The following is a 57,671-nucleotide window of genomic DNA, read 5'->3' on the forward strand; positions in this document are numbered from 1 at the left end:
CAAGGCGGCTATCAAGGGCAAAGACGCGATTTTAATCCGAACAGACCTCCCCGCCAGGACGGACAAAGCGGCTATCAGGGCCAAAGACGTGAATTCAATCCGGACAGACCTCCCCGCCAGGACGGACAAGGCGGCTATCAAGGACAAAGACGCGATTTTAATCCGAACAGACCTCCCCGCCAGGACGGACAAAGCGGTTATCAGGGACAAAGACGCGATTTCAATCCGGACAGACCTCCTCGTCAGGATGGACAGGGCGGCTATCAGGGACAAAGACGTGATTTTAATTCGAACAGACCTCCCCGCCAGGACGGGCAAGGCGGTTATCAGGGACAAAAACCTTATCAAGACAGAAAACAGCCTGATACTTCGGGTTCAAACGAGAATAAAGGGGCGTTGCCTTCCAAACAGCCTATAAAACGACAGTTTATTTCTCAAGACACGATGGGTGCGCCTTTTGCAAAACGCGGCGTTACGCCGGGTCGTCATGAAAAGAAAAAAGACACAAAACAATTCGGACAATCTAAAGAAGAAAAAGAAGAACAGGCAAGACTTCTTCAACAATCACAAAAACAAAAGAAAAAAATTCAGGAAGAAGCTCCTAAAAAAGTTACCGAAGTTATCATTGATAAACCGTTAACAGTTGCGGAATTTGCCGATAAAACAAACATAACTTTGGCAGAAATTGTAAGAACACTAATGATGCAGGGGATTTTAGCAACCGTCAATCAAACCATAGACGTTGAAGTTGCGACAAAAGTAGCCGAAGCGTTTGAAATTCTTGTTCTTGACAGTTCCTATGTTGATAACAGTGAACAGGAAAAAGAAGCAGAGAGATTTAAAGTTAACCTGAACTCAAAGCATTTAAAATCAAGACCGCCCGTGGTTACTATTATGGGACACGTGGACCATGGTAAAACTACTCTTTTAGATGCTATAAGAGCGTCAAAACATAAAATTGTATCAACGGAAGTCGGCGGTATCACGCAATCTATTGGCGCATATACAGCGTTTATAAATGAAAAGAAGATAGTTTTCATTGATACTCCGGGACACGAAGCGTTTACGGCAATGAGAGTCCGAGGTGCGAAGGTAACGGATATAGTTATTTTGGTTGTGGCGGCTGATGACGGTATTATGCCTCAAACTATTGAAGCTATTAATCATGCCAAAGCAGCAGGTGTTCCTATAATTATTGCCGTTAATAAAATTGATAAAGCAGGAGCTGACCCTGAAAGAGTTTTAACCCAGTTAACGGAACATGGACTTGTACCTGAAGAATGGGGCGGTGAGACTATTTGCTGTAAGGTTAGCGCTATTCAGGCAACGGGTTTGGATGAGCTTTTGGAATATATTTTACTTGTTGCTGAAATGCAGGAACTAAAAGGGGATTCTACAGTAAGCGCAACAGGTGTTGTTATAGAAGCAAAACTTGATAAAGGCAAAGGTCCTTTGGCAACATTACTTGTGCAAAACGGAACTTTAAGAAAAGGCAACTGTATTGTTGCAGGTACGGTAGGTGGTAAAATAAGAGCCTTATTGAGCGATGACGGTTCACAAATTGATAAAGCGGGACCAAGTACCCCTGTAGAAATTTTAGGCTTAAATGAAGTTCCCCAGGCCGGCGACAGGTTTGAGGTGCTTAACAACGAGAAAGAAATGAAAACTATTGTTGCCAAACGAAAAGACCAGGAGCGCGAAACAAGATTAGAGGCTATTGCGCCTTCTCAGGTTAAAAAAGACTTAATCAAAGCGCAGCAGGAAGAAACCCACGAACTTAATATTATTATTAAGGCTAACACCCATGGTTCGGCGGAAGCTGTCAGTGCTTCCATTCAACAGCTGCAATCAAAACAAATTTTTACAAAAGTTGTGCATAACGCAGTCGGTGATATTTCAGAAGCCGATGTTATGCTGGCTTCAGCAAGTAATGCTATTATAATCGGCTTTAGCGTCAAAGAAGATTCCAACGCTGCAAGAATTGCAGCTCAAGAGGGTGTCGATATCAGAAAATACGATATTATTTATGAAATTCTTGAAGATATCGAAAAAACAATGCTTGGACTGTTAGACCCTGAATTAAAAGAAATAGAAATCGGAAAAGCCGAGGTTCGCCAGATATTTACAATAGGCAAAACCAACAAGATAGCAGGATGTTACGTTCTGGAAGGTAAAATGGTGAGAAATAAAACCGCTGCAGTAGAACGTGACGGTAAACAGCTTTACAAGGGCAATATGGATATGCTTAAACGATTTAAGGAAGATGCAAAAGAAGTTAACGCCGGTTACGAGTGCGGCATTTCGTTTAACAAATTCAATGATTTAAAAGAAGGTGATATAATAATTATGTTCACCACACAAGAAATAGAAAGAAAAGTTCTTGTATAGCTAGGGAAATATGGTCTGATGTTCAAGTCGGTATATAATTTTACGAAATTTTTTTCATTAATATTTTTGCTTAGCGGTTTTACATTTTTATTTCAGGAAATGTATATAATTGCATTTGTGATGATTTTCAGCTTTTTTATAATCAGGTTTATAGATTCTGATTGGGCTTTTGACCATTTTAAATTTTCTAACCATAATTTAATGGTTGTTATGATTACGTGTTTTTTAATTTTTGTTAATATAATCGCTATTTATGAAAGTTTAAAATATTCCCAGTTTTTTACAAATGCTTCTAAATCCCAAAAAGAAAATTACCTGAAATACGAAAATGACTTGTACCAAACGGCTGATATTTGTATAAAGGAACATAATGCGCTTATGGATAAAAAAGAAAAAAGGTTAAAAATTTTGAAATCAGAGCAGGATTATACAAACAGCGTTTGTCTTAGAAATGTTTCAACAATAAATGATTTACCTTTACCTAAAGAACAAAATAAAGAAACTTTGTATATTGCCAATACAATGAAAGGGTATATGAAATCTATTGTTTTAAACCTGTCAGCTTATGAGTATATCAATGTAAAAAATTCTAATCAAAGAATAAATGAAAAAGTGCGTATTAATGTTGCCTCTCTTATAAATGAAATAGAAAGAAACAGAGAAATCATGCAAATGAATGTCGTGTTGGAAGACAACAAAAAAGCGTTTATTAAATTATAAAGGAAGAGAAATGAACAACCGTCAGGAAAGAATAAGAAAAACAATGATGAAAGAAGTGGGAGATATTATCCTTAAAGAGGTTCGTGACAGAAGAATTAAGGGATTAATATCCGTAACCGACATAGAGCTTGCAACAGATTATTCGATTGCTAAAATATATGTAAGTGTTTACGGTACCCCCGAGGAACAGGAGCAATCATTGGAAGCTCTCAAAGAACATGCTTCCCAGGTTCGCTACGAAATAGGCAAAAGAGTGAGATTGCGCCTTACCCCTAAAATAGAGTTTTTAAAAGATATTTCTTTAGAGCGCGGCAGCAGGGTCAGCGCTTTGATTGATAAAATCTCAAAAGGTGAACTTTAATCAGAATAATGGCTTGATAAATGTTTGGTGTGATTAATATTAACAAACCTAAGGGTATAACATCGTTTGGCGTGGTTGCAAAACTGCGTAAACTTTTAAATATAAAAAAAATAGGTCATTCGGGAACATTAGACCCTTTGGCGTCGGGTGTTTTGCCTGTTTTTATCTCCAAGGCAACCCGCTTAATTCAATATGCTAAAAACAACAAGTCTTATAAAGCTTTTGCCCGTTTAGGCATAGTGACCGACTCTTATGATATTGAAGGGAATATAATAAACAAAACTATCGCAAAATATAATTCAGATGAAATAAAACAAATTCTTAAAGCTTTTGAAGGCGAAATTATGCAGATACCGCCTGTATTTTCAGCAATAAAAGTTGACGGCAAAAAGCTTTATGAATATGCAAGACAAGGTAAAACCGATATTCAAATTGAACCCAGAAAGGTTAAAATAGACAGAATTTATGATATAGAATTGCTTGAGCAAGAGAAGGATTTTCCTCTTTTAGTTTTTACGCTTGATTGTGAGAGCGGTGTTTATGTCCGCTCAATCATACATGATTTAGGGCAGAACCTTGGTACGGGCGCTATGATGGAGAATTTAATCCGTTTAAAAAGCACGGGTTTAGCCATAGAAGACAGTGTTAATCTGGATGATTTAACTCCCGCAAATACGGCTGATTTTATTCTTGACCCAGGCAGTGTTGTAGATTTAAGCGAATTAATTATTGATGAAGAACAATACGACAAAACTTCCAAAGGACAAGCTTTTGGCGCGGGTGCAAAATTTCTTGAAGATGAATTTATCAAATTGGTGTATAATGATAAACTGATAGGTATAGCTCAGGTCAAAAATTCTTTGGTATATCCTAAAACAGTCTTAATATAAGGATGAGAGTATGAAATTTTTTAAATATATTTTAATTTTGGTTTTATTTTTATCTTGCTCAAGAATGTTTGCTAAACAAGTTACATCTTATGTGGATTTTTGCCCCAAGCCCCCTTATGAAACGGCAGGTACTTTCTCCAGAGGACTGCAAAGTGTGTCTGGTATGAATTTTGTTGCAAGAAACGTGGCGGAAGCAACTTTAAAAAAAGAAATCTCAAAGTTTGTTCAGGGTGATATAAAAGTTAAAGCCGGCTCTTTCAGCGCTACTGATGCGAAAAAAGGAAAATTCAGGTATTTTACGTTACATGGACAGAACTTAAAAGCGTTTGATATTTTTGTATCCGAGTTAAATTTGAAAACTATTTGTGATTTTATTCATCTTGATTTAACATCAACTCCGGTAAAACTCCTTGAACCTATGGTTATAGAGTTTAATGCAAAAATCACAAAAGAAGATTTGAATAACATTATCAAAACGACTAAATACAGAAAACATTTCATGCAGCTGAAATTCAAAGATAAAGAAACCCAGTTACTTGAATTAAGCAACCCCAGGATTACAACAGAAGATAACAAGTTCAATTTTCTTGTAAATGCCAAACTTCCTTTTATCAGGTCATTTATTCTTGCGGCGCACGCTGATTTAGAAATTATTGATAACAGAATAGTGTTTAACAATCTGATTATCGGCACAGGCTCCGTTAAAATTAACATTAGTCCTTTAAAATACTTTATTAACCTGATTAATCCGCTTGAATTCGCTTTGGGTATTATAGAAGACAAAGGATGTATGCTTAATCTTAAAACCGTTAAAATTGAAAATGGTACAATTATCCTTGACGGTGTTGCATTTTTGAAAAAAAGTTAAGGAGAAAAAATGGTAAGATTTATTTTTTGGGTTTTAACAATTTGTACTTTATTTCTTGTTATAGGCTTTATAGCCAAAGACAAATTTGATTTAACAGCGCTTGAAGATTTTAATATTGATAAAATAACGGGTTCTCTGATTGAAAATAAAAAGCAATTTCCCGAAAAATCGCAGCAGCCTGCCGAAGAAGAAACAAAACCTGAAAAGAAAGACAATACCGTTGAAATTACCTTATTAAAAATTGAAAACGGCAACCCCAAGTATATTAAAACAACAAAAAATATAAACCCCGATGAAGATGAATTTGAAAGGGCTATGAAAGAATTGTTCAGCGGAGCCAATACTTTTGAAAAAATTTCCGGAGTTTACTCTGAAATTCCGAAAGAAACAAAGCTTTTAGGAATAAAAAAAGATGCTAATTCATATACAATAAATATTTCTGAGGATTTTGAATACGGAGGCGGGGCAGACAGTATGAAAGCAAGGGTGAAACAACTGGTGGAAACGGCGACCAAAGCTTCCGGCGGCAAAGATGTTTACCTTGAAATCAACGGCAAACGGGTAGAAGTAATAGGCGGCGAAGGTATTATAATCAAACAGCCTTTAGCCGGGAATTTGCAGTAATGGAAGATTTTGAACAAAAGCTCGAATATTATACAAGCCTGCCATGGACGCTGGAATTTGGCGAAGATTTGGACTTTGAAGGCAAGCCTTACCATTATATTCAGATAAAAGAGTTTGAAAGTTTTGCATTTTGCGCCAAGACAAAAGAATTTGCGCTTGAAAATTATAAAAAACAGCTGCGTTTAATGTTAAAAGTGATGTTGGAATTTGATGATCCTATACCTAACCCCGGCGAATTCCCCGAAGATTAATACGGAAAAAAATTATGGGTGCAAAAATTAAACAAGTCGAAAATAACACTATCGCAATGGATATCGGGCTAAAAGAAGGCGATGAGATTTTGGCTGTGAACGGTGAAACCCTTCTAGACTACATCCAATACGAATTTTTAATTTGCAGCGAAGAAATCGAACTTCATATTAAAAAAAAGAACGGCGAAGAAGAAATTATTGAAATAGAAAAAGATTTTGACGATACTTTGGGTGTTGTTTTTGAAAGTGCGGTATTTGATAAAATCAAACCCTGTGCCAACAAGTGTATATTCTGCTTTGTAGACCAGCAGCCCGAAGGTTTGCGCAAAACTCTCTATATTAAAGATGACGACTATCGCCTTTCTTATTTGCAGGGAACGTACGTTACGCTGACCAACCTTACAAAAAACGATATAGAACGCATAGAAAAACTCAGGTTAGGACCGCTCTTTGTATCTGTACATACAACCAACCCCGAACTGCGTATAAAAATGCTTCAAAACAAACGTGCCGGCGATATTTTGGACAGATTAAAATGGCTTAATAACCTTGAAATCCCCTTTCATACACAAATAGTTTTATGTCCTTCGTACAATGACGGTGATGAGCTTCGGCGGACGCTTGGAGATTTGTCTAAATTAAAACTGCTGCAATCGGTTGCAATCGTGCCTGTAGGAATTACAAAATTCCGCAAAGACTCCAAGTTAGTAAAAGTTACCCCTAAAAAGGCCAAAGAAACCATTGAAATCGTGGATGAGTTTAATGAAAAAATGCAAAAACCACTCGTGAGCTGTTCCGATGAATTTTACCTCTTTGCAAAGCTTCCTTTCCCCAAAAGCCGTTATTATAACAGTTATTCGCAGCTTGAGGACGGGGTCGGCGCCTGCCGTATTTTGCTTGATGATTTTTATAAACGTAAACTTCCTAAAAAAATATCAGAACCTAAGAAAATGATGATTTTTACCGGCGAAAGCGCCTTTAGCACCATGAATATTATTGCCGGTGAAGTTAATAAAATTGAAAATGTTGAACTCCAAATAATTGCCGTAAAAAGTAAATTTTGGGGTGAGAATATCACCGTAACCGGACTGATTACGGGGAAGGACTTGCTCGATACCATGAAGCAGACAGATTTGAAGGATTACTTTGTAATGATACCTTCCGTTATGCTGCGGGATTATACAAATGAGTTTTTGGACGGCGTTACGCTGAGTGGACTTGAACGGGCTTTAAACAAATCCGTTTATGTAATACAAGACTGCTACAGTACAAAAGAAATCGTGGATATCATTAAGCAAAAACAAAGTTAATACCTTGCAACTTTTTGTAAATTTTGCTAGCCAAATGACCTTACTTATTATTTAATGTTGTTATGAATAAAGAACTTAATTTTAAATCTAATAAAAAAATCTTTACCGTTTTAATGTCAATTTTTATATTGGCCTTTATAGTGCGTCCTGCTTATGCATTGCAGGAAACCAAGAAGACTTATACGGATTCTTCCGCACCCAAATACAGTATTTTTGACTATGATAACATGCCCTCAGATGGTGTTATTAAGACCGAAGTTACAAAAGATGAAGTAGCGCTGGAAGATAAATCTAAAACAGCCAAAAAACTCAAGCTCATTAGCGATACGGTAGATTTTTATCCCGAAATTAATCAGTATATTGCCAAAGGTAATGCGGAACTTATTATCCCCGAAGAACGCTTTAGAATGACCGCCAATGAAATTATTATTGACCAAAGAGCTTATTCCTTAATAGGAATAGGAAACGTAAAAATAGTTCAGGATGACGGCACAATGTACGGTGATTATATAAAAATCGATACAAAACGTGAAACCTCATTTTTAAAAAGACCGATTTTATACTATGAAGAAATCATTATTAATGCCAAAACCGCAAATTTATACGCCAATGAAACGTTTGCATACGAAGGTGATGCTGTTTTAAATAAAAGCAACAGCATGATTTTATCAACCAGTACTTTTGGCGGCATGCGCCCTGAATTGTTTTTTGACCCTAAACTGGCTACAGAAGGCAACAGCAGATATAAAATTATTACAAAAGAAATGATTATAAAGCGTCAACAGGACAGAACAGATATTACTTTAAAAGATGCCAGTTTATACAAAGGCAAGTATAAAATAGGTTATGCACCGAATATTCTTTTATCTACCGATAAAGATACCAATTACATAGAAACAAATTTTATCGAAATGGGTTCAAGACCAAGAATCGGTACATTTATTGCACCGGCGGTCGTGACGCCTTTGCCAAACGCCGGAACATTAAAAATTGCGCCGCTGGCGTCTTTGAGTACGGATAATAAGTTCGGTGTCGGCGGTTTTGCCAGATTATCAACGCCGAAGAGTAAAACTAATATGATGTATTCTACAGCCACGGGTAATTTGTTGATTAGCGGTGATTATAAATTCAATGATTCTTTCAGGCTGACTTACGCTGTTAACGATTATATTCCGACCGGCTGGATGGGCGGTCAAATGCCTAATATGGGCGCTGAATTTGTTTATGACAAGAATATCAATGTTCCCGAAGCCAACTTTATGGCATTTAACAGAGCGTCTGTAGGCTTATTTCAGGATGTTATGGACCATGGTTCGCCCTTATCCACTATAAGATACAAATGGATGATAGACGGATTTAACCGGGCTCCGTTGTGGAATTGGCAACGATATTTAATGCTTGGATACAGGTATCAGCATGATATTTCTATATATCAAACAGGCGTGGTAGCCGGTACTGCAAGGATAGGTCCGAGAATTTATTCAAATTTGGGACCGTTATTCCTTGAGGCAACCTATTTTTCGGGTGCAACTTTAAATGAATCGCCATTTTGGTTTGACAAATACAGATACGGCAGAAATAATGTTATGCTTAGAGGACAAGTATATTTGAATAAATATATTTCATTAGGTTACATTGGGTCGATTAATATCGGCGATAAGAGCTTTGAAGGAGATTGGCTGACAGAAAACCAAATCCTCGCTGCGATAGGTACAGAGGATATAAAAATCAGAATGGGGTTTGACACTGTAAGAAATACAAGCGCTTTTGGTGTTGATATGCTGCTTGGCGCTAAAAAATCAGTAATTGAATTTGATAGAATGAAGGTTATTGATTTTGATGTTACATCAGAACCTGCCAAGAAAAAAGATAATAAAAAAGTAAAGTTATAAGGAAAAATTCATGGGTATTAAAGAATGGCTACAAACCAAACGAACACAAAAATCCAGCATGCAACAAACATGTGCTAATATTAACGATGATGTATGCAAATTGTGGACAAAATGTTTCAATTGCAATACAAGCATCCCGACAAAAGATATTGAAGAAAACCTGATGGTATGTACAAGATGCGGCTACCATTTCAGAATTAATGCAAAACAAAGGCTTTGTCAAATAGCTGATCCGGAAACATTTGAAGAAATAAACTTAAATATGTTTCCTGCCGACCCTTTAAATTTTGTTGATACGCTACCGTATCCCCAAAGGCAGGAAGATGCACAGAAAAAAACCTGTTTAAACGAAGCCGTAATAACAGGATTTTGCAGCATAAACGGCGCTAAGACAGGTCTTGGCATTATGGATTTTGAATATATGGGCGGTTCCATGGGTTCTGTTGTGGGTGAGAAAATCACACGCTTAATTGAAGCCTGTATAGATAAAAAATTACCTGTAATTATATTCACCTCTTCAGGCGGAGCAAGAATGCAGGAGAGCATATTAAGTCTTATGCAGATGGCAAAAACAAGCTGCGCTATAGCGAGGATGAATGACGAAAAACTGTTGTATATGACGGTTTTAACAGAGCCTACTTTTGGCGGAGTAACAGCCAGTTTTGGTACGCTTGGCGACATAATTATAGCAGAGCAGGGTGCAAGGATAGGTTTTGCGGGCAGAAGGGTAATAGAACAAACTATAAGGCAAAAGCTTCCTTCAGATTTCCAGACAGCAGAGTATCTGCTCAAGTTTGGACAGGTAGACATGATTTGTTCAAGAGAAGAGTTGAAAGACAGAATTTCAAATCTTATCGCTATTCATACCCATAAATAAAAAGAGGAAGAGATTATGAGCAAAAATATAACGCATTTGCCGTTTGAAAAACCGATTTACGACATAGAAGGAAAAATTCAGGAGCTAAAAGAATTGAGCAATGAATCCAACATAGATTTGTCATCTCAAATAGACACACTCACAAAACAGGCACAGGAATTTAAAGCAAACCTGTACAATAATTTAAAGCCGTTTGAACGTATGCAAATAGCAAGACATCCTATGCGTCCGTCTTTTTTGGACTTTGTTCAATTAATGACTACCGATTGGATAGAATTACATGGCGACAGGGCAGGGGCTGATGACAGGTCTATTATAGGCGGGGTGGCTAAAATAGATAACGTGCCGGTGATGCTTATAGGCACTCAAAAAGGCAAAACCACTAAAGAAAACCTTGAATATAACTTTGGAATGCCTCATCCCGAAGGTTATCGCAAAGCGCTTCGTTTATTTTACCATGCCGACAGGTTTAACCTTCCGATAATTACCCTGATTGATACACCGGGAGCATACCCCGGGGTTAAAGCGGAAGAAACCGGACAAGGTATTGCAATTGCCGAAAATTTGCGTGAAATGGCAAAGCTTAATGTACCTGTTATCGCAATAATTACGGGCGAAGGCTGCAGCGGCGGAGCGTTAGGGCTTGCTGTTGCGAATAAAGTCTATATTTTTGAACATGCCTACTATACAGTTATTTCGCCTGAAGGCTGCGCTTCAATCCTTTGGCATGATGCGACAAGGGCTAACGATGCAGCTAACGCTCTGAAAATTACTTCTGATGACTTATTAAATCTTAAGGTCGTTGATGGTATAATCAAAGAACCTTTAGGCGGCGCACATTATAACCATTCTTCAATGAGCGATACTTTAAAAGCCCAAATCCTTCAGGCAGTTAAAGAATTGTCCAAACTCAACCCCAAAAAGCTTAAAGAAGACCGCTATAATAAATTCCGCTCACAAGGTGTTTTTACTTTAAGGTAAAACTATGATTAAACGATTAATAGCCTCTATAGTTGTGTTTGTATCTCTTGTACAAGGGGTAAACGCTTTTCCGACTTTAGTTTTGGATGCTCCGGATAAAAATTTTACCCAGATAAACCATACAATTGCACTTGCTTTTGTTGCGCATGGCAATATCTACAGCGCTGCGAAAGAATTTTATACTATTTTGCGCTATAACCCCGAGGATGTTTATGCCAACTATTATTTGGCAATTATTTATGAGGGGCTGGGCAACAAAAGACTGGCAGAGCGGTTTTATAAAAAAGCAATAGCTATGTCGCCTGATGACGGCAAAATTTATTACAGCTATGCTGTATTTTTACTCAATCAAAAACGTTTAAAACAAGCTGCACCATTGGCAATTCAGGCAACAAAACTCTCTCCTTTTGAATATGATATTTTTTATGATACAGGGGTTATATTGGTTGAAAATGACCGATTGGAAGAGGCTTTGCCTTATTTTAAAAAATCTTTAAAATTCAATCCGGAATTCTCAAGCGCTTACAATAACTACTGCTTTTCGCTGGCGACTTTAGGACAATATGAAGAAGCACTGCCTTATTGCGAAAAAGCCGTTGTGATGGATAAAGAGGAAAACGCACAGTCTTTGGACAGTTTGGCTTTTGTTTATGCGGGTTTAAAACAGTATGAGAAGGCAAAAGACTACTACGAGAAAGCTGTTTTTATTGACCCTAATATAGGCGAAATTTACTTTCATTATGCGCAAACATTACAGGCAATGGGAAAATATGACGAGGCAGCGGCTCACTTTAAAAAAGCAGGACAGTTAGACAAAAATTTTAAAGCTGATACCAGAAAACTTATTAAAGAATGCCGCCGTCTAAAAAACAAGAATGCCGCCGGCTAAAAAACCTGTCAATTAATTTTTTTGACCACGCCGTGAATAATTGACGAAGAAGAACAATTTTTAATCTATTCATTTATTAAAATTAAGTATCGTTTCGCAAATATCTTCGCCGCAAAGCTTGTAAAACTTCATCAGTTCACGTTGGGGTCCGCTTTGGGCAAATTCATCGTTAATGCCGATACGGTGGACTTTGGCAGGATAATTCTCGCTTAAACATTCACAAACAGCGCTTCCCAATCCGCCTATTATTGAATGGTTTTCAACGGTAAATATTTTATTTGTTTTTTTAGCGGCTTTAATAACGATTTCACAGTCGAGCGGTTTTATGCAGTGCATGTTAATAACCTGCGCATTTATGCCTTTTTGCATAAGCATTTCCGCTGCATTTAAACATTCAATAGTGGTTTCACCGTTTGTAATGATGGTTAAATCGCTGCCGTCTTTTAGAATTTTTGCTTCATAAGGGTTAAATTGATATTCTTCTTCATCAAACAGAGTCGGCAGGTTAGTTCTTGGGAGTCTGACGTATGTCGGTTTTTTGGTTTCACTTACATATTTGATAACGGCTTTTGTTTCAACTCCGTCGCAAGGTACGAATATTTCCATCCCCGGTACTGCCCGCATAAGCGCCACATCTTCCAATGCCTGATGGGTTGCACCGTCCTCACCTACCGTAATACCGGCATGGGTTGCTACGATTTTTACGTTACAGTAGCTGTAAGCCAGAGTATTTCTCACCTGGTCATAAGCCCTGCCGGTTGCAAAGATCGCAAATGTACTTACAAATGCTGTTTTATTGCATGTAGATAAACCGCATGCCAGACCTATTGCATCTTGTTCAGCTATTCCCGCGTTAAAAAATCTGTCAGGACAGGCTTTTTGGAAGAGCATTGTCATTGTAGAGTGTGATAAATCCGCGTCAACTACAACAATATCTTCTCTTGTTTTACCAAGTTCCGCGAGGGTTTCGCCGTATATTTTTCTAAGAGCGGTTACTTCGCCTTTTTTTAAACTCATTAGCTGCGACCCTCCAATTCTTTCAATGCTGTTTCAAATTCTTCATCACAAGGCGCTTTGCCATGCCATGAGCAGGTGTTTTCCATAAAAGAAACGCCTTTTCCTTTAACCGTATCCGCTATGATAACAACAGGTTTTTGGTTTTGCACTCCGAGGATTTTTGCTTCCTGAAAAGCATTAAAAATTTCTTTAATATTATGACCGTTAATGTTTAAAACCTGCCAGCCGAAACTTTCAAATTTTTTATCTATCGGGTCAACTGATTTGACGCATTCCGTATGCCCGTCAATTTGGTAGCAATTTCTGTCTACAATAGCGATTAATCTTCCGAGCTTTTTATGGGCAGCGCTCATCATTCCTTCATAAACCTGTCCTTCTTGAAGCTCCCCATCTCCCATATAAACATAAACAAAAGCATTGCTTTGGTTAAGCCTCAAGCCTAACGCCATGCCGCAGGCGATTGATAAGCCTTGTCCCAACGAACCTGTAGATATGTCGACGCCGTTTACTTTCAGACAGCAGGGATGCCCCTGGAGGTTTGAACCTACCTGTCTTAAGGTCATCAGTTCCGATTTATCGAAGTAGCCTTCTTCTGCCAAAATATGGTACAAAATAGGAGCCGCATGTCCTTTTGATAATACAAAACGGTCGCGGTTTTGAAAATTAGGGCTTTCAGTCCATTTATTATTATGATGCAGAATTTTTTTATAAAGTGTTAAAATTATTTCCACCGCGCTAAAACTTCCGCCCAGATGTCCTGATTTGGCGTTATGAATCATTTTTAAAACGGAAATACGGGCGTTATTGGCAGCTTTTTCCAGTTCTTTTATCTCTTCGGTAGTAAGTTGGGTTTTTAACATTTAATACTCTTTTCTGCTTAAACTGCGGTTGGATATAATTTTTAAGAAGAACAACGGAATAACCGGAAAAATACGGTTAAATCTTTGAGGCTGACACAATAATCTGTAAAACCATTCCAAACCCATTTTTTGGTATATTACGGGAGCTCGTTTGAGTTTTTTTGACCAAACATCAAAACTTCCGCCCACACCAATCATTATAGTATGATTTAATGATTTTTTGAAGTACTGTATTAATTTTTCTTGTTTCGGGAAACCTATTCCTACTAACAGCATATCAGGTTTTGCGGCTATTAAATCATTTAAAATATTGTTTTCTTCTTCCTGCTTGAAATATCCGTTTCTTGCAAATACTATTTTTAATTCGGGAAAATCTTTTTGAAGTTCTTTTATCGCTTTTTGCAAAGTATCCTCATCAGCGCCCAAAAATCCAACAGTATAGCCTTTTTGAGCGGCTAATTTTAAAAGGTTGTATGCAAGCTCAATCCCTGCAACTCTCGTTGACTTAACGCCTAAAAATTTCAGCCCCAAAACAACCCCGATACCGTCCGGTACAATTAAATCAGCCTCTTTCATAAGTTTTGACAGAGCTTCATCATTGCAGGATTTTGATATCATTTCAGGGTTAAGCGTAACAACCTGCGTTGCGGTTTTATTCTTCAAACGGTTTACCAAAAAGTCAATGGCGCTTTGCATATTGACCAAATCCACAGGTGTATTTAACAAGCAGGCTCTTTTCATTTGTTCTGCTTTAAATAAACTTTTTAGCATGTCTATATTTTTATTCTCGTATATTTGCGCCTGATAATAAGTTTGCCGGGTTTCTCCATTTCTCAGCAATTGCAGTTTTGTTGTCAATTCGGGAATGGTAAAATTGTTTATGTCTGCCGTCAGGGTCGAAGTTTCGCTGCAAAATTCCTCTACTTTAGGGTCATAAGATAGCATAAGAGTAGGAATGCCAAACTTGTTAGCAATTATACCGGCATGAAATCTCACTGCTATAAGATAATCCAGCGTTTGGAATAAATTTATTGCAGAGTTTATATCGCTGTAATCAAAAAGTTCAACCTCGGTATTACTGCTGTATTTTTTTAAATCCGATAAAAATTTATTACAAATTTCTTTATCAAAATCTTCTTGCAGCGGAATTATTTTAAAATTGTAATTTTCGGAATTAAACGTTTCAGCAATAATTTTGGCAAGCGCATCGATTTTTTTGTCGGTCAATGATTTCCATTTGCGAAGCTGAATACCTATGGTTTTTTTCGTGCCAATGACCTTAGATACTTGCTCTAAGTTCATTCCCCATACTAAATCCGCGGTAAGTTCGGACTTTATGTTGTATTTATCAAGCAAAGCTTTGCTTCGCTTATCACGAACCGTTATTAAATCAACTTTTTTCAATAAATCAAAACAGAGCCGTTTACCTATGGGGTTATTTATGGGACCTATACCTTGCGATAGGAGTACAACTTTTTTACCGAAAAATTTTGCCGTATAAATCAAAAACAAATAATAAAGAAGACTTTTTAAACTGGTAGCATCCTGCAAAATACTTCCGCCGCCAAATATCAGACAGTCCGTGTTTTGCAATTCTTTTATAAGCTCGGTAAGGTTAAATCTTTGGACGGTTTTAATATTATTTTCATGTTTAAACTGCGTTTTTGTCAGGGCTTCATCGTTTGTTGCGACGGTTATTTCAGGGTTTGCAAAATTTTCATTCAAAATATCTGCAGCGCATTTTAAAATAGCTTCATCACCAAAATTCCCGAACCCAAAATACCCCGTGAGTAAGAATTTTGTCATTGAGTTATGCTCTTAAATTTGTTATAAACTTCTTCTTTGTAAGGAATAGATTTTATGGCGCCGATACCCATTACCTGAAAGGAAGTTACTACGCTGGCTAATCTTGCGCTTTCAAACGGGCTGAACCCTTCCAGAAGCCCGTGCATAAATCCGCCGTTAAAAGCGTCGCCGGAGCCCGTTGTATCGACAGGTTGATGTTCTAATGACGGAATTAAAACAGTTTCCCCGTTATACGCTATAAAAACGCTGCCGTCGCGTTCTCTTATGACTACTATTGATACGCCTTTGTCGGCAAGGTATTGAGCCGCCAATTCAGACGAGCATAGAGAATATAGTTTTTTAATGTCATGCTCCAAACTTACAAACAAAATGTCAATGTATGGCAAAACTTCTTCAAATGCTTCTTTTGCTTCTTCTTCGTCCCAAAGTCCCGGGGTATAATTTATATCGTATGCCACTTGTTTTTCATTTATTTTTGCAGCCTGAAACGCGGTTTTCACAGCTTCTCTTGCGCATAATGAAAGTGATTGGGTTATTCCCGTTGAATATACAATTTGGGAGTTTTGGATATATTCTTTTGAAATATTTGCTTCGGATAAACAAGTTGCGGCTGATTTTTTACGGTAATATGCAAATTCTTTCGCACCGTCTTTTAAACGTGAAATAAAGTATAATCCGTTATAACCTTTGGAGAGCTTTACCTGGCTTAAATCAAGGTTTTCACAGTTCCAGGCGTCTAAAAGAAAATCTTTTAAATAATCATTGCCTACTAACGTTACATAGCCTACTTTTGAACCTAATCTTGAAGCAGCTACCGCGGTTGTCATTGTATCACCGCCAAAATATTTATTTAGTGTGTCAGCGTACGTAAGACTTTCGTTGGAAGATAACTCTACTAAACTTTCCCCTATACACACAATATCAATTAATTCGCTCATATATTACCTGAATTTTTTACTCATATTAATTTTTAGCATAGACCTGCATTTTGGTCAAACCTTTGTAAAACTAAAGAGTTAGTCTAAGACTAACTCTTTAGTTTAAAATCTTTTTAAATTATTTTTTTTGCGCGTTTTTAATAATTTCTTTCATTTCGTTATTACGCTCTTCAAGATATTTTTTGTAGATTTTTTCCTGCCTTTTGTCAAGAATACCTAAAAATTCTTTATCATATTGATTTCTTAACTCCATCAGTTCATTTCGCATTGCTTCAGACTGTTTTCTTAACTCTTCCATTGCTTTTTTTCTGTCAGCTTCCGGCATTTTTGCAACATCCACGTTATTTTGTAAAAGCACATTTCTCTTTTTATCAAGTTCTTGTCTTAATTCATCGGTTTTAATTCTTTGTCTTTCTCTGATGTCCTTAAGCTTGCTTTGCTGCTCCATAGTTAAATTTAATTGTTGATAAACAGTTATGGATTTGGGTATTTGCGGCTCGTTAGCTTTTTTTAAACAGCCTGTTGATATTAATAATACCGAACATATTGTGAGTGTTAAAAGTGCTTTTTTCATTATTATTCTCCTATTAAATTTATGGATTTGAACTCTGTAATTATACAATATCAATTGAAAAATTACAATTTATTATAAATGAGAAGAATTATTCTGCCAGCTCAAAATATTTTTTAGCCTCCTTGGCTTTGCCTGCGGTTTCTAAGCATACACCAAGGTTATAGTAGTAATTTTTTATATTTTTAGGGCTGAATTTTATACCTTGTTCAAGTATTTTAGCTGCTTTTTGATATTCGCCTATTTTAAAATAGCTGATACTCAGGTTATAGTACGCTTCAGGAAAATTTCCTCTCAATTTAATACTTCTTTGGTAAGCCTCTATGCTGTCGCGATAATATTTTTCTTTTTGGTAAATGTTGCCTAAATTATAAAAAGCACGATAATTTTTTTTATCTTTTTTATCCTGATTTTCAAGCAGGATTATAGCTGCCTTTGAGTTACCAAGACATTCAAAACTGTTTGCCAGAAGTAAAACAGTCGTATAATCCTGTTTTTCATCAGGTATTGAAACCAGGTATTTTACCGCTTCCTGATATTTTTGTTCTTTATAAGCGCTGATGCCTTTGGATTTAAGCATTCTGATATCAGAAGCAGTTTGGCATATTCCATAGGAAGGAATTGCAAAAATTATTAAAATTGTGATAATCAGTTTAAAAATATTTTTCATATCAGGATTATAACATAATATAAAAAGCACTTATAATAATACGCTAAGCGCTATCAGAAGCACATTAAGCAAAATTATGCCCCATGTTGCTCCTTTTGAGCTTGGCGGCATAAATTCTTGCCCTGTTGTGTTGGCAACTACCACTGACGCTACCCTGTTTATTCTGTCGCCCATTATATCCTCGGGAGAGGTTGTGCCAAAGTAGTGTGTTTCAAGCCTTGCAATCCTTGCTTCATCGTTATCACTGCCATAATCCTTCTTAAAAGTTCCATACTCAAGCTCTGAAAGGATTTGCTCGATATTACCATTTGAACTGTTATAAGCAAATATATTGTTAAAATCCAACTCAACTTCATCACTATTATTTGCCAGAGCGGTAGTTTTATCCGGCATGGCTTTGGTTTTCAGATTGTCAACTCTGTCTGAAAGCGCTGTTGAATCATAAGTCTGATTAAAAATCTTTTGCTCAAGCCTGCTTAATCTGCCATAAATATCTTCCCCGTTATAATCTTTGCTGAAAATATTTTTTTCCATTTCAGATACAATTGGATAGTTGTTATAATCAGCCGGTTGAGCAGGGTTAACAGTTGTTTTGGGGGCTGTTTGGGTTATTGTTTTTGGGCGTTCAGCGGGTTTGGAGGCGGTAATAGCCGGCTTTTCAAATGTTGAAGGAGCATAAACTTTATAAAGCTGCTTTATTCTGTTTTCTTGCGTATCTGTAGATATTTTATTAAAAATTTCGGTTTCTATTCTGTCTAACCGCTTGCTTGTATTTTGTGATGAATAGGTTATTGCGAAAAGCTCATGTTCCACATTATTTAAATAATCGTCTGAACTCATCGCAAAGGCATTTTGTGCAACCAAAAATATAAAAAACAATATGGATAAAATTATTCTTTGCATGTTCCACCTTGTGATATTTTTTCACTCTAAAGTTAATAATAAAATTTTTCGCGCGAATATCATCAGCAACCCGGGCAGTTAATGAGCCTTATTTCTCAACTCAAGCAATTTGTCTGTTTCTTCTTTTGCTAAAAAAGTCATATTCCCCAGTTGTTTAGCATCCAGATAAACCTGAGCAACATATTCTATAGTATCCAGTTTATAAAAAGCATCGTCTAAAGTCTTGCCTGCAACTATTACCCCATGGTTTTTCAAAATAGCGGCATCAGAATGCTTGAGAGCATTGCTTGCAGCTTCGGCTAATTCTATGGATGAAGGCATAAGATAATCTACTAAAGGTATTTCGCTGCCGAAAAGATAGGGAACTTCCGCTAATATAAATCCGCCTTCAAAAGCATTGCCGGCTACGGCAAATGCTGAAATTTTAGGAGCATGGCAGTGAATAATAGCATTTACATCCGGTCTTTTTTTATAAATATGCAAATGCATGAGTTTTTCGGAAGAAGCTCTGGTTTTGCCCGCAAGCTGCTGCGCTTCAAAATCAAGTTCTATTAAATCATCTTTTTCTACTGTTTCAAGCGAAAATCCCGACGGAGTAATTACAAAATGAGATGATTTGCGTATACTTATATTGCTTGAATAACCGGGAGAAAAACCCCGATTATAAACCTTTTTACAAATTCTGACTAAATCATCATAGTTCTTCATTATAAATAACTTTCAAAATCCTTAGATTGCAAATATTCTCTTACATTATTGAGAGCGGCTTGTACAATTCTTGTTACACGTGAGGATGATAAGCCTACAACAGTGGCTATTTCTTTGACCTGCATATTTCTGTAAAATCTGTATTCTACGATGGTTCTGTCTTTTTGGGGTAGTTTGGCGATGGCTTCTTTTATCAAACGGCTTAATTCTGTGAGTTCATATTGTTCATCGGGCTGGGCTCCGCTGTCTTTTAAGAAGTCAAACGGAGAATCGTTATCAGATGAGTCCGCGGCAATACTGTCTATGGATAAAATGGTTTCGTAGATAGCTTCTCTGACTTTTTCGGGCGCTACATCTACTCCGTCTTGTGTTTCTGTATCTTCATTTGTTTTGGTTTGTTTGAAAGAATACCATTTATACCTGTTTCTCAGCTCATTTCTTATTGCCCACCTCACAGCGGTCGCCATGTAAGAAATATTATATTTTTTTAACTGCTCTTCTGTTTTATTCTTTATGAGAGCTTGTATACCTATAATACCGATACTTATCAACTCCTCCAGATCGACCATGTGCGACGGAATGCGCCTATGCTCGACTTTGGCAACTTTTTCAATAAGTTCTATATAGCTTTTTATGTCAATTTTGCTCACTGTCTGATTTGTCATTTTACTCCACTATTACATTTTATCTATTTTTTTCGTTTTACGCAAATTATAAACAAATAATAGTATTTCTGCTATAGCTTTATAGAGTTCCGGCGGGATTTCACGGTTAAGTTCAACTACCCTGAAAACCGCTCTGGCAACGGGCGGGTTCTCTATTACGGGGATATTATGTTCTTTTGCAATTTCAATAATTCTTTTAGCTATAAGCTCTGTACCCTTTGCTATTAATTTCGGGGCTTGCATTTCTTCCGCCTCATATTTAAGCGCAACAGCGACATGAGTCGGGTTTGTAACTACAAAATCGGCGGTAGAAACAGAATCCATCATGCTTCTTTGCATCATTTGCTGGCGGCGCTGCCTCAGTGCTGCTTTAACATGGGGGTCGCCTTCCGAGTTTTTATACTCATCTTTTATTTCTTTAAAAGACATCTTTTGGTCCTTTAAGAACTTCATGCGCACTACCATATAATCTGCCGCTGAAATTGCAAGGAAAATTATACATGCCTTGACTATAAAGTCCATTATTAATTTTCCGAATTCAAACAGAATAGCAAATCGATTATCTATTGCAACAAGGCTCAAAATTGTGGGAAAATGCTCCTTGTAAACACTCCAGCCGACATAACCCAAAATAATAACTTTAAAAATATTCTTTACCAGCTCAAATGCTGTTTTTACCGAAAAAAGGTTTTTAAAATACTTGGTAGGGTTTAATTTATCAAACTTTGGTTCCAGCGGTTTAGTTGTAAAAATAGGACCGATTTGGATTAAATCGCCCAAAATTCCCATTAAAAACGCCATAATCAGGATAGGTCCCAAAATCAAAAATGTAGTTGTTATCACAGTAGTCAATATGTAGGTTGAACCTATATTTTCAACAGTTGCATTGGGAATTTGTTCGTATAGAAGCACAAAAAGCTTTGAAATCTGATGCCAGGTAAATGGCGCAAGCGCATAAACCACGCTGAACATCACAAGCATAGCAACCGCCATAGAAAAGTCTTTGCTCTTTACAACCTGACCTTCTTTTTTTGCCCGCTGAAGCTTTTGAGGGGTTGCCTCAAACTGTTTGTCTTCATCACCCATATTGTCGGCCTAACTATTCCTTCTTTTATTATTATAATTCAAATTTGATATAAGACAAATTGGGCGCGATATGTCAGGGCGGGTTTTTAAGTTTAAGAGGCGAAGAGCTTAACAGCTGAGCGGCTGCATTTTTGTCTTCTAAATAACACCTTGAGCCTGCATTGCGGCAGCCAGTTTTTTAAATGCCGCTATATTTGCGCCTGCAACGTAATTTTTGGCAATGCCGTACTCTTTAGCAGAATGGGAGCATTCGCAAAAAATCCTTGTCATTATATAATCAAGTTTTTTATCGACTTCTTCAAACGGCCAGCACACCCTGATACTGTTTTGCGACATTTCAAGAGCAGATACAGCGACCCCTCCGGCATTAGCAGCTTTAGCAGGTCCTATCAAGATATCTTTTGACAGCATATAGGTGATAGCTTCATTTGTACAAGGCATATTGGCACCTTCTCCTATTGCAAATGTACCGTTTTTAACAAGCTTTTGAGCCGTTTCAAGGTTAATGTCGTTCTGGGTTGCACATGGAAGTACAATATCAGCTTTTATATCAAAAATTGCCTGAGGGCATTGTTTTGCATTTTCCATATATTGCGCTGACGGATGAAAATTAAGATACTCTTTAATTCTTCCTCTTTTTATTTCTTTTATTTCTTTTACGGTTTTTAATTGAATGCCTTCTTTATCGTAAATACAGCCGTTAGAATCGCTCATTGCAACAACTTTTGCACCATATTGCCGCGCTTTTTCGCAAGCGTATATTGCAACATTGCCGCTGCCCGAGATTACAATGGTTTTTCCTTCAAGGCTTTTGCCGTTAGCTTTTAGCATTTCGCGCATAAAATAAATCAAACCATATCCCGTAGCCTCGGTTCTGACCAAAGAACCGCCGTAGGACAGACCTTTTCCTGTTAAAACGCCTGCTTCATATTGGTTTTTAATCCTTCTGTATTGACCGAATAAAAATCCTATTTCTCTGCTGCCGACGCCTATATCACCTGCCGGAACGTCTAAGTTGTGTCCTATATGGTGCTGCAGTTCTGTCATAAAACTTTGGCAAAAACGCATAATTTCATTGTCTGACTTGCCTTTTGGGTCGAAATCACTGCCACCTTTACCTCCGCCGATAGGCAGACCGGTAAGTGAATTTTTAAAAATCTGTTCAAATCCCAAAAACTTCATAATACTTTGATTTACTGACGGATGAAATCTCAAACCGCCTTTATAAGGACCCAATGCACCGTTAAATTGTACTCTGTATCCTCTGTTTACAATCACTTGCCCGTTATCATCAACCCATGGCACCATAAAAGAAATAGTCCGCTCCGGCTCTGTAATGCGCTCAAGCAATGCTGTTTGTTTATACTCGGGGTGAGCATTTATTATTGGTTTCAACGTTGTTAAAACTTCTTCCACAGCTTGGATAAATTCAGGTTCATGTTCGTTCTTCTGATAAACATTTTCCAAAACTTGTGATAAATATACTTCCATATTTTTCTGCCCTTTTGAATGGTTCAGGCTAATAATAACATAAAATTTTTATTTTAAACACAGAAAAATAATTACTTTTTTAAAATACGCCTTGACTTATAAGTATATCTTTAATACCATGAGTTCTCAGGACGCAACTAATTAATTTGGAGCAATAAAATGAAACGCACGTTAGAAGGAACAAAGAGAAAAAGACAAAAAACCAGCGGTTTCAGGGCAAGAATGGAAACCCCGGGCGGACAGGAAGTTCTTAACAGACGCAGAGCAAAAGGCCGCCATAAAATAGCTATTACAGCTAAAGAAAGAGCTTAGTTAAAAACCCTGATTTCTCAGGGTTTTTTAAATTCCAATTTAATTTTTGAGGGAATAATGTTAGCAAAAAAATACAGGCTGAAAAAAAATTTTGAATTCCGCATAACCTACCTTCAAAAGCAATATACTCATTCAGGGCTTTGTTCGCTCAATATCGGCAAAGCTAAACCCGATGAAGCATATACGACAAGAGTTGCTTTTGTGGTTTCTAAAAAAATTGATAAGCGCGCTTCAAAAAGAAATCTCATTAAACGCAGAATGAGAGAAGCTTACAGGAGTTTTTTGCAGGATGAAAACTTTGATTTTCAAAGATGGAAGACCATGATTTTTATGGCAAAAAAAGAATGTTTAAATGCCGATTTTTTTCAAATCAAAAATTCAATGCTAGAATGTATAAAAAAGGCATTAAAAAAATATGATTAAGTCATTTTTGTTGTTTCTTATTGAAATTTATCAGAAAATATCACGTTTTACACCGAAAAACTGCCGCTTTTACCCGACATGTTCGCAGTATACAAAAGAGGCGATAGTTAAATACGGTATTTTTAAAGGCGGTTGGCTTGGTATAAAGCGCATTTGCAAATGCCATCCTTTTCACTCCGGCGGTTATGACCCTGTGCCGTAGTGTAAGTATTCTGCTTGTCTTCATACGGGCTGCGTCACGTTTTGATATTATCGAATTTTATCACAAGCTATCAAAATTAGCCAATCGCAAGGCTTTTAGGCTAATACAATTATTTGTATAGTTAAGTTTCAAAAGTTAAAGTTAATTATGAATTTGAAATAATGCAACAATTTTTGTACCCTTATTTCAAATTCAATTGTGAAATTGAAATAAGTATGTTATAATAAATATATTATTTCAGCAGGTTGGGATTTCTACCCCAACGACCAATATAGGAGTAGCGGTGAATAAAAGAGCAGGAGCATATAAAACAAACTTATCTGCTGAAGCAGCTTATAAATCCTTTATGCCGGCGCCCCTGCCACCTAATCCTGCAATTGAATTGGATAATATAACAATAGAACTACTTGTTAACGCAAACAAGCAAATAGCTTTACTTGAAGGGCTTGCCCAACGCATACCAAATGTGAACCTTTTTGTATCTATGTATGTACGAAAAGAAGCGTTAATGTCCTCACAGATTGAAGGCACTCAGGCAACTCTTGAAGATGTCTTAGACCCTATGCTTGAAAAAAACACTAACCGACCTGTGAGTGACGTTATTAATTACATTAAGGCGACTGATTTTGCGGTGGACAGATTAAAAGAGCTGCCGCTTTGTAATCGTTTAATTAAAGAAGCTCATGAAGTTTTAATGTCAGGTGTCCGTGGACAAGAAAAGAATCCCGGCGAATTTCGTCATTCACAAAACTGGATAGGTTCGGCAGGCAGCACTTTAAAAAAATCCAGCTTTATTCCACCATCACCGGAAGATATGATTCAGGCTATGTCTGACCTGGAGAAGTATATAAATGCTGACGATGAGTTTGATGTTCTTATTCGTGCCGCTCTTATACATTATCAGTTTGAAACGATTCACCCTTTCCTTGACGGTAACGGCAGAATTGGACGCTTGTTGATTACATTGTTTTTTATGGAACAAAAAATATTAACCACGCCTGCACTGTATATTTCATACTTCTTAAAAAAGAATCGTATTGAATATTATGATTGCATGACGGAAGTCAGAACTAAAGGCAATTATGAACAATGGGTTAAATTCTTTCTGCAAGCAGTCTATGAGTCTGCTAAGGACGCTACAGAAGCGATTGACAAGCTGAATGCCTTGCATGATAAGAATTGCATGGCTATTGAAAGGATGGGGCGCAGTGCTAAAACGACGATGCAGTTGTTTACTTATCTGGAAACAAACCCCATTATCGATATACAAAAGACTGCTAATGACTTAGGTATAGCTTTTAATACCATATCAAATGCGGTGAAACGGTTGTGTGATTTAGGCGTCTTAGAGCAAACATCCACCCAAAGCCGTAACAGAACTTTTGCTTACAAAGAATATCTTGATATTTTGCGAGAAGGAACGTAGACCTATATAAATCAACCGTTTTACTTTAGGTCAAACTTTGCACCAATTCTTTTAAGTTAGTTATTTCTATATCTAAGTTAATTTTATTTATGTCGTTTTCTTCATGTGAATTGATTGTTCTTATAGCCTGTTCGGCTGAATTAATATTTTGACTAACGACAGGCTTCCCGACCCTGGGAGGGAATAGCAGCTTGTCTGCATATAGGTTCAAATCCTGTTTTACAAAAAAGAGCCTTCTTTCGAAGACTCTTTTAAAGAATCGGAACGACAGGCTTCCCGAACCTGAGAGGGAATAGCAGCTTGTCTGCATATAGGTTCAAATCCTGTTTTACAAAAAAGAGCCTTCTTTCGAAGACTCTTTTAAAGAATCGGAACGACAGGCTTCCCGAACCTGAGAGGGAATAGCAGCTTGTCTGCATATAGGTTCAAATCCTGTTTTACAAAAAAGAGCCTTCTTTCGAAGACTCTTTTTAAAATTTCGGAACGACAGGATTTGAACCTGCGACCCCTACCACCCCAAGGTAGTGCGCTACCAAGCTGCGCTACGTCCCGTTAAGAAGCTAAGAAGTTGAGAAGGAAAGAAGCTGAGAGGGATGGCTAAAAGCTTAGCTTCTCAATACTTCAATCTTATCACTACATTTTCAGTAACTAAAGTACAGCTATTATAACAACAAAACAATAAATTTGAAAATATTTATTTCTTATTATATGATTTCTTTATTATGACAGTATTAGGTACAAAAACTGATAATAACTTACAATTAAAAGAATTGGTCGAAAGCAGCGGACTTGAACATATTGCTGTAATTATGGACGGTAACCGCCGTTGGGCGAAAAAACGCTTTTTGCCCACAGCCGCCGGACACAGCGAAGGAGTGAAGGCACTCAAGCGTTTGGTAAGGTTTTCTCATACCCTAGGCATAAAAAATATTACCGTTTACGCTTTTTCTACCGAAAATTGGGGCAGACAACAAGAAGAAGTGGATTTTTTAATGGAATTGCTTGCCCGAACAGTAAGGCATGAACTTTCAGAATTGTACGAAGAAAATGTTAAAATAAGCTTTATCGGCGATTTAACACGTTTTTCAGACAAATTAAGAAACATTTTAGACGATGCAATGGCAAGGACACGGAATAATACGGGTATTACCTTGCAAATAGCCATTAACTACGGCTCAAGAGATGAACTGAAAAATGCCGTTACCGCTATTGCGCAGCAGATAAAAACAGGCAAACTTATGCCCGATGATATAACCGAGCAGACAATCTCTGATAACCTTTATACAAAAGGGATTAAAGACCCTGATTTGTTAATAAGGACGGGCGGCGAAATGCGCATAAGCAACTATTTATTGTGGCAGGTAGCTTATAGTGAATTTTTTGTTACACAGACGCTTTGGCCTGATTTTGACAAGGATGATATGGCAGAAGCCATACAGGCGTTTGCTTTGCGCCATAGAAGATTTGGGAAAGATTAATGAGAAGTCTTGTATTTGCTACTTCTAACGAGCATAAAATCTACGAAGTGCAATCAAAATTTGATTATGAAAAACAAAATGTTGAAATCATCCCTGTGACACAACCGTTTGACCCTGATGAAAACGGCAAAAACTTTCTCGAAAATGCCTATATAAAGGCTTTTGAAGCTGCCAAAATTATGGGAGCGCCTGCTTTTGCGGATGATTCAGGGCTTTGTGTGGAAGCTTTGGGCGGTTTGCCGGGTATTCAGAGCGCAAGATATGCGCCTACAAGAGATGAAAAAATTGCTAAATTATTAAATGCGCTAAAGGATTTTACCGACGAAAAAGACCGTAAGGCGTGCTTTAACTGCGCAATTTCGCTTGTTACGCCTGCAGGTGAGGAGCTGTTTTCAACCGAAGGCAGTTGCAGCGGCTATATTATCAAAGAGCTTCATGGTACGCACGGATTTGGCTATGACCCTGTTTTTTATGTCAAGGAGTATGATAAAACTTTTGCGGAACTTGACATCGATGTAAAAAATAGGATAAGTCATCGTGCGATTGCTTTAAATAATTTTATAAATTTTATAAAAAATAACAAAAATTAACAAAAAAGCACTAAAATCAATGGTTTCTGAGAGGTCTGAAATACATGCCTGGCATGCCTTTTGGGGATTGAAATCATGAAAACCCATGTTGCTGTAAACAAACAGGCATAAGGGTACAGCCAAAAAACGCTCATGGTTTCATGTTCGGGCAATTGTTTAGAAATGTAATAATAGCAAGGGTTTTGCTTGCAAAATTTTTCTGTACGGATATAATCTTTATATTGAAGAAAATAAATCAAAACTGCACGATTTTAATTCTACTTTTTAGTTGTTAAAAGCGTCCGCAAAAAACAATGTAAATAATGGTAGTTATATAAATGATTTTTTCATAGAAAGCTGAAACCCTCTCAGGGTTCAGTTAAACGTGGAAATTTTCAGAGGAAATCGTGTAAGCTTTTCGCTAAAAAAGGGTTGTTGATAGATTTGGTCTCAAAATGGGATTTGGAGGAATGTAACCGGTGATTAGATTGAGGGATTTTGGGAGAAATGCTTCGGTTCGTAGATGGACTAGTATAGCTATGGATTGTTATTCAAGAGGGTGTGTATGCAGCGGCTGTTTTTATAATGACTTTTTTAAAGACAGTCCCCAGCGTTGCCAGATGAAATCAACTGTTTTAGAGCTTGTACGGGTGTTGGGAAAACCTACAAACGCTAAACATCCTGCTCAAATTTTGGATTGATTTCAAATAAGCGTAAATATAAACATTGCATGTGTATTGTACTTAATATTTTTGGTTATTTTACGTTCACTTTTTTATTGCTTTGTGTACTTTTTTGAAAAATCTGCTAAAATAGGAATGTTAAGTTATATAACATGGTGGAATTATGAGTAATATAATCATTTATACTAATGGCTCTGCTTCAACTATAGAAGATTTATTAGCCCAAAATATTGATTACAGCGTCAGAACAAAAAATATATCGGAAATTAAAGAACATGAAACGTTAAACCCCGGTTTAATAGTGCTTGAATTTTCTGAAGAAGAAGTGAAAAATGTAGTTATGACTAATAAATTTACCGCTCCGGTGTTGATAGTTTCGTCTAAATTGCCTGAAATAACTTCAATAAGGGCTGAATCTTATGATTATATTTCAACTCCTGTTGATAAATTTGAGATTAATGTCAGAATTCATAACCTTTTGAAGATTAAAGAATTAAAAGACAAAATTTCTATAGTTTCCACCACCGATGAACTTACAGGGTTATACAACAGAAAATATCTGCATGAAAGGCTTGAAGCCGAGCTTTCCCGTGCAAAACGCTATAAGTTATCGCTCTCATGCCTGCTTCTTGATATAGATTATTTTAAAGTCATTAATGATATGTACGGGTACGACTGCGGCGATGTCCTGTTGAAAAAACTCTCTGAAATTATTGCCCAGCACGTCAGAAAAGAAGATGTTTTGACACGTTACGGCGATGAAGAATTTTTGGTTCTTTTGCCTAACACTGATGAGGAAAATGCTTATTTATTCGCGGAACGTTTAAGAAGAGATGTTGCTAAATTTGAATTTATTCCGGAAGGCGAAGAGGAAGCCCATCCGATTACTCTTTCAGGCGGGGTTTCCAGTTATCCATTCCTGGAGAATGTCGAAGAAAATGCGAACACTTTAATCAGATATTCCGAACATGCGCTTTATAATGCGAAGCACCGCGGAAAAAATAAAATCGTACAATTTTCACAAGTTAATATTGAAATGTAAGGAAATATAGATATTAATTTTTTATAATTTTACTTAAAATGGTGTTGTTTAAAACAGTCAGTTTTTGTGCGAAAAAATTTATTGCGGGTTTATTTTCAACATTATTTTGCATTGTATCTACAATATTTTCCATCTCTGTCAATAATTTTAATAATTCATCTCTTTGCATTCATGGTTTCCTGGAAGCCTAATTATTTCCGCAAGAAAATACAACTAAAAAATTTTAGTTGTAGTATAATATGAAATTATGGACTGCGACAAAATACTCTAGAACAATTTTAACCATAAATTGATAATTTGTCAAGCGATTTTATCCATATTTTGCTAATTTTTTGTTTAGGAAATGCTATGACTGAATTTAAGGACAGATTGAAAATATTAAGAGGTGCTTTACATCTTAAACAAGATGATATGGCCGGAGAAATTGGAGTCAAACTCACTGCCATAAGTAAATATGAAACGAACGTGGTAAAGCCCGGTTTTGAAACATTATCAAAAATCGGTTTACAATACAATGTTAATTTGAATTGGCTGATTAACGGTTATGGTGATATGTTAAATAACTATATCGCAGTTGAAAAAACAGGTACTGACGATATAGGGATTTTTGTAGCTCAAAATAATAATAAAATCGTTTATGAGAATTTCGAAGGTATGAGCGATGAAAGCTACAATAAAATTAAAAAAGCCACAAAGAAATTCAGCAATGAGGAAGAAACTCAAAAACATGCCATGGCTTTGAGTAAAAATATTAAAATAGATTATTATGAAGGAACCGGCAAAATCGGGTCTAAAATATTTTATGCCGATGGTAGTGTAGACTCTTTCCAAGAAGATGAGTCCGTTGATGAAATGTGTAAACAAATTATTGCTAAATTGGCAAAAATTCAAAATGATAAAGAAAAATTAAGAATAATCAAACTTGCTGTAGATGCTTTGGAATAAAAAATTAAATTAAACCGGTCTTTCTATATAAATAGCGTTGTCTAAGGGTAATACCTGATTAATAATGTTTGATTTACAAACAATAAATATCATATAAATACCTTCCTGCGGGTTTAATTTCAAATCGTCAAAAGGTATTTGCATTTCCAAAGTTTCATTATAGAAGTAGTTAATATTATGCATCAGATTTACTTTCCACATAGAATTTTCCAAAGCTTCCGTAAATATTACGGGCAAAATCCGGTTTTTATTCACAGGCACTTGAATTTCATGAGTATAAACGTACTTCAAAATTTGAGGAATATTTTCATTTTTATTTCTCAGCCTTATACTGGAATAGTTCATCGCATCACGCTTAGCCATATAAATAAACAGTTCATTCGGATAAATATCATTGGTATTTTCTTCAAAATAAAATTTATTAAAATCAAACCTGACATAAATGTTGGTTTCATCATTTCCGAAGAATATTTTATCTATCATTTTATTGGCAAAAGTAGGACCTTGCGGAATTTCTATACAGCCTGCCTGATTCCATTCGGGTGATGAGGTATAAGTGCCTGTTATCATGGGTGAAATAAGTCTTTTTGGATGTTTGGAAGGTTTCCCGACAAAGTTATCCAGTGCAATATTCAGATATGGCGGTGCGGGCAAATTCAGGTAATTATAGACGCTGATAAGATGGTTGCGAAACAGACTGTCAAAAATTTCATCACGCCCGCTGTTATTTGGTTCTCCGTACCACCAAAACCAGTCACTGCTTTGCGCTACCAAGAGTTCTTTATGTGCTTTTTGAATTGCTTCATTATCATAATTTTCATTTTTTACTGCTATCATAAAATCATGTTTAGTTTTATTTAGATAATCCCAGGCCAAATTCTTGATGGAATCACCTATCCACATGTCGAAAGCATTATTTATCCATGAACCCGGAACGATTTTTTTAATAGGCTTGGAAATTTTAAGATTATCTATGTAATCGCTTATGGTCGTAACATTTATCGTTTCATCTTTATCAAGCAATGTATAAAAAGCTCTTAAAAAATCAATACCGTCTTTAGAATAATTTTCCCAGCAATTTTCACCGTCGAGCGCTATTGTTAAAATATGGTTATCAAGCGGTGATGCTTCCAGCTTATCCTGAGAAGTTTTAATTCTTTCATAAAGGTCGTTTGCGGCAACCAGGCTGTCAAAGTTGGAATATTCAAAGTTTATAAGGCTGGACAGGGCGGCATTTCTGAATAAAATTTTAATATTGTTGGGCTTGTTTTCAAATGTGTAGCATTGATTTAAGTCAAAAGGGTCTTCTAAAATCCCTCTGTAGTTGCGGACAAATTCTTTTTTTAGAGACTTGGCGAGCGTATGCTCATCTCCGATTGTCCACTTGATATTCAAATCTGACAATATTTTTAGCGAGGCAGGACTTATACATAATTCAGGCAGCCAAATCCCTTTAGGGGTACAGCCGAATGTACTTTGTATTTTTTCTATGCTGCTTTTAATTTGTGCTGTAGCATCGGATTTTAGGGCAGAAACGGTTTCAGGCAAAATTATATCTTTATTTATAGTTTTCGCTTTTTCAAAGTCTATCATTAACGGAATAATAGGATGATAATAAGGACTTGTAGATATTTCTATTCGCCCTTCATCTAATAATCTTTTATAAGAAGGGATAATTTGCCGCATAATTTCTCTTTGCAGCTCAATAATTTTTTCTCTGTCTTCTTTTGTATATCCGTATCTTTTTTCAAATAAATTTCTGATTTCTTCATTTCTTTCAATATGAAGGGGGTCAAACCATGCAAGATTAAACCAGGCAAGAAGGTCTGAAATTTCTTCATCTGAAAAATCTTCCGTTTCACAATTTTCTACAAATCTTTTTTTATACAATTTTAAAAACGGTTTATTAGGCTCAATCTGATTTGTATAATTCGCATCAAAAAAGTGGTCAAAAATATAATTTTTTTCTTCTATTGATAATTTTTCCACATCACAAATTGTATATTTTGATAAAATATCATGAGCTTCATGATAAACATAGTCTTCTATTTGGCTCAAAAGTAAAGGAACCAGGTTAAAATTAAGTTTAATATTCTCAAATTCATCCAACAGCAAAAGCATATCCAGATAATCTTTAATTGCATGCAGCCTTACCCAGGGCATTACATATAACCCTGTTTTAGAATCTTTATATGACGGCTGGTGCATATGCCAAACTATTGCTACTGATATTTTTTTACCCATACGCATATTATAAGCTTTTGCTCCGTTAGTGTCCATAAGATTTTATGCGTATTTTAACTATGGCGGGAAAAATAGGGTCTTGTACGCAAAAAATCAACTCAAAAGACAAAAATCAAAAAAAATTGACCTTTTCCGTATCCTCCATGGTAAAATCTCACTATGAAAGATATTAAAGTATTATTTCCCATACTTACGCCAAAAGATATCAAAATATGTGAAAAATCGGAGTCTAACCTGATTTATGTATCTTTTTCACATTTTTTGACGAACGGTTTTGAAAAGTTATTTGAATTTATTGAAGCTGCTAAAAAATATAAGGCGGAATTGTTCATTTATTTTGAAGAAAATCTTTTTGACAAAAACAACCCCTACATAAAAGATTTTTTAAAGTTTATAGATAACCAGCCCATCTCAGGTATTATAATCAGTACTCTTGCTATTTTAGAATTTATAAAACTAAAAGATATTCACTATAAAATTATTATAGACTCAAGCGCAGACGTTCATAATTTAAGCTCTATTGAATTTATGAAACTTTTCCAAAAAATTGACTATATAAACGTGTCTGAAGAAATTTATATGAAAAACATTGCCAAAATAAAAAAATCCACACGTATAAAATTATGTATAGACTCAAATAATTTGCCCTGGATAGCGGAAGACATATTGAAGCTGAATGCTATCGAACTGATTATGTTGAAGGGTGATTTTTCCAATGCCAGAGAAATAGCGGGCGCGCTTAACCTTGTAGAAAAAATTATTCAAAACCCGAAAGTCTATAAGAATAAAAAACTTCCGTTTAAAACATTAGCCACGGGTACTTACGAAACCAACCATTTTACGGGTGAATTTTTATCGACGAAAGGCAAAGATTTTAAATTTTCGGGTAATATAGAGCCTTTTGACTGGCATTTTCATAGAATTCAATTGAGCAAAAGTTTTGATAAAACAAAAAATTATCCGAAACTTTGTTTAAGAATGAACAGTTTGGAACAGCTGAGAAAATTACAAAAATATATTGATAAATTAGGCTTTAACCCTGTTCAATCAATGGAATACGGGGAAATTTTAAATACCGTGGATTTATCAAAAAACAGTTTCAATCAAATTTTAACCAAAGTAAAGGCCTTTTGTGCCAAAAATAACATCAAGCTCAAACTCAGCACTCCTAAAACTCTTATAGAACGTGATATTGACAGAGTTTACGAGTATGTAAAGGCGCTTTTTGACAACAATCCGCCTTACTCTTTAATCATAAATAACCTTGGATTTTGGTGGATGGTTATTAACGACCCTGATTATGATAAGCTTCCCATTGAACTGGGTCCTAATTTAAACTTGAACAACGGTGAGTCTATTTTATCTCTTGCAAATCAGCGTAAAATTGAAGGCATTGAATTAAGCAATTTTGTTGACGTCAAAGATATTGAAGAATGTATCAGAACTATAAAAGATGATGTTCCCAATAAAAAATTAACGATAGCAGGTTCTATTAAAATTCCCTGTTCCGGGCTTTGTCCCTTGAACCATGACAGTGCTGTTTTATCACGTCTGACCTGTCCTGCCCCGTGTCAAAAAAGACGATTTGCTATAACGGATAAAGACCGTAGTAAAACATATACGCTTATTGTAGACGGTTTTTGCAGAATGCATTTATATCGTGATAAAATTCTCGATTTATTTCAATATGTCCGTCCTTTGCTAAAAATCGGCATTAATGAATTTATTATCGACTTTAGTGCGTTAACATCAAAACTTGTACCTGTTTTAATAACAAGGTACTTAAATTCGCTTGCGGAAGAAAATTATCAAACCGACGAGCATTTCCTCGATAAACTTTATTATCTTAACTATTATTATTAGTTATTGGAATTTTTTAATAAAACCTTTTAATTTATCAAGCATACTTTCTTCCTGATATGCTTCAAAACTGCCGTAAGTGTCCATGCTTTCAATAAAATCAACACTGCCTGAATTTGAAGAAAGAATGGATTCTTCTTCCTCCTGTTTTTTCTTTTTCATTTTAAAATAGCCTGTGCTGCCGTTTCCGCCGCCTTTACCTAAAAAGGTGCTTTCTACTTTTGGTTTAAATGCACTTGCTGAGTTTAAATCGAATGACATGGTTCTAACCTTATATTATCCTTATATTAATAAAAACAAAGCATGGGTCTTATACTAACATAGTAGTAATAAAATTTACAAAACTTAACATAATATTTTATTTTTAATATTAACGTTTTTTCTGGAACAAATAAATGTATTCGTGTTTAAAAATATAAAATCCGCCGGCAAGCGCTCTATATCGCCATAAATTCGCTGTTTTACCTTTTGCTTTTTCGTTGCCTTCTATATTTTTGACAATCAGGGCTTTTAGCGTAAAACCGACTTCCTGCATTTTTTCCATACACAAAGAACCCAACGGAATAAGTTCGCCGTCGGCATATTTATCGCCTATAATCAAGGCTGCAAAACGTCCTTTTTCCAAACAGTCATAACCGCTTTGCGCTGCTTTCTTAAACTGTTCAAGAAAGTCCTCTGTTTTCTCAAAATTTGACAAATCTTCTTTCAAATCACTGAATTTGATAATATCAGCATAAGGAGGGTGCAACATTAAAAATTGTGCGTTTTCTTCGTCCAAACCTTTAAGCGTTGCTTTAATATGTTTTTTGACTGATGTGGAAGTGCTGTCGCCGGTTATAATCTTGATTGATTTATCAAGAGCTTCTCTTGTAAATTTATTACTCACAAGGTCGCACATATCTTTTTTAAGCTCAACACCTATACATCTTCTGCCCATATTAAACGCTTCTATTGCGCTCGTGCCTGACCCCAGAAATAAATCCAATACAACATCCTGCGACTTTGTATAGCGTTCAAAAAGCTGTGTGGCAATTTGGGGAATATAATTCCCGTGGTAATCGTAGCTATGCCCGTTGCCTTTTTCTCTGGATTGAAAATTCCACAAAGAACCTGTTTCTATATGTTGATAGTTTCGCCAGTCTTTCAGCTTAATATCGTTATAGGCAGTTGTTTCGCGAACTACCCTGAGTTTCTTTTGCGGCTGCTCAACTTGTTTTACCGATTTTTTGGGCAACTTTCAATCTCCTTTTCAAATATAGCTCTACTATACTAATAACCGTGGTTTTTGAAATCATTAGTTTGATGTAATTTGACCATATAAATATTTGGTCTAAAAAAATGATTATTCTTTTAAAATACTTGTTATATAATATTCTTGAATAATCAAAAACTAAAAACTGAATGATAAAACATATAAGAAACTTTTGTATAATAGCGCATATTGACCATGGAAAATCTACTCTCGCAGACAGACTGCTTGAGAAGACGAATTCTGTTGCATCAAGAGAGATGAAAGACCAGCTGCTCGACACCATGGATATAGAACGTGAGCGCGGTATTACCATAAAATTACAGGCAGCCCGTATGAATTATCTTGCACAAGACGGCGCCGCTTATGTTTTAAACCTTATTGACACACCGGGACACGTTGATTTTTCTTACGAAGTATCCCGGAGTTTGGCAGCCTGCGAAGGTGCTTTGCTTGTAGTGGATGCCTCACAGGGGGTGGAAGCCCAAACGCTTGCGAATGTTTATATGGCAATTGACCAAAATCTTGAAATCATCCCTGTTATAAACAAAATTGACCTACCAAGCGCAGATACGGAGAGGGTAAAACAAGAGATTGAAGATATTATAGGTATTGATGCATCAGATGCGATTTTAGTCAGTGCAAAATCGGGAATAGGCATAGAAGAAGTCTTGGAAGCAGTTGTTAACCGCATTCCTGCTCCTGTGGATACCAGCAAAAAGCCTTTAAGAGCTTTGGTTTTTGACAGCGCTTATGACTCTTATTTAGGTACAATGGCATTTTTTAAAGTTGTTGACGGTGAAGTGCAATCTAATGAAAAAATCAAATTTATGTCCTCAGGCAAAACTTATGATATAGTCGAACTCGGATACATGCGCCCTATGAGAACCCCGTCTAAAGTCATTAAAACAGGTGAAGTAGGATATATGGCTGCATCCATTAAAGAGGTAACGCAGCTTGTCGGTGATACCGTTACTCTTGCCGAAGCCCCTGCAAAAGAACCCCTGCCCGGTTATAAAAAAGCCGTTCCCATGGTTTTTTCGGGGATGTTTCCTGTTGACAATGACCAGTATCACGATTTAAAAGAAGCGCTCGAGCGATTGAAGCTCAATGACAGCAGTATCACATTTGAACCCGAGAGTTCCAATGCTTTGGGTTTTGGTTTCAGGTGTGGTTTTTTGGGCATGCTTCATATGGAAATCGCACAAGAAAGACTTGAGCGTGAATACGGGCTTTCACTTGTAATTACCGCCCCAAGCGTTGTATATCGGGTAACCAAAACCAACGGCGAAATAGTTTTGATAGATAACCCCGCAAATTTACCGGATGCACAGTTCAGAGAAAAAATTGAAGAACCTTATGTAAAGGTAAATATTATAGTTCCTAACGATTATGTAGGGGCTTTGATGGAATTATGCCAGCAAAAACGGGGGATGTTTAAAAACATGCACTACCTTGATAAGGTAAGGGTAAATTTGGAATATGAAATTCCTTTGGCGGAAGTAATTACAGACTTTTACGACCAGTTAAAATCCCGCTCAAAAGGTTATGCCAGTATGGATTATGAGTTAACCGATTATAAAGCATCAAAGCTTGTGAAACTTGATATTTTGCTTGCAAACGAAATTGTAGATGCGCTAAGCTGTATAATTCATCAGGACAGTGCTTTTTATATAGGTCAAAAACTTGCCACTAAGCTAAAGGATATAATACCCCGTCAAATGTTTGAAGTAGCAATACAGGCAGCTATAGGCGGCAGAATTATTGCAAGAACAAACGTAAAAGCAATGCGCAAAAACGTGCTTGATAAATGTTACGGCGGTGATATTTCAAGAAAAAGAAAACTGCTTGAAAAACAAAAAGCAGGTAAAAAAAGAATGAAATCGGTAGGAAGGGTGGAAATCCCGCAAGAAGCCTTTATGGCTGTATTAAGTGTCGAAGAGTAACTAAAAAAAGGATATATGATGAACGATGTTTTAGTAATGGTTTTAGCCGGCGGCGAAGGTAAGAGGTTACACCCTTTAACCCGCGACAGAGCCAAGCCTGCAGTACCTTTCGGCGGAAGATACCGTATCGTGGACTTTGTTTTAAACAACCTGATTAACTCGGGATTTTACAAAATCAAAGTTTTAACCCAGTACAAATCAGACTCTTTGAACAAACATATTACAAGAGGATGGCCTCTATCGCCTATCATTGACCATTTTATAGACCTTGTACCCGCACAAATGAGGACAGGCGGCGCCTGGTATAACGGAACAGCTGATGCCGTGTATCAGAATATCAATACTATAGAAGATGAAAACCCTAATTTTGTGTGTATTTTTGGCGGCGACCATATTTATAAAATGGACGTTCAGCAAATGCTTAAATTTCACAAAAAAAAGATGGCAGGGCTTACAATAAGCGCTATCCCCATCCCTGTTGAAGAAGCAGGAGAGTTTGGCATTATGGAAGTGGATGAAAACTGGAGGCTTACGGGATTTCAGGAAAAACCGACCACAAGACCAAAAACTATCCCCGGCAATGATGATATGGTACTTGCTTCTATGGGCAATTATATTTTTGACACCGATGTGCTTTTAAGAACACTGTATGAAGATGCGCAGGACAAAAAATCATCTCACGATTTTGGCAAAAATATTATTCCGGCGCTGTTGGAAGAAATTCCTGTTTATGTCTATGACTACAGCAAAAACACCCACCCCGGGATGCTTGACACGGAAAAAGGCTACTGGCGTGATGTCGGGAGTGTAGATGCTTACTGGCAAACTAATATGGACTTGCTTGCTATAAATCCCGAGTTTAATTTATACAACCGTGAATGGCCGATAAGGACTTACAATTACAATTTTCCGCCCGCAAAGTTTGCAAGAGAAGAACAAGACCGCACAGGGCTTGCTATCAACTCTTTGGTAAGTGAAGGCTGTGTAATCAGCGGAGGGCAGATAAGCAGATGTGTTTTATCACCTAACGTTCGTGTAAACAGTTTTTCAAAAGTTACGGAATCTATTTTGATGGAAGATGTAGAAATAGGGAGGTATGCAGAAATAAGAAAAGCAATTATTGATAAGTTTGTAAAAATACCCGATTATGTTAAAATTGGGGTAAATAAAGAACATGATTTAGAAAGAGGATTTTACGTTTCTCCGCAAGGCGTAACCGTAGTCCCGAAAGGAGCAAAATTAAATGTTTGACGAAAAAATTATCGGAAAAATTGTTTGGGCAAATTTAGCTCTGACAGTAGCAGTATTATTACTCAGCGTAGTAATGTTTTCAAAGTTGTTCATTCCCGAAGGCACAATAGCTGCAGCAGCTCCTGACAGAGCGGCAGCACCTTCTCATCAGGCAGCACAACCTGCAAACGATGAAAAAATTTCTAAAAAATATGACACAAGAATGACTCTGGAAAAAGCGCTTCAAAAAGGAAAACCTGTTGCAGTATTATTTTATGCTGACTGGTGTGGATTTTGTAAGAGATTTGCACCTACTTTTGATGAATTGGCAAAAGACAAAGATTTAAAGAAAAAATACACCTTTGCTTATGTTAATTCAGATTCCCCCGACAGCAGAGCGCTTATGCAGCAATACAATGTAAGAGGATTTCCCACACTTTACTTAATTAATCCAAAAACTATCGACAAAGCTCACGTATCTAACAGTTTAATGTTTGGTGCGGATGCTTTCGGCACAATGAAAGAACAATTTGAAAAATTTGTTGAAGAGGGCTCAAGCGCAGTAACCCAACCTCCTGCACCGCAAGCTCCAAAAGAGGAAGACTAAAAAGGATAAAACAATGTCAATTATGCATGGAAAAAGAGGAATAGTATTTGGCGTAAGCAATAAAAGAGGCATTGCCCACGCTATCGCCGAAAAATTATTCCAAAACGGAGCGGAAATTGCTTTTACCTACGCTAATGAAGCTATGGAATCAAGAGTACGCCCTATAGCAGAAGAAATGGATGCTAAAATCATCATGGAATGTGATGTAACTAAAGAAGAAGATGTTCAAAAAGTTTTTGATGCATATGAAAAACTTTACGGTAACTTGGACTTCGTACTTCATGCTGTTGCATTCGCAAACCGTGAAGATTTACAAGGCAATTTCTCTGACACTTCAAAAGCAGGATGGGACACGGCTCTTGGCGTTAGCTCCTATTCGCTTATCTCAATGGCAAGATGTGCTAAAAAACTGATGAATGACGGCGGTTCTATTTGTGCATTGTCATACATCGGTTCTGAAAAAGCCGTTGCCAACTACAACATTATGGGTGTAGCAAAGGCAGCGCTGGAAGCTTCCGTAAGATATCTGGCGCAGGAATTCGGAGAGCAGGATATCAGAGTGAACGCTCTTTCTGCAGGACCTATCAAAACGCTTGCTGCAAAAGGCATAGGCGGCTTTGACCATATGTTGAAATTAAATGAAATTAAAGCACCTTTGGGCAGAAATACTTCGCTTGATGATGTTGCAAATTCGGCGCTTTATCTGTTATCTGATTTATCTTCAGGTGTAACAGGTGAAACCCTGCACGTTGATTGCGGTGTTCATGCCGTCGGTGCAAGTAAAAATGAATTATTGATTTTAAACTTGGCGAAAGCTAAATAGTTTTTGATTAATTAAAATTGTAAAAACCGACCCCTAAAAGGCCGGTTTTTATTTGTCGGATTTTTTCAAATATATTTTATTAACATAACCCCTCGGGTATGCTAAAATGCTTATATTATGCAAGTAAAAGTCGAAAAAACCACACAATTAAACGGTGCTGTGACAATCCCCGCCGACAAATCCATAAGCCACAGAGCGGTTATGCTCGGAGCCTTATGCGATAGCAGGCTTAAGATAACCAATTTTTCCAAAGGCGAAGACTGCCGAAATACCCTTGAAATTTTCAAACAGCTTGGCAGCGAGGTAGAATTTATAAACGAATCCGATTTTTATCTTATACCCTCTAAACTTAAAGCGCCTAAAACCCCTCTTTATGTAGGTAATTCAGGCACTACAATCCGTTTAATCAGCGGGATTTTAGCCTCGCAGGATTTCACCTGTACTATAAGCGGTGATGAAAGCCTTTCAAAGCGTCCGATGGGCAGGATTATAAAACCTCTAACCCTTATGGGCGCTAAGATTTCTTCCCTGAATAATGATGATAAAGCGCCTTTAATCATTGAAGGCTCAACCCTTCAAGGGATTGATTACGATTCGCCGATTGCAAGCGCCCAGATAAAATCATGCCTGCTTTTTGCGGGACTGCATGCGCAGGGAACAACCAGAATCACGGAACCTTACAAATCCCGCAGCCATTCAGAGCTGATGTTAAAGTATCTGGGGGCAAATATCAAAGAGAACTCAAACACGGTTGAAATTCAAAAATCACAGCTTCAGGCGGGCAATATAACCATTGCCGGAGATATTTCATCGGCTGCGTTTTTCCTTGTTGCAGGCGCAATTGTAGAGGGGGCTGATATTACGGTTAAAAATGTCGGGCTAAATCCTACACGCACGGGAATTATCGATGTTTTAAAACAAATGGGAGCAAGTATTGAAATTTTCAATCAGCGGACGCTCAGCGGAGAAGACACGGGCGATGTAAGGGTTTGTTATTCCGGTTTAAAGGCTGTAACCATAGAAGGTGAAATAATTCCGCGTTTGATTGATGAATTGCCTGTTATTGCAATTTTAGCCTCGCAAGCTGAAGGCACAACAATTGTCAAAGACGCACAGGACTTAAGAAATAAAGAATCCGACCGTATAAAAACCGTGTGTCATGAATTTAGAAAGCTCGGTGTAGACATAGAAGAAACGCAAGACGGCTTTAGAATAAACGGTAAAACCAAACTTAAGGGAGATACGATTGTTGAATGCTATCACGACCACAGGCTTGCAATGAGCGCTTATGTAGCGGGACTGATTTGTGAGAAACCTGTTTTGATAAATAATTTTGAATGGGTAAATACTTCATTTCCCGAGTTTTTAGAGTTAATATATAAAATAAAGGAGAGTTAATATATGGCAAAAAGAAATTATGCAAAGCGCGAAACTCACGAATATACAAGGTTTACCTCGTTTTGCCAGTTTTTAATAATTTATTTGTTTATATTCCCGTATTTTTATGTCTTTCACAGATTAAGAATATCGGGCAGAGAACATATTCCGAAAGGCGAATCGTTTATCGTGGCAGCTACCCACTCATCTTATTATGACCCTCCGCTTGTAAGTGTTGCAGTGGTTAAGCCTATTGCTTATATGGCTAAAAAAGAACTCTTTGAAGTCCCTATTTTAAGGGAAATAGTGATATTTCTAGGTGCTTTCGCCGTAAACAGAGAAAGTCTTGAAATTGCTACAATAAGAACCGCTAAAGCTGTTATTCAGACGAAACACTGGATTATGGCAATGTTTCCCCAGGGCAACAGGGATATACCCGGTAAAATCACTAAGATTAACGGCGGTTTTGCGTATTTGTCCAAAACCACAAAAGCCAAAATCCTTCCCGTTTCCATTGTAGGGTCTGAAGAATACAACTTTATCCCGTTTTTGAAAAAAATTACGATAAGAATAGGTAAACCGCTGCCTGCATGTACCGATATGAACCAAACAATGTGGGATTGGTGCCAGGCTATTGAAAACCTCGGCAGTTATGAATTTACACAGGAAGCAAAAGATAAACTCGCTGTAATACAGCAGGAGCAAGAGAAAAAGGGGAAAAAGGTTGAAAGCACTAATACAGAGGGTTAAAAATTCTTCCGTGGAAATAGACGGCAAAATTTCTTCTTCAATCGGGGCAGGTATGCTGATTTTACTGGGGGTGGAAAAGAACGACACTTTTAAGACTGCAGCTGCGCTTGCCGATAAGGTTTTGAAGTTTAGAATTTTTGAAGATGAAAATGACAAAATGAACTTATCCGTCTGTGATATAAACGGTGAAATCCTTGTGGTATCACAATTTACACTGGCAGCCGATTGCAAAAAAGGTACACGTCCGAGCTTTGATAACGCTAAAATGCCCAAAGAAGCAAACGAGATTTATGAGTTTTTTGTGAACGAATTGAAAAAATCAAATTTAAAAATCCAAACAGGTGTTTTTGGTGCTATGATGGATGTAAAATTAACCAATGACGGACCGGTAACATTTATGTTAGAAAAGCAGGGGCAATGATGAAAAAGATAAAATTCACGAAAATGCAAGGTTTAGGCAACGATTTTATACTTGTTGATTATGAAAAAAACACTGATTTTCAAGCTTTGGCGGAGAAAATGTGCGACAGACATTTTGGTATAGGGGCAGACGGTTTGATAGTTGTAAATCCCGAAGATATGAACGGCAGTGCTGATGCCAGCTGGCATATTTACAACTCTGACGGCAGCGAACCGCAGATGTGCGGCAACGGCATAAGGTGTTTGACGAAATATGTTTATGAAAAAAATTTAGTTAATAAAAAGAAATTCACAGTCAATACCCTTGCAGGGATTGTTATTCCTGAGATTTTAGAGGATGGTAAAGTAAAAGTTGATATGGGCAAGCCGATTTTAGGGCCTGTGGATATTCCCTGCAAAGCTTCAAGCGCTTTGAAGTTCCAAGTAAATGTATTAGACCGTTGTTTTGAAGCAAATGCCGTAAGCATGGGCAATCCGCACTGCGTTATTTTTGAGGACGAAGAGGTTATGCCTTTGGCTGAAAAATACGGTCCTCATATAGAAATACATCCGTTTTTCCCTGAAAAAACAAACGTGGAATTTGTGCAAAAAATCTCTGACAGCCATTTAAAATTAGCAGTCTGGGAACGTGGCTGCGGTATAACGCTGGCATGCGGAACGGGCAGTTGTGCAACAGTTGTTGCGGCTATTTTGAACAAACTTACAGGCAAAAAAGTTCAGGTGGATTTACCCGGCGGAGCGCTTTTTATCGAATGGAGCGGTAATACGGAAGATTCTGTCTTTATGACCGGTGATGCCGAGTTTGTATTTGAAGGTGAATATTTCGCTGATTAAAGTAATACGCAGAAGGATGGCTTTTTCGTCATATTGAATCCTGAAACAAGTTCAGGATAAACTCCGCGAAATAGCTGTTTATTTTGATATAACAGATTCTTCACCTCTTAAACTCTTCTCAGCCTCCCGGCTCTCTACCTGCCGGATTGCCGTGTTCTCACTGCCTTAGTCTTCGCAAAGACAGTTGGGTCATCTTTGCCGATGCCGGGGGCGCTTTTATTGTTATCCGACTGCCTCCCGGCTACGCCAATCAGTATTCCCAAGGCTTTGCTTTATTTGTCCTTTTGCGTAAATTCAATCTTATAGCCCAAAATATCCGCAATCAATTCCATTTCTTTAAAGCTTATTGTTTCATTGCGTAGTTTGTTGGACAAATTCGCCATTGAATACTTTTTATTAAGTCTTTTAGACATTTGGGCAGCAAGCTCCGTCATTGTAATTTGTAAGTCTAAAAGTAATTTTTTAACTCTTACTACTATTTTCATAAATACCGCCTTGTTTAATATTCTACTAAGGAATAGAACACTAAACGAAATAATTTATTATATTAATTGACAACTCAATAATATTGTTTATAATTAAATTATATTATTGAGCGTTATTGTTATTCAGTAATAATTCAACTCTGAAAGGAGCTGGCAATGTATTTCACAAAAATTAAAGATACCCTGGATGAAATAAAAGAAGTAGCGGAAAAAATGACCATTAACATTGAAAATGAGGCTTTAATAAAGGAATATTCCTCTAAATTAAATTTATTAACATCAATTATTAACGTATTAACATCAACTATTAACAGCGTGGTCGAGAAAAATTAATTTATGTTTTAATTATACATAACGTGCAAAAATTCGTTATAAACAGCGTCTTTAAACCACTTTGCAGTATCTGATGTGTTGAAGATATTGTTGTAATGGCTGTCTACATCTCCGTAAGCTGACAAATTACGGCTTTCTTCCATTTGTGCATGGGTAGATGTATACGGGTTTAAAGGGAAAATATCATGCATCTGCATAAAGGTCGGAAGCTTAAACCCTGTTTCTCTGTGAGCATGGAAACTGTTTTTTAGCCTGTTTAATCTTTGTTCAAAAGGCATATGTCCCGTATCATTATCATCCGATACCATAGGACCGGCTGCATATTCATCGCTATGGCGCTGCTTGTCATATTCATGCATTACACTGCTGAAATCATCGGCACGACCCCAGTCAGTTCCCGCGCTTAACCCCATTTTTTTAAAACGGTCATCATCGTTGCATTTTTCACCGATTAGGGCAATATCATTCCTGCCTGTTCTTTTTCTGATTTCGGTTGTAATGTACTGCATTTGTTTGAAATTAGGTAATGCCCCGACTCCGCAATAATTTCCCATATCATAATTCCCGATATGTTTCGCGCTGTCAAAAAATATTGAATCAAATCCTAAATCTACCGCCCAACAACAGGCATCTATAAACGCATTTTCATCATTATACCAGTCAAACCCTCTGCCCTGAACGGTCATTTGCCCTGCTGAAAGCGGCATTCTAAAGCCTGTTTTTAATCCTCTTAAATGCGCCAAATCGTTGAAAGCTTTTACCTGTTCATCATCGCCTAAATGCTGTCCGTCACGCCATAATCCGTCAGAAGTAAGATTTTTGGAAATGCCGGCATGAAGATTTACGGTATATAAAGAAGACGGTCCTGTTTTGCCGTCATTCCAATTGCCCATCGCAGGGTACAACTGCGATAGCACAACGCAGTTGGCAAAACTTTTAGATGACGGGGGAATAGCAGGCAAAAGTTTTATAAGGTTTAAAAGTCCTTCTCTTTTTTGGTCGCCTTGTGTAAGAGCAATTGTGCGGGGATTGATTTCAATATAATTAGCTCTTCTGCCCCATTTATCGCCATAATCCGGGGTTGGAATATATGACGGTATGCCGGGATAGCAGTTATTCTTTTTATTAAGCGTACAGATTGATTGAACAGCGTTAAGCGGTGATTGTTTTAACAGGTCTTCGGGGTTTTTGGATACCCATTTTTTCCAGCCTGTATTTCCGCCTCTGTACAAATGCCTATAGGTATCATTGTCTTCATAAACATCATTATTGCCTTTTAATATCCAAAACAGCTTTTTGGCAGGCTGATTATCTCCGTAATAACCGTTAAAATTTATAAGTCCTTTATTATAATTAGCTGTTGCCTCAAGAGCATTCGCGTAAGTTTTTTGGCTTGAGTTTCGGCAAACAGAACTTGAACACCTCATGTCGGTGTTTTTATTGGGGAAACAAGCATTAGAATAAACAGGCAGAATTTTCATAGCATTTATAAAACATAAAATCGTAAAAATTTGATAGTTTAGTATAAAAATTTATATAATCCGTTTATTTTATTAAATTTTTTGCGTTAAATCAACCCTTTTCTAAATTTTTAATTTTTTATTTTTAAAATTCTTGACATAATCAATCGATTGATTGATAATTTTGTCATGAAAAAAGTAACTAAAGAAAATAAAAGAATAAAAATTATTGAAGCCGCTGTCAAATTGTTTGCAAAAAATGGGTTTGAAGCAACGTCCACAAGAGATATCTGCAAACTTGCGGGGGCTAATATTTCTTTAATTGCCTATTATTTTGGAGGCAAAAAAGAGCTTTATGATAAGATTATAAATTCTTTTGCACAGCAGCTTGATGCACAAATGCGAATATTTATTAATCCGGATACAGATTTGGATATTCTCAGCGTCAAAGAAAAAATAGATTTAATAAAACTGCTTATAGATAAAATGATGGATTATTTTTATAATTCCGTATCTTCGTATATGATAGATATTCTTATAAAAGAGCAGCAAAATCCGAATACTTCCATATCTTCGCCGCCGTATAATTTTTTAAGAAAGATTTTAGGTTCGATTTTTAATCAAAAACCTGATTCAAAAGAAATTGTTTATAAGGCTGTATTCATTGTTTCCCAGATAGCTTTTGTCCGAATTACACCTATATTTTCATTGAGGGTCTTCGGGCAGGCAAAGTTTGAGCCTGATGATATTATATACATAAAAAACAATCTGCAATTAGCAATCAAAGCATTATTTAACGAAGCCGGAGTGAATTATGAATAAAAAAATACTGATGATATTTTTAAGCGCGATTTTGGTGTTTAATCTCACACCTGCATTTGCATTTTTTAAATCAAATAATACCGCTCAAAATAAAATTGAACCTGCCAAAAAACTTGAGTATGTTAATGCGGGATTTTTTGAGGAGTTTCAGGATGAATATTTATCAGGTTATATAATAAAAGCCGTAAATGCTAATCATAACGCAAGGCAGGCAAGCTACAAAACCATGGAATACAGAGAGAACATCAAAGTAGCGCTTGGCGCACAGCTGCCCGCGTTAAGTGTCGGGGTAGATTATTTAGGGTTAAAAATTCCGGATGAAGGACCTGCCAGCCTGTTTAAAAAAAACAATCTTATAATGCCTTTTAATGCAAGCTGGGAGCTTGATTTACTTTTAAAAAACAACGATAAACGCTTAAGCACAAAAAAAGTTTACGAAGCTTCCGTTGAAGAAGAAAAAGCGATTTATATAGCATTAGCCGCTGATGTAGCGAGCGCGTATTTTAATATCCTGAATTTGGACAAGCAAATTCAAATTAACCAATGTATCATTAAAAACCAAAAAGAAATTTATGAACGCAACAAACGAATGCTTAAACAGGGGGTTATATCCCAAACCGAATTAAATAAGCAAAAACAAAGTCTTGATAATTTAACGGTTTCAACCGATGAGCTTCTAAAACAGCGCGCAATGCTGTTAAACCAGCTCAGACTTCTTATCGGTGAAAATCCCGATTATGAAGTAAAAAGAAGCTGTATTGATAAAATAAGTTTAAAAAATAACCCGCCTTCTTCAATTTCATCAGACGTAATTTATGCAAGACCTGATGTACTTGCAGCGGAAAAACAGCTTGAAAGTGCGGGTATTAACGTCAAAGTAGCAAGAAAAGAGCTTTTGCCGACGTTTAAAATCACGGGCGTGATGGCTTTTTCAAGTATGTACGGGAACTTTTTCAGCTGGGATGGCGCTATTGCAGCGCTTTTGGCAGGCGCTACGCAGGAGTTATTCGCCGGCGGCAGAAGGCTTGCGAATTTAAGAATTAAAAAACTGCAATACGAGCAATTATTTGAAAATTATAAACAGGTTGACTTAAATGCTGCCAAAGAAGTTAACGATGCTCTTTTAATTTCAAAATACGATTATAACATTTACGAAAAAACCTTCAATAACAACTGCCTTGAAGCCGGAAATTTCGAAATGACAAAGAATAAATATTCAAGAGGCACTATAAATACGATAGAGCTTTTAAACAGACAGAATGATTTGTTTGCTCTGAATAAAGAACTGGCAAGCAAAAAAACCGATAATTTAGTGGATTTAATAACTTTATATAAAGCCGTTGGAGGTCAATTATGAAAAGAAAATGGAAGATTGTAATTATATTAATTATTTTAGCTGCAATCATAACTTTGTTTTATGTTGTAACGAAGAAAAAAGCGCCGAATGATGAATTGACCCTTTTTGGCAACATTGAGATAAGGCAGGTGGATTTGAGCTTTCAAGTACCGGGGCAAATTCTTAAAATGCTGAAAGAAGAGGGCGACAGCGTAGCAAAGGGTGAACTTATCGCGGTTTTGGATGACAGAGATTATGCGGATAACCTTTCAAAAGCAAAAGCGGATGTTCAAAGAACCAAAGCCGTCAGCGAAAATGCACTTGCCGTTTATAACCGCAAGGCGCCTTTGTGCGGTGATAATACTATTTCAAAGCAGGAATGCGATAATCTTTTGTACAATAAAAACGAAACAAAGGCCGCTTACGAAGCTGCTGTTGCAAATATGAATTTTACGGACAACCAGCTTAAATACACAAAAGCCTATGCCCCTGATGAAGGGATTGTAACCGTACGTGTGCAGGAACCCGGAGCAACGGTTGCTAAAGGTCAGATTATTTATACCGTTGTAAAGAATAAACCGATTTGGGTCAGAGCTTACGTTCCGGAAACCCATTTAGGCAACATAAAATACGGGATAAAAGCAGTTGTCTGCACAGACAGCAAAGACCCTGAAACAGGCGAAAAAAGACAATATGAAGGACGTATAGGCTATATTTCTCCGATTGCCGAATTTACCCCCAAAACCGTTCAAACAGAAGATTTAAGAACGGATTTGGTTTACAGAATAAGAGTTTACATTGATGATACGGATGCCTTTTTACGTCAGGGTATGCCTGTTACAGTTAAAATTAAACTTCTGAATCAAGGATAAATTTTACAAATGGAACATACCGTTCAAATAACCGACTTAACCAAAATATTCACGGGCAGCGCCGCTGCCGCAATAGATAACCTTTCGCTGAATATTGAAAAAGGCAAAATCACAGGGCTGATGGGCGCAGACGGCGCGGGTAAAACTACTCTGATACGTTTGGTTACCGGGCTTTTGCGTCCGACCTCGGGGAATATTACCACACTCGGGCTTAATCCTTACAAACAAAAATCCGCTTTAAATCCCAAAATCGGCTATATGCCGCAAAAATTCGGGCTTTATGAGGATTTAACCGTCATAGAAAATCTCAATCTGTATGCGGACTTGAAAAATGTAAGAAGAGATTTTAAACGGCTGCTTGAATTTACGGACTTAACGAACTTTCAAGACCGCCTTGCAGGAAAGCTTTCAGGCGGTATGAAGCAAAAACTGGGGCTTGCATGTTCTTTGCTGGGAAATCCCGAATTTTTAGTGCTTGATGAACCGTCTGTGGGGGTTGACCCTATTTCAAGGCGGGAGCTGATGAAAATGGTACAAGAATCAATGAACGAAAATATGACGGTGCTATGGTCAACCGCATATCTTGATGAGGCTCACAGCTTTGATACTGCAATAGTTTTGGACAACGGCAGAGTGATTTTTAACGATAAACCAAACAAGCTCAGCGAAACCACTCAAGGGTTTGAAAATAAGATTATTGAGATTATGGGCGGATACAGTGAAGGCGACTCTTTGATTGCAAAAAGTTTTGTGCTTGAACCTTATGAGCTTGAATATCCTGTAGAAGCGCTTAACCTTGTTAAAAAATACGGTGATTTTTATGCGGTCGAAGAGAATACTTTTCATATTAAAAAAGGCGAAATCTTCGGGCTTTTAGGTCCAAACGGGGCAGGAAAATCAACTTCTTTTAAAATGATGTGCGGGCTTGCCAAACCTACAAGCGGAACAGCAAAAATCATGGGGGTGGATATACTAGAAAAGCCTTCTCTTGCACGTTCTTACCTTGGCTATATGGCACAAAAATTTTCTCTGTATTCGCAGCTCAGTGTCCGCCAAAATTTGAAATTCTTTTCGGGGGTTTACGGGTTATACGGCAAAGAACAAGCCCGAAGAATAGACGAGGCTATTGATGTATTCGGACTAAAGGAGTACGAATTTCGGAATTCTGAAGAATTGCCGTTAGGATTTAAGCAAAGACTTTCACTTGCCTGTGCGCTTATTCATAATCCTCCGATTTTGTTTTTGGATGAGCCTACATCAGGGGTTGACGTGGTTACAAGACGTGATTTTTGGAATCATATTAAGGCGCTTGCCAAAAAAGGGGTTACAATCCTTGTTACAACACACTTTATGGATGAAGCCGAATACTGCGACAGGATAAGTCTTTTCTACAAAGGACGTGCAATTTCCGTTGGAACTCCCGAAGAGCTGAAAAATCAGGCTCAGTCCAATACCATGGAAGAGGCTTTTATTACCTTGATACAAGAAAGCGAGAAGCAGGAATGAAAATACTTTTAGCGCTTATAAGAAAAGAATTTTATCAAATCATAAGAGACCCCAGCAGTATCTTAATTGCTTTTGTACTGCCGCTTTTGCTTCTTTTTATATATATGTACGGGGTAAACCTTGATACGGTTAAAATCGCTATGGGAATAAAAAACGACGATATGAACCCTGAAATCGCTACTTTAGTCAAGTCATTCGGGCATAGCAAATACGTTAATTCCACGGTTTATGATGACCCAAATCTTATGTACAGAGATATTATACGCTCAAAATTAAAGGGAGCTGTAATTATACCGAACGATTTTTCCATGAAATTATCCCGCGGGCAAACAGCGCAAATGCTTATTATAACCGACGGCAGCGAAGTCAATATGGCAAATTATGCCCAGAGCTACCCTGCCGCAATCGCACAACAATGGCTGATGACAAGCAAATACGCTCATTTGGCGCAAAAAACCTTAGTCGATACCGACGCAAGATACTGGTACAATCAGGATATTAACAGTCATTATTTTATTCTGCCGGGGTCTATAGCAGTTACGATGACACTTATCGGGATGCTTTTAACTGCTCTTGTCATTGCAAGAGAATGGGAACGAGGTACCATGGAAGCCCTTATCAGCACAAAAGCAAACAAATTCCAGATTGTGGCAGGTAAATATATTCCGTACTTTATGCTCGGAATGCTTTCAATGCTGTTTAGTATGTTTATGTGCATTGTGGTTTTTCAAATACCGTTTAGGGGTAGTTTGTCAGTGTTTTTCGGGGTTGGCGGTTTGTTTTTGTTTACCTGCCTCGGGATAGGGCTTTTGATTTCTACGAACTTCAAAGACCAGTTTTTGGCAAGCCAGGCTGCTATTGCCATAGGGTTTTTACCCGCATTGCTTTTATCGGGGCTGGTTTTCCCTATTAATTCAATGCCGTTGTTTTTTCAGTATTTAACGCTGATTTTACCGCCAAGGTATTTTATAGCGTTTATTCAGAGTGAATTTATGGCAGGTACCGTAAATGAAATTGTTTTTATCAACTCAATCTTTTTAACGGTTTTAGGCGTTGTTTTATTTTTGTTGGTTTATAAAAAAACAGCTATGAGGCTCGATTGATTATGTTTAGCAGGGTTTTATCATTAATAAGAAAAGAATTTATTGCTATTTGGAAAGACCCAAAAAGCCGTGCATTAACTATAATTCCGCCGCTTTTGCAGCTGTTTGTTTTTGCAAATGCTATTACCATGGAAATTAAAAATATTGATATGGTTGTTTTAGACAGAAGCAATACTTATGAATCAAGAGAACTTGTGTCAGGATTTAGTTCGTCTAAGTGGTTCAGGCATATAAAATACGTTGAAAATGACAAACAGCTTGAACATGAAATCCAAACCCAGCACGTACAAATGGGTATGGAGATACAAAGCGATTTTGCGGACAAATTAAAGCAAAAACAACCTACACAGGTTTTAATCATAGTGGACGGCAGACAAACCAATACCGCCGCAATTATAAATTCTTATGCCTTGAGGATTATAGATGAATATTCACAAATAACCGTTCCGCAGCAAGGCGCTAAAATCCAAACGGTTGTGCGAAACTGGTTCAACCCGAACCTTGAATACCAATGGTTTTTGCTTGTGTCGTTGATAACACTTTTGGCGCTGATAATAACGTTGATTTTAACCTCGCTTTCTATAGCAAGAGAGCGGGAGCTGGGTACTTTTGACCAGCTTATAGTCAGTCCTTTGACGTCTTTTGAAATCCTGCTGGGCAAAACAATCCCGCCGCTTTGTATCTCGATGATTTTGACCTGCTTTATGACCGTGGTAACTCTTACCGTTTTTAAAGTGCCTTTTGTCGGGTCGCCATGGCTGTTTTTGTTATCGGTGTTTGTTTCGCTCCTGTCTATTGTGGGGATAGGACTTTTTATTTCTTCACTTTGCAAAACCCAGCAGCAGGCGCTTTTGGGTGTATTTACCTTTCAAATGCCTGCGGTTTTATTATCAGGGTTTATTTCACCTATTGAGGATATGCCGGTGTTTTTGCAGTATATTACCTGGCTCAACCCTATAAGGTTTTTTATGCTGATTTCAAAAGGGATATTCTTAAAAGGGATGGGGATAGAAGATGTTGCAATGAATTATATTCCGCTGCTCATTATTGCTGTTATAACTTTGAGCGTTGCGAGTTTTACCTTTAAGCAAAGATTGGATTAAACAGTCTGCATTTTTGTTTTATCTGAATAAAAGAAACTTTCTTGTTAAAAAATTAAACGTAAAAGAAATACCGGTAGCTAAAATTTTAGATACTATATAGTGGCAATGCAGCATTTCGGTGAAAAAGTACATTAATGCCGTAAAAACACCTAACCCCAATATGCCGAGCATAAAGAAAATAAAGAATTCAACACGTTTGCTCTTCACGTTTCTGTTGTTAAAAACATAAAATATACTCAAATAATAATGCAATACAGAAGCAAGTGTGTAAGCCGAAGCGGCGGAAATCATATAATAAATATGAGCAAACTCCGTCATTGCAATCAAAATCACAAAATCAACAGCTGTTACCACAAACCCGACTAAAATATACTTATAATATTCATGAAAAAGTTTCCCGAATTTTTCTCCCAATATATCAGTAAACATACTTCCTATCTCTCTTTCAACGCTCTGTCTATTTCTCTTTTAACTGTTTTTTTCGCTATACTGTCTCTCTTGTCGTGCAGATTTTTACCTTTTGCAAGCCCTATTTCTACTTTTGCCCAGCCGCCTGAGAGGAACACTGATAACGGTACTAAAGTCAAGCCTGATTCTTTGGTTTTGCCGATAAGTTTGGCGATTTCTTTTTTATTAAAAAGCAGCTTGCGTGTTCTTAAAGGCTCATGGTTATAGCGGTTTCCCTGCTCATAGGGGTTAATATGCACGTTGTAAAGCCATGCTTCGTTGTTCTCTATCCTTGCGAAACCGTCCTTGAGATTAATTGCGCCTTTGCGAATTGATTTAATCTCTGTGCCAAACAAAACAATGCCTGCCGTGTATTTTTCCACAATCGTATAATCATGGTAAGCTTTTTTATTTGAAGCAACGGTTTTCTCCTGTTTAGCGCCCATAAATTATTCCTCAAACAAAGATAACTGCGGAGTGCAAACCACTAAGTCACTGTTGCATTTTTTAGTGTTAATTCTTGCCGTATTATCTTTTTGTATTCTGTTCATAAGCGCCATAGCTTTTGAAACGACACTGTTTGGCAAGCCTGCTGTTTTTGCTACCTGAATACCGTAGCTTCTTGAAGTTGAACCCGGAACAACTTTTCGCAAAAATTCAATTTCATCGTTTTCTTCATTTACGGTTACTCTGTAATTTTTAATCTGCGGGTAGCTGTCAGCCATAATATTCAGCTCATGATAATGAGTGGCAAAAATGCAGCGGGTTTGAAGTTTATTGGCTATAAATTCACTTACGCTCCAAGCTATGGCTACACCGTCATAGGTGCTTGTGCCTCTGCCTATTTCATCCAGCAATATAAGACTTTTTGAAGTGGCGCAGTTAAGAATATTAGCTGTTTCAAGCATTTCGACCATAAAAGTCGATTGCCCCAGAGTCAAATCATCCACAGCGCCTATCCTCGTAAAAATCTTGTCTACTGCCCCGATTTTAGCGAACTTTGCAGGCACAAAACTCCCTATCTGAGCCAAAACAACAATAAGTGCATTTTGGCGCATATAGGTTGATTTTCCTGCCATATTGGGACCCGTTAAAATCATAAACTGCGCCGTATCAGGATTTTTTTGAGCGGCACAAAGTTCCAGGTCATTATCCACATAAGTACCTAAAGGAAGGATTTTCTCCAAAACAGCATGCCTGCCTTGCTGCACAATCAAGTCGTCCGAATTATCGACAATCGGTCTTACATAGTTATTTTCATAAGCACAGGAGGCAAAAGACAACAAAACATCCAGAGCCGCAACATCATTTGCAAAACGCTTCAATTCGTTTACAAAGTCTTTTGTATATTCTCTAAAATCGGAAAAAATCTGATATTCAATGTCAATGCTTCTTGATTGGGCGTTCAAGACTTCATCCTCGTGTTTTTTAAGCTCAGGTGTAATATAGCGCTCCGCGTTGGTGAGGGTTTGTTTCCTGATATAATTTGCAGGTACTTGCGAAGTATTGGCGTGCGTGATTTCTATAAAATATCCGAATGACTTGCTATATCCTACTTTTAAAGACCTAATGCCTGTTTTTTCTTTCTCCTTTTCTTCAAAATCCTCGAGCCAGGCTTTGCCGTTTGTCAGCAAATTCCGCTGATAATCAAGCTCTTCATTAACGCCTGCATTAATAAGATTACCTTCTTTTATTGATACGGGAGGATTTTCAAAAATTGTACGCTCAATGATTGAAGCTAAATCAGCCAGTGCAGGGCGTTCATCTTCAAAAACTTTTAAATATCCGGAGCGTGAATTAGCCAAAAATTCATTTATTTGAGGAACAGTTGCCAAAGACTGCTTTAAAGACAAATAATCACGGGCATTTGCGCTGTTATTTGTAATTCTTATCGCAAGCCTCTCTACATCATAAACCCTGTCTAAAAGCAGTTTTAAATCCATTCTTTTTTTTGAATCTTCAAGCAGCTCTTCCACACCGTCTTGTCTTAAGTTGATTTCTTTAACATCCAAAAGCGGCTGGTTAAGCCAGTTTCTCAAAAGTCTTGAACCCATGTTTGTGGAAGTTTGGTTAATTGCCCATAGTAAACTGCCTTTGTAAGTTTTTTCTCTGGCGGTCGCAATAAGCTCTAACCCTTTTTGAGCGTTAGCATCAATATTCATATAAGCTTCAACGCTGTAAGGTGAAATAACATCAAACTTTGACATGTTATCTCTTTGTGAATGTCTAAGGTAAGATAAAATAGCGCCTGCCGCGCACAATGCCTGCTCAAATTCGGGGTAACCGTATGCATTAAGGTTTTCGGCATTAAAAATTTCTTTTATGAGTTTTTGTGCATTTTCAAAGCTGAAGCACTGTTTATCAAGCAAAGTACAATTATAATTTTCTTTGACGTCTTTTGGCACATCTGCGATTAAATCAGATACAATCTGAAAATCCTTCAATTCAAGTTTTTTGGCAACAGCGAGGATTTCAGCCGGGTTAATACGCTCAAGCTGGGAGTTTAAATTTTCTATACCTGATTGTGTAATCCTAAATTCGCCTGTTGTAATATCACAGTAAGCAAGCGCAAAAGCATTTTTTTGATTATTAATAAGCAAAGCCGCAAGATAATTGTTTTTGTCGGCATCTAACAGGGAAGATTCTATAATAGTTCCTGCGCTTATTGTTCTTGTAACTTCTCTTTTGACAAGTCCTTTAGCTTCAGACGGATCTTCCATCTGGTCGCAGATAGCTACTTTTAAGCCTTTAGAGAGCATTTTTTGCATATAGTTGTCGATTGCTTTTGCAGGAATGCCCGCCATTGCAATTCTGCCGTTGCCGCCTGCTTCGCGGCTTGTTAATGTAATTTCAAGCGCTTTTGCAGTAATAATAGCGTCTTCTAAAAATGTTTCGTAAAAATCACCCATCCGATAAAAAAGAATGACGTCCTGATGTTGCTCTTTCACATTCAAATACTGCTTAAGCATAGGTGTAAGCTTTGATTTATCAATATTTTTACTTGTTAAATCATAAATATTAGACATCTTCCCCGTAATTTTTAAGTTTTGTTCCGTTACTATACTATATCAAAAACTTTGATATAATTAAAACAATTGATACAATTTCTTAACGGAGAATACAATGGGCTGCCTGAAAAATATTTTTTCTCTTGTAATTCTGATATTGGCTATAATAGGCTTTATATCAATAGGCGGAGTTAAATTTGTGCAAAATGGTCTTGCGGGAATGCAAGAAAATAATCAACAACAAAATCAAAGCAAATAAAAATAACTGACAAATTACTTTTTGTTTAGTTTTAATGTATAAGCATGTGTACTAATTAAGGAATAAAAAATGAATATTAATGCTGTGAGCAATACAATGAATTTCGGGGCGCTTTACCCTGACGGTCAAATCGGGAAGCTTGCCAAGCCCGTCAGAAAAATGATTGCCAAGACATTGCAAGACAAAGATGTCAGACAACTGGCAAAATCGTACGATATTCATTTACGCTGTAATAATTCTCAAGCTATGGTAATTGATGTACTTGATTTACAAAGAAAAGACGGCATGCGCAGCGCAAAAATAATATCCGACATAACAACCGCCACAAAGGAAGGGTTAAAAAAGACAATTAAATTTTTAGCCGATTATAACAGTACAGTAAAATCCATTAACGTAAGGTAACAGATATGAATATTAATAAAGTACAGCAATCTAACCAAAATTTCGGCAAGTTATACATGAATGATAACTTGACTAAGTATCCCTTAAATACTATCAATAAGCTTGTAAAGGCGCTGAATAATAAGGAAATTAAAAAAATCTGCAAAGAAGAAGATGTTTATTTGCGCAAATCAGATAACGGATTAAACATTAAAATAGTACGTGATGGCAGTATTACATTCAAGACTGTAGATATTCAAAATAAATCCGTACGCGATATTATAAACAGCTTCAAAACCTGTTAGCTGACGCTCATTCCAATGTGCCTGATTGATTGCATATCCGAAGCATTATAGACATTAACATCTTTTAAGGTCTTTTTAACCATACCAGCGAGAATTTTGTTTGGTCCTATTTCAATAATTGTACTTACATTATTGGCTTCAAAAATTTCCAAAGTTTGCGTCCAATGCACGGAAGAATAAATTTGTTCAGGCATTTTTGTTTTAAATTCCTCCGCAATAACCGTAGCTTTTGCATCAACATTTGTAATAACGGGGATAACAGCATCATTGACCTGCGCTTCTTGGACAAAAGCGTTATATTGTGCTGCGGCATCTTTCATCAAAGAAGAATGAAATGCACCGCTTACAGCCAATGGTATAACTCTTTTTGCGCCCGCTTCTCTTAAAAGTTCATTGGCTTTTTCAACAGCCTGAACTTCGCCTGTAATAACAATTTGTTCGGGCGTATTGTAATTTGCGGCGCTGACAACTCCGAATTCCTGTGCTTTTTCTAAAACTTCATTTAATTTGTCTTCGCTTAAGCCTAAAACAGCGCTCATAGTACCGCCTGAAATTTGACCCATAAGCTCTGCGCGCTTTGTAATGAGTTTGATAGTATCTTCCAAACTCAAAACCCCTGCACAATAAAGTGCGCCATATTCACCCAAGCTGTGTCCCGCGGCAAAATCAGGCGTGATATTTGTTTTGCTTCTTAATGCTTCCAAAGCCGCTATAGATACCGCTAAAATAGCAGGCTGCGTATTTTGGGTCTGTTTTAAATCTTCTTCAGGTCCTTCAAAGCATATTTTAGAAATATTTTTACCTGTAATTAAATCAAATTTTTCAAAAACGGCTTTGGCTTCGGGACTGTTGTCAAACAAATCTTTGCCCATTCCCACAAATTGAGAACCTTGCCCCGGAAATACAAATGCAGTCTTGCCCATAATATTCTCCTTAATAAAGTATTGTTGCACTTGTAATTATAATATAAAAATGCGCCAACTGCCTAGCTTTACCTCTTCACCTTCCAAGTTGGGTTAAAACCCAACCTACATAAACTCAATCCAAGCCTCTCAGCTGCTAAGC

60 protein-coding genes and 1 tRNA gene are annotated in these 57,671 nt (G+C 37.1%); 39 read left to right on the forward strand and 22 right to left on the reverse strand.

The annotated features are described in order from the left end of the window. The 12 genes from infB to PHX18_06200 all read left to right on the forward strand — a co-directional run. Positions 1–2,388: translation initiation factor IF-2 (gene infB / locus PHX18_06145; GenBank protein MDD3594189.1), on the forward strand; the 2,388-nt coding region annotated here is incomplete at its 5' end. Between the two features lie 99 nt (positions 2,389–2,487). Further along, complete coding sequence (locus PHX18_06150; GenBank protein MDD3594190.1) at positions 2,488–3,108, forward strand: hypothetical protein; 621 nt, start codon at positions 2,488–2,490, stop codon at positions 3,106–3,108. Positions 3,109–3,118: 10 nt separating this feature from the next. Then, positions 3,119–3,469: a 30S ribosome-binding factor RbfA gene (rbfA, locus tag PHX18_06155; GenBank protein MDD3594191.1), complete on the forward strand. Its 351-nt coding sequence runs from the start codon at positions 3,119–3,121 to the stop codon at positions 3,467–3,469. 20 nt (positions 3,470–3,489) lie between these two features. After that, a complete protein-coding gene (gene truB / locus PHX18_06160) occupies positions 3,490–4,359 on the forward strand; it encodes a tRNA pseudouridine(55) synthase TruB (protein ID MDD3594192.1) in 870 nt (289 codons plus the stop codon). Between the two features lie 10 nt (positions 4,360–4,369). Then, complete coding sequence (locus PHX18_06165; GenBank protein MDD3594193.1) at positions 4,370–5,227, forward strand: hypothetical protein; 858 nt, start codon at positions 4,370–4,372, stop codon at positions 5,225–5,227. A 9-nt stretch (positions 5,228–5,236) separates the two neighbouring features. Beyond that, the gene (locus PHX18_06170; GenBank protein ID MDD3594194.1) at positions 5,237–5,851 is read left to right on the forward strand and encodes a GerMN domain-containing protein; all 615 of its coding nucleotides are present in this window, start codon (positions 5,237–5,239) and stop codon (positions 5,849–5,851) included. Further along, positions 5,851–6,102 (forward strand): hypothetical protein, encoded by a 252-nt coding sequence (locus tag PHX18_06175; GenBank protein ID MDD3594195.1) that lies wholly within the window; start codon positions 5,851–5,853, stop codon positions 6,100–6,102. Before PHX18_06170 ends, PHX18_06175 begins: the two co-directional genes overlap by 1 nt. Before the next feature lie 14 nt (positions 6,103–6,116). Next, positions 6,117–7,412, forward strand: coding sequence for a DUF512 domain-containing protein (locus PHX18_06180; protein ID MDD3594196.1), 1,296 nt, complete (start codon positions 6,117–6,119; stop codon positions 7,410–7,412). 62 nt (positions 7,413–7,474) lie between these two features. Further along, positions 7,475–9,304: a hypothetical protein gene (locus tag PHX18_06185; GenBank protein MDD3594197.1), complete on the forward strand. Its 1,830-nt coding sequence runs from the start codon at positions 7,475–7,477 to the stop codon at positions 9,302–9,304. Between the two features lie 10 nt (positions 9,305–9,314). Beyond that, entirely contained in the window at positions 9,315–10,181 is an 867-nt protein-coding gene (gene accD, locus PHX18_06190) for an acetyl-CoA carboxylase, carboxyltransferase subunit beta (protein ID MDD3594198.1), read from the forward strand. A gap of 15 nt (positions 10,182–10,196) precedes the next feature. Next, positions 10,197–11,162, forward strand: coding sequence for an acetyl-CoA carboxylase carboxyltransferase subunit alpha (locus PHX18_06195; GenBank protein ID MDD3594199.1), 966 nt, complete (start codon positions 10,197–10,199; stop codon positions 11,160–11,162). Between the two features lie 4 nt (positions 11,163–11,166). Then, on the forward strand, positions 11,167–12,051 hold the full coding sequence (locus tag PHX18_06200) for a tetratricopeptide repeat protein (GenBank protein MDD3594200.1): 885 nt from the start codon (positions 11,167–11,169) through the stop codon (positions 12,049–12,051). Between the two features lie 69 nt (positions 12,052–12,120). On the opposite strand, the gene PHX18_06205 is transcribed toward PHX18_06200, so the two are convergent. The 11 genes from PHX18_06205 to gdhA all read right to left on the reverse strand — a co-directional run bounded on the left by PHX18_06205 (position 12,121) and on the right by gdhA (position 22,766). Then, positions 12,121–13,068: a transketolase family protein gene (locus tag PHX18_06205; GenBank protein ID MDD3594201.1), complete on the reverse strand. Its 948-nt coding sequence runs from the start codon at positions 13,066–13,068 to the stop codon at positions 12,121–12,123. Further along, positions 13,068–13,928, reverse strand: coding sequence for a transketolase (locus PHX18_06210; protein MDD3594202.1), 861 nt, complete (start codon positions 13,926–13,928; stop codon positions 13,068–13,070). The genes PHX18_06205 and PHX18_06210 overlap by 1 nt, the downstream gene beginning before the upstream one ends. Next, positions 13,929–15,734, reverse strand: coding sequence for a polysaccharide pyruvyl transferase CsaB (gene csaB / locus PHX18_06215; protein MDD3594203.1), 1,806 nt, complete (start codon positions 15,732–15,734; stop codon positions 13,929–13,931). Then, positions 15,731–16,672 carry a sugar kinase gene (locus PHX18_06220; GenBank protein MDD3594204.1) on the reverse strand — a complete coding sequence of 314 codons (942 nt, stop codon included), beginning with the start codon at positions 16,670–16,672 and terminating at the stop codon, positions 15,731–15,733. The genes csaB and PHX18_06220 overlap by 4 nt, the downstream gene beginning before the upstream one ends. Before the next feature lie 118 nt (positions 16,673–16,790). Continuing rightward, positions 16,791–17,246 carry a hypothetical protein gene (locus tag PHX18_06225; protein ID MDD3594205.1) on the reverse strand — a complete coding sequence of 152 codons (456 nt, stop codon included), beginning with the start codon at positions 17,244–17,246 and terminating at the stop codon, positions 16,791–16,793. A gap of 88 nt (positions 17,247–17,334) precedes the next feature. Next, positions 17,335–17,913 carry a tetratricopeptide repeat protein gene (locus tag PHX18_06230; GenBank protein ID MDD3594206.1) on the reverse strand — a complete coding sequence of 193 codons (579 nt, stop codon included), beginning with the start codon at positions 17,911–17,913 and terminating at the stop codon, positions 17,335–17,337. 30 nt (positions 17,914–17,943) lie between these two features. After that, positions 17,944–18,816, reverse strand: a complete 873-nt coding sequence (locus PHX18_06235; GenBank protein MDD3594207.1) for a hypothetical protein — start codon at positions 18,814–18,816, stop codon at positions 17,944–17,946. Positions 18,817–18,894: 78 nt separating this feature from the next. Beyond that, the gene (locus PHX18_06240; GenBank protein MDD3594208.1) at positions 18,895–19,524 is read right to left on the reverse strand and encodes a class II aldolase/adducin family protein; all 630 of its coding nucleotides are present in this window, start codon (positions 19,522–19,524) and stop codon (positions 18,895–18,897) included. Further along, positions 19,524–20,189, reverse strand: a complete 666-nt coding sequence (locus PHX18_06245) for a sigma-70 family RNA polymerase sigma factor (protein MDD3594209.1) — start codon at positions 20,187–20,189, stop codon at positions 19,524–19,526. The genes PHX18_06240 and PHX18_06245 overlap by 1 nt, the downstream gene beginning before the upstream one ends. A gap of 12 nt (positions 20,190–20,201) precedes the next feature. Continuing rightward, positions 20,202–21,275, reverse strand: coding sequence for a flagellar biosynthesis protein FlhB (gene flhB / locus PHX18_06250; GenBank protein ID MDD3594210.1), 1,074 nt, complete (start codon positions 21,273–21,275; stop codon positions 20,202–20,204). Between the two features lie 138 nt (positions 21,276–21,413). Beyond that, positions 21,414–22,766 (reverse strand): NADP-specific glutamate dehydrogenase, encoded by a 1,353-nt coding sequence (gene gdhA / locus PHX18_06255; protein ID MDD3594211.1) that lies wholly within the window; start codon positions 22,764–22,766, stop codon positions 21,414–21,416. A gap of 159 nt (positions 22,767–22,925) precedes the next feature. Between gdhA and rpmH the strand changes: the two genes are divergently transcribed. From rpmH to PHX18_06275, 4 genes are all read left to right on the forward strand, one after another. Beyond that, complete coding sequence (rpmH, locus tag PHX18_06260) at positions 22,926–23,078, forward strand: 50S ribosomal protein L34 (GenBank protein MDD3594212.1); 153 nt, start codon at positions 22,926–22,928, stop codon at positions 23,076–23,078. A 57-nt stretch (positions 23,079–23,135) separates the two neighbouring features. Then, positions 23,136–23,501 (forward strand): ribonuclease P protein component, encoded by a 366-nt coding sequence (rnpA, locus tag PHX18_06265; protein MDD3594213.1) that lies wholly within the window; start codon positions 23,136–23,138, stop codon positions 23,499–23,501. Next, positions 23,494–23,703: a membrane protein insertion efficiency factor YidD gene (yidD, locus tag PHX18_06270; protein MDD3594214.1), complete on the forward strand. Its 210-nt coding sequence runs from the start codon at positions 23,494–23,496 to the stop codon at positions 23,701–23,703. The genes rnpA and yidD overlap by 8 nt, the downstream gene beginning before the upstream one ends. Positions 23,704–23,986: 283 nt before the next feature. Further along, positions 23,987–25,129, forward strand: a complete 1,143-nt coding sequence (locus PHX18_06275) for a Fic family protein (protein MDD3594215.1) — start codon at positions 23,987–23,989, stop codon at positions 25,127–25,129. A gap of 478 nt (positions 25,130–25,607) precedes the next feature. Here PHX18_06275 and PHX18_06280 read toward each other — a convergent pair. After that, positions 25,608–25,681: transfer RNA gene (locus PHX18_06280), tRNA-Pro, on the reverse strand. Between the two features lie 170 nt (positions 25,682–25,851). On the opposite strand from PHX18_06280, the gene PHX18_06285 reads away from it, so the two are divergent. From PHX18_06285 to PHX18_06295, 3 genes are all read left to right on the forward strand, one after another. Continuing rightward, positions 25,852–26,607, forward strand: a complete 756-nt coding sequence (locus tag PHX18_06285; GenBank protein MDD3594216.1) for an isoprenyl transferase — start codon at positions 25,852–25,854, stop codon at positions 26,605–26,607. After that, the gene (gene rdgB / locus PHX18_06290) at positions 26,607–27,197 is read left to right on the forward strand and encodes an RdgB/HAM1 family non-canonical purine NTP pyrophosphatase (GenBank protein ID MDD3594217.1); all 591 of its coding nucleotides are present in this window, start codon (positions 26,607–26,609) and stop codon (positions 27,195–27,197) included. The genes PHX18_06285 and rdgB overlap by 1 nt, the downstream gene beginning before the upstream one ends. 825 nt (positions 27,198–28,022) lie before the next feature. Then, entirely contained in the window at positions 28,023–28,901 is an 879-nt protein-coding gene (locus PHX18_06295; GenBank protein ID MDD3594218.1) for a GGDEF domain-containing protein, read from the forward strand. A 13-nt stretch (positions 28,902–28,914) separates the two neighbouring features. Here the strand turns inward: PHX18_06295 and PHX18_06300 are convergent, their stop codons facing one another. Next, the gene (locus PHX18_06300; protein MDD3594219.1) at positions 28,915–29,070 is read right to left on the reverse strand and encodes a hypothetical protein; all 156 of its coding nucleotides are present in this window, start codon (positions 29,068–29,070) and stop codon (positions 28,915–28,917) included. A gap of 179 nt (positions 29,071–29,249) precedes the next feature. On the opposite strand from PHX18_06300, the gene PHX18_06305 reads away from it, so the two are divergent. Continuing rightward, positions 29,250–29,846 carry a helix-turn-helix transcriptional regulator gene (locus tag PHX18_06305; GenBank protein MDD3594220.1) on the forward strand — a complete coding sequence of 199 codons (597 nt, stop codon included), beginning with the start codon at positions 29,250–29,252 and terminating at the stop codon, positions 29,844–29,846. Between the two features lie 9 nt (positions 29,847–29,855). Here the strand turns inward: PHX18_06305 and PHX18_06310 are convergent, their stop codons facing one another. Further along, the gene (locus PHX18_06310) at positions 29,856–32,126 is read right to left on the reverse strand and encodes a glycoside hydrolase family 57 protein (GenBank protein MDD3594221.1); all 2,271 of its coding nucleotides are present in this window, start codon (positions 32,124–32,126) and stop codon (positions 29,856–29,858) included. Positions 32,127–32,249: 123 nt separating this feature from the next. Between PHX18_06310 and PHX18_06315 the strand changes: the two genes are divergently transcribed. Then, positions 32,250–33,953 (forward strand): U32 family peptidase, encoded by a 1,704-nt coding sequence (locus PHX18_06315; GenBank protein ID MDD3594222.1) that lies wholly within the window; start codon positions 32,250–32,252, stop codon positions 33,951–33,953. Here the strand turns inward: PHX18_06315 and PHX18_06320 are convergent, their stop codons facing one another. Both PHX18_06320 and PHX18_06325 read right to left on the reverse strand, forming a co-directional pair. Beyond that, positions 33,954–34,211, reverse strand: a complete 258-nt coding sequence (locus PHX18_06320) for a hypothetical protein (GenBank protein ID MDD3594223.1) — start codon at positions 34,209–34,211, stop codon at positions 33,954–33,956. It lies immediately after the preceding gene. 109 nt (positions 34,212–34,320) lie between these two features. Further along, complete coding sequence (locus PHX18_06325) at positions 34,321–35,184, reverse strand: DNA methyltransferase (protein ID MDD3594224.1); 864 nt, start codon at positions 35,182–35,184, stop codon at positions 34,321–34,323. A 167-nt stretch (positions 35,185–35,351) separates the two neighbouring features. On the opposite strand from PHX18_06325, the gene lepA reads away from it, so the two are divergent. From lepA to dapF, 8 genes are all read left to right on the forward strand, one after another. After that, positions 35,352–37,145: a translation elongation factor 4 gene (gene lepA / locus PHX18_06330; GenBank protein ID MDD3594225.1), complete on the forward strand. Its 1,794-nt coding sequence runs from the start codon at positions 35,352–35,354 to the stop codon at positions 37,143–37,145. Positions 37,146–37,160: 15 nt separating this feature from the next. Continuing rightward, positions 37,161–38,396, forward strand: coding sequence for a glucose-1-phosphate adenylyltransferase (gene glgC / locus PHX18_06335; protein MDD3594226.1), 1,236 nt, complete (start codon positions 37,161–37,163; stop codon positions 38,394–38,396). Further along, positions 38,389–38,982, forward strand: coding sequence for a protein disulfide isomerase family protein (locus PHX18_06340; protein MDD3594227.1), 594 nt, complete (start codon positions 38,389–38,391; stop codon positions 38,980–38,982). Before glgC ends, PHX18_06340 begins: the two co-directional genes overlap by 8 nt. Before the next feature lie 13 nt (positions 38,983–38,995). Beyond that, a complete protein-coding gene (locus tag PHX18_06345) occupies positions 38,996–39,805 on the forward strand; it encodes an enoyl-ACP reductase (protein ID MDD3594228.1) in 810 nt (269 codons plus the stop codon). A 117-nt stretch (positions 39,806–39,922) separates the two neighbouring features. After that, positions 39,923–41,203, forward strand: coding sequence for a 3-phosphoshikimate 1-carboxyvinyltransferase (gene aroA, locus PHX18_06350; protein ID MDD3594229.1), 1,281 nt, complete (start codon positions 39,923–39,925; stop codon positions 41,201–41,203). A 3-nt stretch (positions 41,204–41,206) separates the two neighbouring features. Next, a complete protein-coding gene (locus PHX18_06355; GenBank protein MDD3594230.1) occupies positions 41,207–41,932 on the forward strand; it encodes a lysophospholipid acyltransferase family protein in 726 nt (241 codons plus the stop codon). Then, positions 41,907–42,353, forward strand: coding sequence for a D-aminoacyl-tRNA deacylase (gene dtd, locus PHX18_06360; GenBank protein ID MDD3594231.1), 447 nt, complete (start codon positions 41,907–41,909; stop codon positions 42,351–42,353). Before PHX18_06355 ends, dtd begins: the two co-directional genes overlap by 26 nt. Continuing rightward, on the forward strand, positions 42,350–43,186 hold the full coding sequence (gene dapF, locus PHX18_06365; GenBank protein ID MDD3594232.1) for a diaminopimelate epimerase: 837 nt from the start codon (positions 42,350–42,352) through the stop codon (positions 43,184–43,186). Before dtd ends, dapF begins: the two co-directional genes overlap by 4 nt. A 272-nt stretch (positions 43,187–43,458) precedes the next feature. On the opposite strand, the gene PHX18_06370 is transcribed toward dapF, so the two are convergent. Then, positions 43,459–43,671, reverse strand: coding sequence for a hypothetical protein (locus PHX18_06370; protein ID MDD3594233.1), 213 nt, complete (start codon positions 43,669–43,671; stop codon positions 43,459–43,461). A gap of 156 nt (positions 43,672–43,827) precedes the next feature. Here PHX18_06370 and PHX18_06375 point away from each other — a divergent pair, with 156 nt between their 5' ends. Continuing rightward, positions 43,828–44,004, forward strand: a complete 177-nt coding sequence (locus PHX18_06375; protein MDD3594234.1) for a hypothetical protein — start codon at positions 43,828–43,830, stop codon at positions 44,002–44,004. A gap of 8 nt (positions 44,005–44,012) precedes the next feature. Here PHX18_06375 and PHX18_06380 read toward each other — a convergent pair whose 3' ends face one another. Further along, the gene (locus PHX18_06380) at positions 44,013–45,485 is read right to left on the reverse strand and encodes a hypothetical protein (protein ID MDD3594235.1); all 1,473 of its coding nucleotides are present in this window, start codon (positions 45,483–45,485) and stop codon (positions 44,013–44,015) included. Positions 45,486–45,653: 168 nt separating this feature from the next. On the opposite strand from PHX18_06380, the gene PHX18_06385 reads away from it, so the two are divergent. The 6 genes from PHX18_06385 to PHX18_06410 are packed head-to-tail and all read left to right on the forward strand — an operon-like array spanning position 45,654 to position 52,206. Further along, positions 45,654–46,286, forward strand: coding sequence for a TetR family transcriptional regulator (locus PHX18_06385; GenBank protein ID MDD3594236.1), 633 nt, complete (start codon positions 45,654–45,656; stop codon positions 46,284–46,286). After that, positions 46,279–47,643: a TolC family protein gene (locus PHX18_06390; protein ID MDD3594237.1), complete on the forward strand. Its 1,365-nt coding sequence runs from the start codon at positions 46,279–46,281 to the stop codon at positions 47,641–47,643. Before PHX18_06385 ends, PHX18_06390 begins: the two co-directional genes overlap by 8 nt. Next, the gene (locus tag PHX18_06395) at positions 47,640–48,494 is read left to right on the forward strand and encodes an efflux RND transporter periplasmic adaptor subunit (GenBank protein ID MDD3594238.1); all 855 of its coding nucleotides are present in this window, start codon (positions 47,640–47,642) and stop codon (positions 48,492–48,494) included. Before PHX18_06390 ends, PHX18_06395 begins: the two co-directional genes overlap by 4 nt. Before the next feature lie 9 nt (positions 48,495–48,503). Next, positions 48,504–50,000, forward strand: coding sequence for an ATP-binding cassette domain-containing protein (locus PHX18_06400; protein ID MDD3594239.1), 1,497 nt, complete (start codon positions 48,504–48,506; stop codon positions 49,998–50,000). Then, positions 49,997–51,103, forward strand: a complete 1,107-nt coding sequence (locus tag PHX18_06405) for an ABC transporter permease (protein ID MDD3594240.1) — start codon at positions 49,997–49,999, stop codon at positions 51,101–51,103. Before PHX18_06400 ends, PHX18_06405 begins: the two co-directional genes overlap by 4 nt. A 2-nt stretch (positions 51,104–51,105) precedes the next feature. Beyond that, entirely contained in the window at positions 51,106–52,206 is a 1,101-nt protein-coding gene (locus PHX18_06410; protein ID MDD3594241.1) for an ABC transporter permease, read from the forward strand. 18 nt (positions 52,207–52,224) lie between these two features. Here the strand turns inward: PHX18_06410 and PHX18_06415 are convergent, their stop codons facing one another. Genes PHX18_06415 through mutS form a run of 3 tightly spaced genes read right to left on the reverse strand, consistent with a single transcriptional unit; the run spans position 52,225 to position 55,679 of the window. After that, on the reverse strand, positions 52,225–52,635 hold the full coding sequence (locus PHX18_06415) for a GtrA family protein (protein ID MDD3594242.1): 411 nt from the start codon (positions 52,633–52,635) through the stop codon (positions 52,225–52,227). A gap of 5 nt (positions 52,636–52,640) precedes the next feature. Beyond that, on the reverse strand, positions 52,641–53,099 hold the full coding sequence (gene smpB, locus PHX18_06420; protein MDD3594243.1) for an SsrA-binding protein SmpB: 459 nt from the start codon (positions 53,097–53,099) through the stop codon (positions 52,641–52,643). A 3-nt stretch (positions 53,100–53,102) separates the two neighbouring features. Further along, complete coding sequence (mutS, locus tag PHX18_06425) at positions 53,103–55,679, reverse strand: DNA mismatch repair protein MutS (GenBank protein MDD3594244.1); 2,577 nt, start codon at positions 55,677–55,679, stop codon at positions 53,103–53,105. 97 nt (positions 55,680–55,776) lie between these two features. Here mutS and PHX18_06430 point away from each other — a divergent pair, with 97 nt between their 5' ends. From PHX18_06430 to PHX18_06440, 3 genes are all read left to right on the forward strand, one after another. Beyond that, on the forward strand, positions 55,777–55,920 hold the full coding sequence (locus PHX18_06430) for a hypothetical protein (GenBank protein ID MDD3594245.1): 144 nt from the start codon (positions 55,777–55,779) through the stop codon (positions 55,918–55,920). A 69-nt stretch (positions 55,921–55,989) separates the two neighbouring features. After that, complete coding sequence (locus tag PHX18_06435; protein MDD3594246.1) at positions 55,990–56,322, forward strand: hypothetical protein; 333 nt, start codon at positions 55,990–55,992, stop codon at positions 56,320–56,322. A gap of 5 nt (positions 56,323–56,327) precedes the next feature. Continuing rightward, positions 56,328–56,606, forward strand: a complete 279-nt coding sequence (locus PHX18_06440) for a hypothetical protein (protein ID MDD3594247.1) — start codon at positions 56,328–56,330, stop codon at positions 56,604–56,606. Here the strand turns inward: PHX18_06440 and fabD are convergent. Continuing rightward, positions 56,603–57,529 carry an ACP S-malonyltransferase gene (gene fabD / locus PHX18_06445; protein ID MDD3594248.1) on the reverse strand — a complete coding sequence of 309 codons (927 nt, stop codon included), beginning with the start codon at positions 57,527–57,529 and terminating at the stop codon, positions 56,603–56,605. The two genes, PHX18_06440 and fabD, sit on opposite strands and share 4 nt — an antisense overlap. Positions 57,530–57,671 lie beyond the last annotated feature (142 nt).

The organism is Candidatus Gastranaerophilales bacterium (assembly GCA_028696075.1).
GTDB lineage: Bacteria > Cyanobacteriota > Vampirovibrionia > Gastranaerophilales > JAILCC01 > JAQVHS01.

What these genes read in the sequence shown, in the direction of transcription:
- PHX18_06300 (MDD3594219.1), bottom strand. Translation starts at nt 29,070, where the DNA reads ATGCAAAGAGATGAATTATTAAAATTATTGACAGAGATGGAAAATATT.
- PHX18_06340 (MDD3594227.1), top strand. Translation starts at nt 38,389, where the DNA reads ATGTTTGACGAAAAAATTATCGGAAAAATTGTTTGGGCAAATTTAGCT.
- truB (MDD3594192.1), top strand. Translation starts at nt 3,490, where the DNA reads ATGTTTGGTGTGATTAATATTAACAAACCTAAGGGTATAACATCGTTT.
- rnpA (MDD3594213.1), top strand. Translation starts at nt 23,136, where the DNA reads ATGTTAGCAAAAAAATACAGGCTGAAAAAAAATTTTGAATTCCGCATA.
- PHX18_06380 (MDD3594235.1), bottom strand. Translation starts at nt 45,485, where the DNA reads ATGAAAATTCTGCCTGTTTATTCTAATGCTTGTTTCCCCAATAAAAAC.
- PHX18_06430 (MDD3594245.1), top strand. Translation starts at nt 55,777, where the DNA reads ATGGGCTGCCTGAAAAATATTTTTTCTCTTGTAATTCTGATATTGGCT.
- PHX18_06220 (MDD3594204.1), bottom strand. Translation starts at nt 16,672, where the DNA reads ATGAGCGAATTAATTGATATTGTGTGTATAGGGGAAAGTTTAGTAGAG.
- PHX18_06390 (MDD3594237.1), top strand. Translation starts at nt 46,279, where the DNA reads ATGAATAAAAAAATACTGATGATATTTTTAAGCGCGATTTTGGTGTTT.
- PHX18_06355 (MDD3594230.1), top strand. Translation starts at nt 41,207, where the DNA reads ATGGCAAAAAGAAATTATGCAAAGCGCGAAACTCACGAATATACAAGG.
- PHX18_06235 (MDD3594207.1), bottom strand. Translation starts at nt 18,816, where the DNA reads ATGCAAAGAATAATTTTATCCATATTGTTTTTTATATTTTTGGTTGCA.
- PHX18_06395 (MDD3594238.1), top strand. Translation starts at nt 47,640, where the DNA reads ATGAAAAGAAAATGGAAGATTGTAATTATATTAATTATTTTAGCTGCA.
- rpmH (MDD3594212.1), top strand. Translation starts at nt 22,926, where the DNA reads ATGAAACGCACGTTAGAAGGAACAAAGAGAAAAAGACAAAAAACCAGC.
- PHX18_06285 (MDD3594216.1), top strand. Translation starts at nt 25,852, where the DNA reads ATGACAGTATTAGGTACAAAAACTGATAATAACTTACAATTAAAAGAA.
- PHX18_06385 (MDD3594236.1), top strand. Translation starts at nt 45,654, where the DNA reads ATGAAAAAAGTAACTAAAGAAAATAAAAGAATAAAAATTATTGAAGCC.
- PHX18_06345 (MDD3594228.1), top strand. Translation starts at nt 38,996, where the DNA reads ATGTCAATTATGCATGGAAAAAGAGGAATAGTATTTGGCGTAAGCAAT.
- yidD (MDD3594214.1), top strand. Translation starts at nt 23,494, where the DNA reads ATGATTAAGTCATTTTTGTTGTTTCTTATTGAAATTTATCAGAAAATA.
- PHX18_06370 (MDD3594233.1), bottom strand. Translation starts at nt 43,671, where the DNA reads ATGAAAATAGTAGTAAGAGTTAAAAAATTACTTTTAGACTTACAAATT.
- PHX18_06410 (MDD3594241.1), top strand. Translation starts at nt 51,106, where the DNA reads ATGTTTAGCAGGGTTTTATCATTAATAAGAAAAGAATTTATTGCTATT.
- PHX18_06310 (MDD3594221.1), bottom strand. Translation starts at nt 32,126, where the DNA reads ATGGACACTAACGGAGCAAAAGCTTATAATATGCGTATGGGTAAAAAA.
- PHX18_06175 (MDD3594195.1), top strand. Translation starts at nt 5,851, where the DNA reads ATGGAAGATTTTGAACAAAAGCTCGAATATTATACAAGCCTGCCATGG.
- PHX18_06195 (MDD3594199.1), top strand. Translation starts at nt 10,197, where the DNA reads ATGAGCAAAAATATAACGCATTTGCCGTTTGAAAAACCGATTTACGAC.
- PHX18_06185 (MDD3594197.1), top strand. Translation starts at nt 7,475, where the DNA reads ATGAATAAAGAACTTAATTTTAAATCTAATAAAAAAATCTTTACCGTT.
- PHX18_06405 (MDD3594240.1), top strand. Translation starts at nt 49,997, where the DNA reads ATGAAAATACTTTTAGCGCTTATAAGAAAAGAATTTTATCAAATCATA.
- mutS (MDD3594244.1), bottom strand. Translation starts at nt 55,679, where the DNA reads ATGTCTAATATTTATGATTTAACAAGTAAAAATATTGATAAATCAAAG.
- dapF (MDD3594232.1), top strand. Translation starts at nt 42,350, where the DNA reads ATGATGAAAAAGATAAAATTCACGAAAATGCAAGGTTTAGGCAACGAT.
- PHX18_06400 (MDD3594239.1), top strand. Translation starts at nt 48,504, where the DNA reads ATGGAACATACCGTTCAAATAACCGACTTAACCAAAATATTCACGGGC.
- PHX18_06205 (MDD3594201.1), bottom strand. Translation starts at nt 13,068, where the DNA reads ATGAGTTTAAAAAAAGGCGAAGTAACCGCTCTTAGAAAAATATACGGC.
- aroA (MDD3594229.1), top strand. Translation starts at nt 39,923, where the DNA reads ATGCAAGTAAAAGTCGAAAAAACCACACAATTAAACGGTGCTGTGACA.
- PHX18_06165 (MDD3594193.1), top strand. Translation starts at nt 4,370, where the DNA reads ATGAAATTTTTTAAATATATTTTAATTTTGGTTTTATTTTTATCTTGC.
- PHX18_06180 (MDD3594196.1), top strand. Translation starts at nt 6,117, where the DNA reads ATGGGTGCAAAAATTAAACAAGTCGAAAATAACACTATCGCAATGGAT.
- lepA (MDD3594225.1), top strand. Translation starts at nt 35,352, where the DNA reads ATGATAAAACATATAAGAAACTTTTGTATAATAGCGCATATTGACCAT.
- PHX18_06230 (MDD3594206.1), bottom strand. Translation starts at nt 17,913, where the DNA reads ATGAAAAATATTTTTAAACTGATTATCACAATTTTAATAATTTTTGCA.
- PHX18_06320 (MDD3594223.1), bottom strand. Translation starts at nt 34,211, where the DNA reads ATGTCATTCGATTTAAACTCAGCAAGTGCATTTAAACCAAAAGTAGAA.
- rdgB (MDD3594217.1), top strand. Translation starts at nt 26,607, where the DNA reads ATGAGAAGTCTTGTATTTGCTACTTCTAACGAGCATAAAATCTACGAA.
- PHX18_06295 (MDD3594218.1), top strand. Translation starts at nt 28,023, where the DNA reads ATGAGTAATATAATCATTTATACTAATGGCTCTGCTTCAACTATAGAA.
- csaB (MDD3594203.1), bottom strand. Translation starts at nt 15,734, where the DNA reads ATGACAAAATTCTTACTCACGGGGTATTTTGGGTTCGGGAATTTTGGT.
- PHX18_06150 (MDD3594190.1), top strand. Translation starts at nt 2,488, where the DNA reads ATGTATATAATTGCATTTGTGATGATTTTCAGCTTTTTTATAATCAGG.
- PHX18_06435 (MDD3594246.1), top strand. Translation starts at nt 55,990, where the DNA reads ATGAATATTAATGCTGTGAGCAATACAATGAATTTCGGGGCGCTTTAC.
- PHX18_06375 (MDD3594234.1), top strand. Translation starts at nt 43,828, where the DNA reads ATGTATTTCACAAAAATTAAAGATACCCTGGATGAAATAAAAGAAGTA.
- PHX18_06225 (MDD3594205.1), bottom strand. Translation starts at nt 17,246, where the DNA reads ATGAAAAAAGCACTTTTAACACTCACAATATGTTCGGTATTATTAATA.
- PHX18_06315 (MDD3594222.1), top strand. Translation starts at nt 32,250, where the DNA reads ATGAAAGATATTAAAGTATTATTTCCCATACTTACGCCAAAAGATATC.
- smpB (MDD3594243.1), bottom strand. Translation starts at nt 53,099, where the DNA reads ATGGGCGCTAAACAGGAGAAAACCGTTGCTTCAAATAAAAAAGCTTAC.
- glgC (MDD3594226.1), top strand. Translation starts at nt 37,161, where the DNA reads ATGATGAACGATGTTTTAGTAATGGTTTTAGCCGGCGGCGAAGGTAAG.
- accD (MDD3594198.1), top strand. Translation starts at nt 9,315, where the DNA reads ATGGGTATTAAAGAATGGCTACAAACCAAACGAACACAAAAATCCAGC.
- PHX18_06170 (MDD3594194.1), top strand. Translation starts at nt 5,237, where the DNA reads ATGGTAAGATTTATTTTTTGGGTTTTAACAATTTGTACTTTATTTCTT.
- rbfA (MDD3594191.1), top strand. Translation starts at nt 3,119, where the DNA reads ATGAACAACCGTCAGGAAAGAATAAGAAAAACAATGATGAAAGAAGTG.
- fabD (MDD3594248.1), bottom strand. Translation starts at nt 57,529, where the DNA reads ATGGGCAAGACTGCATTTGTATTTCCGGGGCAAGGTTCTCAATTTGTG.
- PHX18_06210 (MDD3594202.1), bottom strand. Translation starts at nt 13,928, where the DNA reads ATGTTAAAAACCCAACTTACTACCGAAGAGATAAAAGAACTGGAAAAA.
- PHX18_06415 (MDD3594242.1), bottom strand. Translation starts at nt 52,635, where the DNA reads ATGTTTACTGATATATTGGGAGAAAAATTCGGGAAACTTTTTCATGAA.
- PHX18_06440 (MDD3594247.1), top strand. Translation starts at nt 56,328, where the DNA reads ATGAATATTAATAAAGTACAGCAATCTAACCAAAATTTCGGCAAGTTA.
- PHX18_06305 (MDD3594220.1), top strand. Translation starts at nt 29,250, where the DNA reads ATGACTGAATTTAAGGACAGATTGAAAATATTAAGAGGTGCTTTACAT.
- gdhA (MDD3594211.1), bottom strand. Translation starts at nt 22,766, where the DNA reads ATGGAAGTATATTTATCACAAGTTTTGGAAAATGTTTATCAGAAGAAC.
- PHX18_06245 (MDD3594209.1), bottom strand. Translation starts at nt 20,189, where the DNA reads ATGACAAATCAGACAGTGAGCAAAATTGACATAAAAAGCTATATAGAA.
- PHX18_06240 (MDD3594208.1), bottom strand. Translation starts at nt 19,524, where the DNA reads ATGAAGAACTATGATGATTTAGTCAGAATTTGTAAAAAGGTTTATAAT.
- flhB (MDD3594210.1), bottom strand. Translation starts at nt 21,275, where the DNA reads ATGGGTGATGAAGACAAACAGTTTGAGGCAACCCCTCAAAAGCTTCAG.
- PHX18_06200 (MDD3594200.1), top strand. Translation starts at nt 11,167, where the DNA reads ATGATTAAACGATTAATAGCCTCTATAGTTGTGTTTGTATCTCTTGTA.